This is a genomic window from Paenilisteria portnoyi (assembly GCF_014322795.1).
GTDB lineage: Bacteria > Bacillota > Bacilli > Lactobacillales > Listeriaceae > Listeria_A > Listeria_A portnoyi.
Window position 1 is genome coordinate 1 of the sequence record NZ_JAASTT010000025.1, and the last position, 49,268, is coordinate 49,268.

The following is a 49,268-nucleotide window of genomic DNA, read 5'->3' on the forward strand; positions in this document are numbered from 1 at the left end:
AATATAAGGACGAACGAAGTGAGAAGTTAATCCATGCACTAAACGAAGTGACTTACAGTACCAATATAAGGACGAACAAAGTGAGAAGTTAATCCATATTGTTAGGGTTCGTGCTGTACTTTATTTGACAGGAATCGCGTTGAATGATGTAGCTGTATTTGATTCTATCGTGGTGATTTTGCAGAAATATCGAGAACTGGAAGAAACCGTCGCAGCTCGGGAGGCGTTTGATTGCGCATTAGAGGAATTAGTTGGGTAATTTTCTACCAACTAAGGTTGAAGTAGTCCGAAAATTATGCTAAAATCGTGTATAGGAACGGAGGAGTTTGATGAAAAACACTAATTCATTTTTCAGAAAAAAGAAATTTCATTTGGAAACGAGTGGAGAGCATCATTTGAACAAGACGCTCGGAGCATTTGATTTAACGATGCTAGGCGTTGGGGCTGTGGTTGGGGCAGGTATATTTATTTTACCAGGACAAATTGCATCAGTTACTGCAGGACCAGGAATCATTATTTCATTTATTATTGCAGGATTAGCTTGTTGTTTGGCTGCACTTTGCTATTCGGAATTTGCTTCTAAATTACCGATTGCGGGTAGTGCGTATACATATAGTTACCATGTGTTCGGCGAGGGAATCGCATGGATATTAGGATGGTCGCTACTACTAGAATACGGACTTGCGGTGGCAGCTGTTGCAAGCGGTTGGGCGGCGTATGTGAAAAGCTTGCTGGCCGGATTTAGTCTTCATATTCCAACAGCCATATCAGGTTCTTACAATCCAGATAAAGGTACTTATTTTGATTTCTTGGCATTCATTATCATCATTGTTATTGGTATTTTACTGAGTTTAGGAATTAAAGAATCTACGCGTGTCAATAACATCATGGTACTTATCAAGGTTGCCGTGGTTGTCCTATTTATTGTCGTAGGTGTTTTCTATGTAAAACCGGATAATTGGACACCGTTCTTGCCGTTCGGATTTAGCGGTGTGATCACGGGAGCATCGATGGTATTCTTTGCTTATATCGGTTTCGATGCGGTTTCGACGGCATCGGAGGAAGTGAAGAATCCACAACGCAATATGCCAATCGGGATTATTTCTTCACTCGCGATCTGTACGATATTGTACATTTTGCTATCAGGTGTTTTGACAGGAATCGTACCTTACGCTGATTTAGAAGGGATTAGTGCTCCTGTAGCATTTGCACTTCAAGCTATTGGACAAAATTGGTTCGCAGGTCTCTTATCACTTGGCGCAATTGTTGGTATGACAACGGTTATCCTTGTTATGTCTTACGGCGGAACACGTTTGCTATTCGCAATGGGACGTGACGGATTGTTGCCAGCAAGTTTTTCTAAATTAGGAAAACGTAATACGCCAGTTCGGAACACACTTATTTTTGCGATTGCAATGGGCCTTGTGTCTGGTGTGGTACCATTGGCGCAACTGGCGGAACTAATTAACATCGGAACATTGTTCGCGTTCGCGATGGTTTCACTAGGAATTTTCTTCTTGCGTAAAAATAAAGATTTACCGACAACCGGTTTCAAAACACCATTATATCCATTTGTACCAGCGTTATCATTCCTATTGTGTGTGTACTTGATCTTGAATCTTTCTGCAATTACTTGGATTTCTTTCGCGATCTGGTTCGTAGTTGGATTGGCAGTGTACTTTGTTTATGGAAAACGGCACTCTAATTTGAACGCTTAGTAGGAAAACCCTTGAAAAAGGGTTTTTTCTTATGCTAGGGCTTTTTAGTTTTCTTTAGATTTGCTATAATACTCCTTGGAAGATACTAACATGAGAGGAAGTATCCTATGCCACATTACGAACAAGTTCGGCATGCGATATCTGCTAGAAAACATACTTTAGAGAGCATCATAGATGGAATTAGGAGTAGAAAAAACGGGATTCAAGATGAAAACCACGAAGCAGAGGAAAAAATGATACATAGGCTCAATCAAATGAAAGCGGAAGCCAAAGACATGATTTCTCACTGTGAGCAGACCGAGAATGCTTTGCGGAGGGAGATATGATATGTCAACACAAATCGATATAGACACAGCTTGGGTTTTGAAACAATTAAAAAAGGGCGAACAAGCAGTATCAGGTTTTAAAGCCGAAGCCACAAAGATTCAACACACCGTGGACAAATTAAATAAGCAAGTTTCTCCGGCTTTTATGACACGTTATATGGAGGTGAAAGAGGGATTAGTGACAGAAATAAAAGCGGATCAATTGACGAAATTAAAACAGGCTTTTGTGGATAGCCAACTGGCGGTACATGCATTTATCAAAACGGATGCAAAGCTAGGAGGCGAGGGCTAATGGATTTCAAGCTAAACATGGGAGAATTGGAAGATGTATTGACATCGCTCCATAAAATGAAAGCCAGCTTAAAAACGTTAGACCGTGTATTAGTCAACATACAAAATGCCATCGCTCAACAACAAGGGAAATTAGCCGAAGCGTTGACAATGGAATTTGGCGCTCATCGAGACGATATTTCTCGGCAACAAGGAACGGTGACAAAACTGTTTACGTATTTAGAAAACTATGTGAATGATTTGAAAGACATTGATAGTCCGACTTATCGCAATCAAGATATGCTAATTGATGCGCGTGGCCTTCAAAAGGCGGCTGAAATGCAAGGATACGCTTTAGATGATGCCAAAAGTGAAGTATTCAGGGTGCCACAGCCAAGCATCAATCGTATACCAGATGATCCAGACGAACTTTGGGTCATGCGGCATAACCAAGGATTGATGGAAGATTTAGATGACTATTTAAGGCAAAAGTTAACGCAATTACAGCAAAATGAAGGCGAAGCGATGCATCGGATTAGCCAAGATATGCGACGGCTCATGGAAATGGATCACGCACACGCCTCTAAAATAGAGGAAGATTACCGCCAATATGATCGAAATAAAGTACGACAAATCGGTGCTTCGACGAGAGATTCTATTTTCGGATTTGGAAAAAGGGCGATAGAAAGTTTGAAACATCCGGAGAAACAACTTGAAAGTATCGCCATGTTGATGAAAAATTTAAAAAGTGATCCATCAGGAACAATGGGAATGTTTTGGGACGGTATCGTATCTAGCTATTTAGAGCCCTATAAAAAGGGCGATGCCTATGGATTGGCCAGCACTACTATATTTTTGACTAGTATGTTCGGAATTACGAAAGGAATTAATGATTTCAGCAAGATAAAAAACGTGAAAGAAGTCAGTGCCAGCTCTGAGGTTAATGTGTTAGATGAGGAAGTTAGGGCAGTTTTAAAGACCTTCACGCCAAAGAAAATCGTTTTAGAAAATGGTGAAATAGCATATGAATCCAAATGGGGAGTCCTTGTTCGCTCACCTAAGTACCTAGATGAGTCAGGGGAAATAAAATGGCCAGAAGCAAACGGATTTATGGTTGATAAAGCTGGAAAAGCGATTACAATAAATGCTGATTTGAAGGCGGGACAAATTATTGATAGGTACGGAGATTCTGGGGGTACATTTGTGAGTCCAATGAAAAACGGTAAGCCGTTAGATTATGATACCAGAGGCCTGCCGTATCCAGAGAGTGTGAAACCGTATTATAAATATGAAGTGATAGAGAATATTAATTTAAAAAATGTACAAAATGCATACAATAAACTTGATGATTCTCTGAAAACTAAACTAGATGTAGACATGGAACAATATGCATTTACGCTTGAAGATATAGCGAACCCTCAAGCTGGGAAAGTTGCAGAAGTTTTTGGTGCTGGTGGTGGCACACAAATTAAATTTGGCACCGCTGTTCACTGGTATGAGAAACTGGGATTATTGAAGGAGGTAAAATAAATTGAAAAACAATAAGATAGAGGACAGAACTTTGCTAGAAGAAGATATAAAATTACTAGGATATGAACAGATGAGGTATTCAATATTTGCTGGTGAGGATGTTAATAGGCAAGAGTACCAAGTTAGAATAGAGTGTGTCCAAGATGGCTTTGAGGTCTACACAACAAGAGATAGAGCATCTGTTACGGGCAAGTACTCATTTGAAAATTTTGAGGATGCGAGGAATAAATTTATAAGGTTATTAAAACTAATGGTTCTATCAAACCAAGAATCTGTAGAAGAGGGAGAACGACCAGTGTATTCATCACCTTTATGGGATAAATAGGAGGATGGAGCGCCGCCGAGGATATGAGCTTAAACATTGAGCAGCAAGTATTTGTTAAGCTATAAGGATAATGGCTAACAGATGAAAGCGATGGGAGTGTAAAATAAACTGTGTAAATAATGAATCCTAGGTTCATTATTTACACAGTTTTTCGTGCGCCCAGCATGCGCAAATGCTAGGTGGTGAAAGTCCACTACAGGCTTGGCAGTAGGAACTCTATTTCTTAATTACACACTTTTCTTGACAAACCCAAAGCGATTGAATGACTTGGAACTAGTCGCTCAATCGCTTTTTTCATATCTTATCGAACGAACTATGATACAAATCCTCAGCCCAGTCACACCATGCGAGTTCCTGCGTACAAAGATCATCACGGCGTTTTACAATTAAATAGCGGCCAAATGAATTGCGCCATTCTTCTTTTCGTGTCGGGTCATTTTGCAATGTTTCCAGTTCCTCGAGCTTCGGTTTATTAATCGCAGCTCTTTTTTTGTAGTGTCTGCGGCGGTCGTTGAAAAGTTGGGCGACAGTGCTTTTTTCCATTAGCGCGATGACGTAAATTTTGGCTAGGAATTCATCGCGGCTAATTGGCTCGGCGGTTTCTTCTAGTACCCATTTGCTGACGGCCTGCACGCCTTTTTCTGTTAAGGAATAGATTTTCTTCGTGGTATCAGGATCAGCCTCAAAGCGGACATAGCCTTCTGTTTCCATTTTACCGAGGACTGTGTAGATTTGGCTGTGATGCGCTTGCCAGAATAATTCCATATATTGTTTTAATTCGTAGCCCGTGCAGGATTTGCGGGCGAGCATGCATAGCAGAACGTAACTTAATGTATTCAATTCGAACCCCTCCAACGCAACGTTTATTCGTTTAGTATACCATATCCTATTCTGAAATTTAATGTAAAAATAGACATGTCAATATTGACATGATAGTCTAATTAGGAGTATACTTTAAAACAGGTTAATAATCAAACAGGAGTGGTAAACGTGGTAGAAGGAAAAGTTGCATTAAAAAAAGAAGATGGCGTTTTGAAAAGCCTGCTGCACCAGCCTAAATCGGCGTTAGCGGTAGCTTTTTCATGTGTGGTCGCCTTTATGGGAATCGGACTTGTCGATCCTATCTTAAAATCAATTTCGGAGCAGCTACATGCGACGCCGGCACAAACATCGTTATTATTTACGAGTTATATGTTGGTAACGGGTATTGTGATGCTGTTTACTGGATTTATATCGAGCCGAATCGGAGCTAAAAAGACATTGCTTATCGGGCTTGTCATTATTATTATTTTCGCAGGTCTTGGCGGATTATCGCAGTCAGTTGGGCAATTAGTCGGACTCCGGGCTGGTTGGGGACTCGGGAATGCACTCTTTATTTCGACGGCTCTGGCAACGATTATTGCAGTTAGTTCGGGCGCGACGGAAAAAGCGATTATCATGTATGAAGCGGCGATGGGACTTGGTATGTCAGTCGGTCCGCTCGTTGGTGGGTTGCTTGGGAGCATCACGTGGCGCGCGCCATTTTTCGGTGTAGCGACTTTAATGGCGATTGGATTTGTGTCGATTATCATGTTGCTCGATCCAATACCAAAGCCAAAAGTGAAATCAAAATTCTGGGATTCGCTTCGAGCTTTGCGTCACAAAGGCTTACTTGTCACAGGTTTAACAGCGCTATTTTATAATTTTGGATTCTTTACGTTGCTCGCGTATTCGCCATTTTTGATGGTTGGATATAGCGCGATTCAAGTTGGATTAGTATTCTTCGGCTGGGGTCTAATGCTCGCCATTTCCTCAGTTTTTGTGGCGCCGCGATTGGAAGAAATGTGGGGGACAAAATTGGTGATGATTGGCGCGCTGGCATTTTTTGCGATTGTCTTAGTCGTGATGGGAGTTGGCGCGAATGATAGTACGGTCATTTCCGTCTGTATCGTGATTGCAGGATTTTTCCAAGGGATTAATAATACATTGATTACGTCGGCGGTGATGGTCGTTTCTCCGGTGGAACGTGCGACGGCTTCCTCGGCTTACAGCTTTATTCGGTTTACGGGTGGTGCGATTGCGCCTTGGTTGGCTGGAAGTTTGGCCGTTTGGTTCAACCCGCACGTGACGTTTTATGTCGCAGGATTTGCCGTACTGATCGGCATTATTATTTTGCTTGCAGGAAGAAAAGCGTTGAGCGCACTTGATTAATGGAGGGATTAGGATGAAATTAGCAGTATTAATTGCAGACGATCAACTATCTAAAAAAATCGTGACAAAAACGGTGGCGTTGTGTCAGGAGTTTGCAGAGGCGCCAGAAATCACGCTGATTCATGTCGTGAATGACAAAGCGATTGCGGAGGATGTGGAAGTTGGCGTGGATGTATCGGAAAGTTTAGAGGTAGATGCACAGAAAATGCTTGCGGAAAAAGGCGCGATGTTTGGTGAGGCAGGACTGGTTTATAAAACGGCAATCTTGAGCGGTTTTCCTGCAAAAGAAGTGACGAAATATGCAGGCGAAGTAGGACTGGATATGCTGGTTATGGGGCATCATGATTTGTCGATTGTTCAGAAAATGACGATCGGTAGCGTCGCGAAAAAAATCGTCCAGCATGCAGAATGTCCAGTATTATTGATTAAATAAATAGAAGCTAGTAGGAAGCTCACGTATTACCATCGTGATTTTCCTACTAGCTTTTTTATTTGTATGCTTCTAAAAAACGTAACGCTTGTTTATAGGCCGGCAAGCCGTCGTCGATGTTGGCATCAAAATCATGTTCTAAATTCTGCACGGTGAAAAGCTCATTTTGGAAAGTAGTCTGTGCTATTTTTTCAGCTTCGGTGTACGGCACGTCTTTGTCAGTTGTGCTGTGCGCAATGAATACAGGCGGTAAAAAGCTGAAATCGCGCATGTCTTCGAGGGAAAATGCATCGATATCGGCATCTTGATGCGGACCGAAAACTTCATCCAACCACCGCCCAGTTTGGCGGCAATATATGTACAAGGCGTAGCGCTTTTCGATGAATCCTTCTGCGAGTTCCGTTTTGCCCGTTAAAGCGGTTTTTAAATCGGTTGGAATCGTTGGTAGTTTGGCATAATGCGGATTCGGATTTTTATACCAGGAACCGCCAAGTGAGGCATAGCCATAGAAGGACAACACGGCGTCGGCAGTTGGTAGCGTCGCATCGGCTGCGGCTTGTAGGGCAAGGTAAGCGCCAGCGGAACGCCCAAATAGGATAAACGCGCTTGCAACACCAAACTCCGCGCGGGCATTGGCTTCAAACCAGAAAATGGCATCTTGCACGTCTTCGTAAATCTCGGGAAGCTTTGTTTCTGGCGCCAACCGATAATCGACCGCGAAAAAATGATACCCAGCTTCGAGAAAAAGGTTGCGGTACGTTTCTGGAAGATCATTGCGAAGTCCCCAAATGAGACCGCCACCATGAAAATAAATAATCGTTTTAGCTGCATCAGGACGCGGACTTGGATAGAAATCTCCTTTTAGCGCCAAGCCATTTTTTTCGGCAAAAATAATTGTTTGCAATTGGGTCATCTCCTTTGTTATTGTTCAAAGACAGCATACACTAGATTTCCCGTGAGCTCAACGATTTATGATTGGACGTGTGAAATCTGTATAATCACTATCAACAATTTAGCCCCCTCAATTAGTCACAATGAACAAAAGGCGAACAAGGTTTTTATCGCTTTTAAACGATGCAATCAGAACATGAAACGCTTACACTTTAAAGAGTAGAGAGCAAGAAGGATAAATCAGATGAAGGGTGGACTTTTAACGATGGACAAAATTTTTCAAGATGTAGCGGACAATGTGGCTTGGCTTTCAGGGATTGGTGCGGATCCAACTGGGGGAACGACGCGGTTGCTTTACTCGGATTATTGGGTGGAGGCGCAGCAGGGCGTGAAGAAAAAAATGGACGATGCGGGTTTTACGACGTATTTTGATGATATCGGCAATCTTTTTGGTCGCGTGGAAGGGTCTACATACAAGGATGAGACGATTATGTCGGGTTCTCATATTGATACGGTGGTCAACGGCGGGAAATTGGACGGACAGTTCGGTGTCTTAGCTGCGTACCTGGCGATTAAATATTTGAAGGAAAAACATGGCCAACCGCTGCGGAATTTGGAAGTTATTTCGATGGCGGAAGAAGAAGGAAGCCGCTTTCCGTATGTTTTCTGGGGAAGCAAGAACTTCTTTGGACTTGCGAATAAGGATGAAATGGCGGATGTTGCCGATTTTGAAGGTGTGAAATTCGTGGATGCAATGCGTGGCGCTGGTTTTGATTTCCGCGATGAAACGAAGCCGCTGCGTGACGATATTAAGGCGTTCGTTGAGATTCATATCGAGCAAGGTAAAGTGTTGGAAAACGAAGGCAAAGCGGTTGCGGTGGTGAACAGTATCGCTGGCCAACGACGCTACACAATTGTGCTAAATGGCGAATCAAATCATGCAGGGACAACGCCGATGAGCTATCGGAAAGACACGGTTTATGCGTTTAGTAAAATCGTGACGCAATCGATTGATAAAGCGAAAAAAATTGGCGATCCACTCGTGCTTACTTTCGGAAAAGTAGAGCCGAAGCCAAATACGGTGAATGTGGTTCCTGGTGAGACGCTATTCACGATGGATTGTCGCCATACGGATGAGGCAGAATTGCACAGCTTCACGGCAGAAATTGAGCAAGATATGAAAACAATTTGTGCGGAAATGGGCATCGATATCTCGATTGATTTATGGATGGACGAAGCGCCAGTGCCGATGGATCCACATATCGTGTCCGTATTAGAAGGCGTTTGTAAAAAAGAAGGACTGAATTACCGCGTGATGCATAGTGGTGCGGGTCATGATTCTCAAATTTTTGCACCACGTGTACCAACAGCGATGTTCTTCGTGCCAAGTATCGGCGGTATTAGCCACAACCCGGCAGAGGATACAAAAACGGAAGACTTGGTTGAAGGTGTGAAAGCATTGACTGAGGCATTATACGAATTAGCATATAAATAAACAAGGAGTGAATCAAAAATGGAAAATGAAACGGCAACGATGAAAAAGGGGCTCCAGTATTGGCAGCAAATTATTATTATTTTATGTTTAGGTTGGGTAGTTATCTGGATTTACCGCAGTGTCTTGACACCGATTTTTCCAGAAATTCAGCAAACGATTGGCCAGCATTCTGATGCGCAAATGGGCTTAATCGCTAGTTTTTACTTTTTTGCTTACACGGGGATGCAGATTCCAGCGGGGATTTTAGTCGATAAATTTGGGAAGAAAGTTGTTCTGATTCCTGGTTTCTCGCTATTCGCCATCGCAGCACTTGTGATTGGTACTGCGCAAAGCTTAGAAATGATTTATCTTGGTAGTTTACTTGCCGGACTTGGTTGTGGATCTTACTACGGCGCGGCTTACTCGTTGTCATCGGAGAATATTCCGCCAGAAAAACGTGGTCTGTCAACGGCTATCATCAATAGTGGTTCTGCGCTCGGTATGGGTATTGGCTTGATTGCTTCGAGTTTACTTGTAAAATCTGTCGGTATGAACTGGCAAATCATGCTTTTCATTATCGCTGGTTTGATTGTTGTGATGATCTTTGTTTTTGCGAGTGTCATTAAAAGTTCGCCAAAAGTAGATCGTACGGCAATGGTTAAAGAGAAAGCTGCGCCAAAAGAGAAAGCGCCGATCAAAAACTTGTTTACAGGTCGGATGATTGCGTCGTACATCCTTTATTTTGCAACGTGTTACGGGTACTACATGGTCGTGACATGGTTGCCATCATTTTTACAACAAGAACGTGGATTTGAGGGCGTGGCAATTGGATTTTCAGCTGCACTTGTCGCTTTTTCCGCGATTCCAGGGGCATTATTTTTCAGTAGAATGTCAGATAAATTCAGCACAAAAAAAGTTCGCTTCATCGTTAGTCTGACGGTTGCTGCGGCTTTAATGTTAATGCTTACAGTGTTGGCACCAACATCAGGCATCTTGCTAGTCGGCTTGATCTTATACGGCTTGCTAGGAAAGCTTGCAGTAGAGCCAATTCTAATCTCTTACGTGGCAGATAGCGCACCGAAAAAAGGCTACGGAACATCGTTTGGTGTGTTCAACTTCTTCGGAATGAGTTCATCCGTTATCGCACCATTTTTGACAGGCGTTATCTCCGACTCGACGGGATCAAAAGTAATGGGCTTCTATATTTCGGCGATTATCCTAGTTATCGGGGCAATTGTATTTTTGATTGCGAATATTAAGAGCAAGAAAATAGCATGATTTGAATAGGGAATCAGTGTTTTCGAGCGCTGATTCCAATTATAATTTGGAAAAGAGAGGTTTTTTAAGATGGGTTACAGAAATAAGAATACGGGTTATGTGAGTGATATTCTCGCTTCGAGATCGGTGATAAAGCGTGGCAACTACGCGATTATTCCGCCGAATGGTTTGGTGAATAATTCGATTCCGGGCTTTGAGAACTGTGAATTGTCGATTTTAGCAACGCCGAAATTGGGTGCTTCTTTCGTTGATTATATTATCACGTTGCTGGATGGCGGCCAAAATAAGGCTGGTTTCGGCGCACCTGGCGTGGAGACTTTCTTCTATTGTTTAGAGGGGAAAATCACGGTTTGGGCAGACGACGCGAAACATACACTTGAGGCTGGTGGCTATATTTATTGCCCAGCAGGTGTGATTTTGAAATTTGAAAATGATAATGGTGGCGCAACTAGTGAGGCGTTCCTTTATAAGAAGAAATATGAAGCGGTCGAAGGTTACGAAACGCATATCATCGTTGACAACGTAGCGAACCTTGAAAAAATTGCGTATGAAGGCATGGAAGATGTCATTTTGCAAAACTTATTGCCAGCGGATCTTGGTTTTGATATGAATTTCCACATTTTGAGCTTTGAACCTGGTGCTTGTCATGGCTATATTGAAACGCATTATCAAGAGCATGGCGCGTATATGTTGTCTGGCGAAGGTGTATATAATTTGGACAACGAATGGGTGCCAGTTAAAAAAGGTGATTATTTATTCATGGGTGCGTATGTGCCACAAGCGACGTATGCGGTAGGACGCGGCGAAGCATTCAGTTATTTGTATTCGAAAGACTGTAATCGCGATCCACAATTATGAGAAGGTAGGGAATTGGTGTGAAAGAGCCACAAATGATTCGAGTAAGGAAACATGATTTACATGATTTAATTCAAAAAAAATTAGAAGCAGCCGGGCTTTCGGAGGAGCATGCGGATGGTGTGGCGGAATCGCTTGCATTTGCTGACGCGCGTGGTATTCACTCACATGGTGCGGTTCGCGTGGATTATTATGCGGAACGAATTGCTAAAGGTGGCACGACACTTGCACCGAATTTCAGGTTTAACAAAACGGGACCGAGTTCGGGAGTTTTTGAGGCGGATAATGGTGTCGGACATGTGGCGGCACGCAAGGCGATGGATGAAGCGATTAGTTTGGCGCAGGAAACGGGTGTCGGGATTGTCGGCGTGCATGAAATGGGACACAGTGGTGCGCTCGCTTACTTTGTGAAACAGGCGGCGGATAAGGATATGGTTGCGATTTCTGTTTGTCAGTCGGACCCGATGGTGGTGCCGTTTGGTGGCGCTGAGCCTTATTTTGGAACAAATCCGATTGCGTTTGCAGCACCTCGTATGGACGGGGAGCCAGTTATTTTTGACATGGCGACGACAGTTCAAGCATGGGGTAAAATTTTAGATGCGCGTTCTAAGGGTGCAGATATTCCGCCAACGTGGGCTGTGGATGCGAATGGTGAACCAACGACGGACCCACATCAAGTGAATGCATTGCTTCCAGTTGCAGGACCAAAAGGATATGGCTTGATGATGATGGTCGATATTTTATCGGGAATTTTGCTAGGATTGCCATTCGGAAAACGGGTGTCTTCGATGTATACGGACTTGACGAAAGGGCGTAACTTGGGGCAATTGCATATCGTGATTAACCCGGCTTTCTTCACGTCTTTGAAGGAGTTTAAGCAAAATATTGCACAAATGGTCGATGAATTGCACGCAACGAAAGCGGCTCCTGGATTTAGTCAAGTGCTGTATCCAGGCGAGTTAGCGGAGATTGTAGAAACGGATTATGCGGATGCAGGAATTCCGATTGTGAAAGATGTGTATGATTATTTGATTAGCGATACGGTTCATTATGATCAGTACGATCACGCGGGGTTATTCGCGGAGCAAGACTAGAAGGAGGTAGACAGAATGCGAGTTTCAAAGGAAGATTTGCACCAGCTGATTCAAACAAAAATAGAGCGGGCTGGTTTGACGGAAGAACATGCCGATATTGTTGCTGATGTGTTGGCGTTTGCGGATGCGCGCGGGATTCATTCGCATGGTGCGGTTCGTGTCGAGTATTATTCGGAGCGGATTGCTAAAGGTGGTATTACGAATCGACCGGATTTTCGGTTTGAGCAGACGGGACCGACGAGTGGGATTTTCCACGGGGATAATGGTTCTGGGCACGTGGCGGCGAAACGGGCGATGGAAGAGGCAATCCGGATTGCTGGCAAAAATGGTGTCGCGGTTGTGGGCGTGAAAAACATGTCGCATAGTGGCGCACTGGCTTATTTTGTGGAACAAGCGGCGAGTTGTGATTTTGTAGCGCTTTCTGTTTGTCAGTCGGACCCTATGGTGGTGCCATTTGGTGGTGCGGAAGATTATTTCGGGACGAATCCGATTGCGTTTGCAGCACCGACCGATGATGGGAGAATGTTGACGTTTGACATGGCGACGACGGTTCAAGCTTGGGGCAAGGTGCTTCATGCGAGATCGCGTGGGGAATCGATTCCACCGACTTGGGCGGTAGACGCGGACGGGGTGCCAACGACGGATCCTGCGAAGGTCAACGCATTATTGCCAATCGCTGGGCCAAAAGGGTACGGCTTGATGATGATGGTGGACGTGTTGTCAGGAATTTTGTTGGGACTACCATTCGGGAAGCATGTGAGCTCGATGTACGCGGATCTTTCGAAAGGGCGCGATTTGGGGCAACTGCATATCGTGATTAATCCGGCGTTCTTTACGGATATTGAGGCGTTTAAGGCGAATATGTCGGAAGTTTTGGATGAGGTATCGGCTGTTGCTCCTGCGCCGGGCGTGGATCGGGTTTATTATCCTGGGGAGCGTGGACGGTTGCGTGAGAAGGCTTACGAGGAACAGGGCATCGAAATCGTGGATGATATTTATGAGTATTTGATTTCAGATGCGATTCATTTTGATAACTATGATGGAAAAAATAAATTTGCGGAATAAGGAGAGGTGAGCACGATGTTACACACGATTATTAAGGGAAATGCGTATCAGGATTCGGTTGTTTTGATGCTACTTACGAATAAGGTTTCGACGATTGATGGGGTAAACCGAGTATCAATTATGATGGGAACGCCTGCGAATAAAGATATTTTCGGAACATCGGGTTTGCGCACGGAAGAATTGGAAGCAGCGTCGGCGAACGATATGGCGATTGTTGTGGACACAGAAGATGCTTCTAAAATTGATGAAATTTTGGCGGAAGTGGATGCATTTTTAGCAAGTCAAGCGACAAAGGAAAGTAGCAACACGACGGAAACGGCGCGGACGTGGGACAAGGCGATGAAATTAGATTCGGATGCGAACATGGCATTGATCTCGATTCCAGGTACATACGCGGCGGCGGAAGCGGATCGGGCATTGGATGAAGGTTTGCACGCGTTTATTTTTAGCGATAATATGCCGATTGAAGAAGAGCTACGATTGAAGCAGAAAGCGCATGACAAGGGACTTCTTGTGATGGGACCAGATTGCGGGACAGGAATTGTGAATGGCGTTCCGATGGCGTTTACAAACGTCGTGAAGCCTGGAAACATCGGTATTGTCGGCGCATCTGGAACGGGAATTCAAGAAGTTTCAACGATTATTGACCGTCTTGGTGGCGGCGTAACGAATGCGATTGGAACGGGTGGTCGTGACTTATCTGAAACAGTTGGCGGAATCACGATGTTGGATGCGATCGCAGCACTTGAAAAGCAAGCAGACACAGACGTGATTGTCGTGATTTCGAAGCCACCTGCAAAAGCGATTCGCGATAAAGTTTTGGCATTATTACGCACGATTACGAAACCAGCCGTGACAATTTTTCTAGGTGAAAAACCGACATATCATGAGGCAAATTTATATCATGCTTACACGCTCGAAGAAACGGCGCGCATTGCGATCGCACTTGCAAAAGGAGAAGCGGTGACGGCTGTAGAAAGCAAAATCGTGAAACCTGAAATCGGCCTAACTCCGGAACAAAAACACATCAAAGGTTACTATTCTGGTGGAACGTTAGCATCGGAAGCGGCAATGCTGATTGCGGACGCCTTACAGTTAAAAGAAGGCCTTATTAAGCAAGACGGTTATATTTTGAAAACAGAAGGACATGAGGTTATCGATCTTGGGGATGACATTTACACGCAAGGAAAACCACATCCAATGATCGACCCTGAAAAACGGATTGCGTTCATTGAAGATGCGGCGAATGATCCGGAAACAGCGGTTATTTTGCTTGACGTAGTACTTGGTTATGGCTCTCACGAAGACATGGCGGGGCAACTCGCGCCAGCAATCAAAGACGTGATCGCCAAAGCAAAAGCGGCCGGACGCGAATTGGCTGTTATTGGAACGGTTTGTGGGACACTTCAAGATCCGCAAGACTACAATGAACAGCGCCAAACGTTGGAAGCTGCTGGTGTTATCGTGAAAGACAGCAATAATGAAGCGGTTAGAACGGGACTCGCGCTCGTTGGTCGTACGGTGGAAGAGGCTGATAAAGCGATTCAAGAAGTCGCAGCAGGAGTCGAAGCGCCAATTTTAGAAGCATCTGACGCAATGTTAGATTTATTGGCAAAACAACCACGTGTTATTAACGTTGGACTAAAAAGTTTTGCTGAAGCGATTACCGAAACTGGTGGACGCGTGGTGCAATTTGACTGGCGCCCAGTGGCTGGGGGGAATCCTGAGCTACAAAAAGTACTACAATTCCTAAATAGTTACCGTGCTGAAACGGCGGACGTGAAATAAATTTTTGAAGGAGGAAAAACAATGACAAATTACCAGACAATCGATGAGGCAAACCGAGCAGTGGCGGACAAAATCGTCGCTTCGGCACCATTTTTACTGGACGTCGTGCCTGCTAAATCTGTGATCGCCGAGTTAAACGAAGGGCGTGTGTTACTTCACGCGGGCCCACCAATCAAATGGGAAAACATGACGAGCCCGATGCAAGGTTCGTGTGTTGGTGCCGCATTATTTGAAGAATGGGTGGACAATGAAGACGACGCGCGAGCAATGCTTGATCGTGGAGATGTGACGTTTATTCCGTGCCATCACGTGGACGCAGTTGGACCAATGGGCGGTATTACATCGGCGAATATGCCTGTTGTTGTTGTAGAAAATCGCACAGACGGCAATCGCGCTTACTGTACGATGAATGAAGGCATTGGAGCTGTGCTACGTTTTGGCGCCTATTCCGAAGAAGTTGTGAATCGTTTGCGTTGGATGCGTGACGTACTTGGCCCAGTGCTTAGCAAAGCGCTACAAACGCTCGACGAAGGTATGAATTTAAACGTTATTGTCGCAAAAGCAATCGCGATGGGAGACGAGTTCCACCAACGTAATATCGCGGCTTCCCTCGTATTTTTGAAAGAAGTGAGCCCGATTATTGTGAGTCTAGATATCGACGAAAAAGAACGTCAAGAAGTCATCAAGTTCCTAGCAGACACTGACCAATTTTTCCTAAATATCATGATGGCTTCCGCAAAAGCTGTGATGGACGGCGCGCGGATGATTGAAGAAGGTACAATTGTAACGGCGATGTGTCGTAACGGAGAAAACTTTGGAATTCGCATCAGCGGCATGGGAGACGAGTGGTTTACAGCTCCCGTCAACACACCACAAGGCCTTTATTTCACAGGCTATTCCGGCGAAGATGCAAACCCAGATATCGGGGACAGCGCAATTACAGAAACATTTGGCGTTGGCGGCATGGCAATGATCGCAGCACCAGCCGTGACTCGTTTTGTCGGTACAGGCGGATTTGGCGACGCGCTGAAAATAAGTAATGAAATGCTTGAAATCGTAATCGACCAAAATCCGAATTTCACCGTTCCAACTTGGGATTTCCAAGGAATTTGTCTCGGCATTGACGCGCGTAAAGTGGTCGAAACCGGCATTACACCAGTCATCAACACCGGAATCGCCCATAAAAAAGCAGGAATCGGCCAAATCGGCGCTGGAACCGTAAATCCACCAGTTGCCTGTTTTGAAAAAGCAATCACAGCCTACGCAGAAAAATTAGGCTTAACCGTATAAATAGGAGGTGAAAAAGGATGCTGATTATCGAAGCACAGCGTATGGCTAAAAATGTCGCGAATTTGCTAGTTGAGCGTGAAACATGGCGCGTTCACAGTGTTTTCACAAACGGTTTCAACTTGGAAAACAAAGACGAACGTATTTTCATTGGTACCGCTAAAAACGGCCAATTACCATTCGCGATTCAGCTAACAATGAGTGATGTGACCAAGCTTATCGCTGCCATCCAAGTCAATCAAACCATTCAATACGAAGGCGGCATCCTTTTTCATCAACAATTCCAACTCACGCTCACTGGTGCCACCCAATACACCAGCAAACGTGAAAAAACCGAAATCCAGCCGAATCCAAGCTTTTTGCCCCATATAGTCCAAAGCGAGAGGCAGACGGGGCTCGGTGTTTCCATCCAAGAATGGCTCACACAACCCGAAGCTAGCAATCTCGCGAAAGCAATAAATAGCACGGATTCAGCGTTTATCGAACAAACTTTGCGTTATTTCATAGGTCGCGGCAGTGGTTTGACGCCATCTGGAGACGATATCTTGCTCGGTATTTTGCTCGTGGGACAGGAAAGCACGCCTTTTAAAGAAATACTTACAACATTAATCCAGACCGAGTTATTGACCACAGATATCAGCCAAACCTACTTAAAATACGCATTACAAGACCAATTTAGCGACACATTACTTGCCCTTTACAAAGCGTTCCAGACAGGCGCAGAAACGAAGGACATCATCGAACAAGTTTATCAAAATGGACATACGTCGGGAATAGACACGATAGCAGGTGTCGCACTCGCAATAAAGGAGGAATTTTCAATGGGAAAACGCGTAGTTATCGCGCTTGGCGGCAATGCAATCTTGCAACCGAACCAAGAAGCAACATTTGAAAACCAATTAAAAAACGTGGAAGACAGCTGCGCCAAAATCGCGGAAATCACAGAAGCAGGGCACAAAGTCATCGTCACACACGGAAATGGCCCGCAAGTCGGTAATATTTTACGTCAAAATGAAGAAGCAAAAGAATACGTTCCAGCGCTCCCAATCGACGCATGTAGCGCAGAATCACAAGGTTTTATCGGCTACATGATGGAACAATCACTAAAAAACGAACTCGCACGCAAAAAAATACCAACTAATGTCATCACGCTTTTAACACAAACCGAAGTTAGCGCGAGCGATCCCGCGTTCCAAAGCCCGACGAAACCAATCGGTGTTTTCTATACACGCGAAGAAGCCGTTGAACTTGCTGCGGAAAAAGGCTGGGAAATGGCAGAAGACGCAGGTCGAGGATACCGCCGCGTTGTTCCATCCCCACAACCACAAAAAATCCACGGCGTCGAAGCAATTAAGCAACTCGTGGCTACGGATACCGTCGTTATTTCGACAGGCGGAGGCGGAATCCCCGTCGTACAAAACGAAGAAGGCGATCTAAAAGGCGTCGAAGCAGTCATCGATAAAGACCGTTCCGCGTTACGCCTATCCGAGCAAGTCGAAGCCGACGTTTTCATGATTCTAACCGATGTGACAAACGTATACTTACATTTCGGCGAACCAAATCAACAAAAACTAGAAGGCGTTCCAGTCAAGGAAGCGAAGCAATATATGACAGAAGGCCATTTCGCAGACGGCAGCATGGGTCCAAAAATGGAAGCAGCGATAGCCTTTGCCGAATCTGGAAAAGAAGCTATCATTTGCTCACTAGACGCTGCAGTGGAAGCATTAGCAGGACGCGCAGGCACACGTATTCTGCCTGAAAAAAGTACGGTAAACGCTTAAAATAGGAATAGGTTGACGAAAATAGAAAATACGTATCAAAAATCTGAAATTAGATTTTTGATACGTATTTTTTTCGCCTAGGATACTTCTCTATATAGCTTTCGCAGCAGAAGTCTTATTTTTATTATTCAATGCCTTCGTCTCATTTTTCACTAAGGCTTCTTCAATCTCCTCTAGCGTATAGCCTCGCGTCTCGAATACAAAGCTTCTAACAAAGAATACCGCAGCGACGCAAACCAGTCCGAAAATGATAAACAGTGTCACATTTCCAATCGTTTCTTCTAAAACCGGAAAACTAACAGAAACAGTCCAGTTAGCTACCCAGTTCACCAACGACGCGATACCAACAGCTAAACCACGAATTTGCAATGGGAAGATTTCACCAATCATAACCCACATCACCGGTCCCCACGTCGCACAAAAACTTGAAATATAAGTAGCTAGGAAAATAAACGTGAACAGATGGAATCCTGATTTGTCCGCTTCTAAATGGAACGCAGCAGACAAAGCAAAGAACGAAACTCCCATCGCTAACGCCCCAACCATCAGAACTTTTCTCCGATCAAACCGATCCATCAACGACACGGCTACTGCAGTTACAATAACATAAAAAATACCTAGAAAAATTTGCGTCTGAATCGCCGAAGTAGCATCTGTCCCACCACTCATTAAAATACGCGGCGCATAATAAAAGACCGTATTACAACCCATCCACTGCTGCAAAATAGCCAAACCAAAAGCCGCAATCACGGATGGACGCACCCATTTTGAAAAGACATCTTTCAAACGACCTTTTTCGATATGGCTCTGCTCCTCAATTTCCAGAATTTCCGCTTCTGCCTCCGACTTGCTTCGAATGTTGAGTAAGATCGCTTCCGCTTCTGCTCGTTTGCCGACTTTCACCAAGTAACGTGGCGATTCCGGTAATAAAATTCCACCAATAAACAGAATAAGTGCTGGAACCGCAGCAAAACCTAGCATCAATTCCCAGCCAATCGGTGAATCACGCCAAACATAATTCGCAATGTAAGCGAGCGACATACCAATCATAATCATCAACTGATTCAAAGAAGACAAGCTTCCACGCTGATTCGCTGGCGCCAATTCGGCCAAATACATTGGAACAAGCGCACTAGCCCCACCAACCGCTATTCCTAAGAACATCCGCGAAATAATTAAGGCCGTGACATCAGGCGACAAGGCACTACCCAAAGCACCCACAAAGAAAATAAAAGCCGTCAAAATAACCATTTTCTTACGGCCATATCTATCAGACAACGGTGAAATTAAGACCGCCCCGACAACCGCCCCAATCAAAATACAACTAACGACAAATCCAATCTCGCCATTACTTAATTGAAGCTCATCCTGAATAAAGATTTGTGCTCCAGCAATGACACCTGTATCATAACCAAATAATAATCCTCCTAAAGCGCCGAAAAAGTAAATTAAATTCTTTGATAGTCTCATAAAATATCCCCCATTTTTAGTAGTATAAACAATGATTGCGTTATTCGAGTCCTCCTTTGATGATACAAATTTTTATATTGCTTCCGCTTTCAATTTCCCTTATAGTAGAAATATTGAGGAGGGAAGGAACATGACAAATGAATTCGAACTGATTGAGCATAGTAAAGTACAAGACATTCACGTTTTTTTGATCGAAATGCATTATCGCAGCACGCATTTACATATGGACATGGAAGTGGTATATCTACTCAGCGGTTCGTTAAATATTGTGACAAATAACAATAAAATTTCACTGGAAAAAGGAGACTTTATTGTTCTGAATTCCTGTCAAATGCACGAATTACATTCAAAAAATTCTGCGTTATTATTAATTTTTCAATTTTCTCCCAAAATTTTCGAAGCTTTTTTTCCTCAAATCAATGAAGTTTATTTCGACACAACGCCGATTGCTTTAGAAGCTTCTCAAACTGGTCGACGTTTGCTTAAGAATATAGTAGCAGCGAGCCAAGCTTATTTTAAAGAAGACGAACATTTTTCGTTGCTGTGTCATGGTTTTTCCTCCATTATTATGTTCGATTTAATGAAGCTAGTCCCTCACAAACAAATGAAGGAAGAAAAGAAAGATCAGCTGTTATTAAAGCTTGAAAGAATCAAGAGAATAAGCGATTACATTTCCAAAAACTATCAAGAAAAACTCCTACTTTCTGATATCGCAAAAAAAGAAGCGCTCTCATTTACTTATTTATCTCACTTTTTTCATGAAAACTTTGGTGTAACGTTCCAAGAATATGTTAATCTGCTCCGATGTGAAAAGGCAAAATATTTATTAATTCACACAGAAAGTACACTCTTAACCATTTGTGGTATTTGCGGTTTTTCCGATTTGCGCTATTTAAATAGTGCCTTTACACGCTTTTACGGTGTAGGCCCCAAATCTTTTCGAAAGCAAAATCAAAATGGCCAAAACCAAGTGAACACGTTGAAACAAGATGTAACGAATAAACAATATGTGTTCTCCAAAAATCAAAGCTTGGAGAAAATCAATCAGCTATTCCTGTTGTAGTTTTAATTATCTTTAAAACTACAATGTTGCGTTTATTTAAATAGCAGTGATTCCTCGCAAATTAAAGTTAGCGCTTACTTAACCGCTATAAACTGTATTTTATCATTTTTATTTTACCTTTTCATACATGATTTTATCCTCATTAATAGACTATCTTGCTATTTTGGATAAATAGGAATAAAGTAGCTGAAAAAATAGCCTGATTTTCTATTTGAGAAGATTAGCAATGAAGACCGTATTATTATGTTATGTATGTTTAACCAACAAATACAATGGGAATGGTAGTCTAGATTCATATTTTTTAGCAAATGTTTCAGTTTTGTGAAAAAAATATGAAAAAAAGTTTCAAAGGTGTAAAATTTATTATTTTCAAAGCGGTTATTTCGTGCTACAATGGTAAAGTTGTGGAGTTATGAAAACTGATTAATTGGAGATGAAGAATTTGGACTCAGAAAATAGTACATTAATGCAGAAAGTCGATTACAGCACACGAAAGAAGATTGATCTTGTACACAATAGCGTTATCCGCTATATTTTCCGTGCCATCCTAGCTTGTTTATTTTTAACATTGGGAACGGCAGTGGCGGTTATGATTGGCGACAAGGTAGATCACTTTGCGCACGGACTGGGTAAAATTGTTTATGCATTCATGTTCAGCTGGTCACTTGTAATGATTATTTATATGAACGCCGAGCTTGGTACAAGTAACATGATGTACATGACAACAGGCGTCTACCAAAAAATTATTAAACCCGGTAAAGCTTTAGGTATCTTATTACTTTGTGTATTTTGTAATTTAATCGGGGGTATTCTTGCAGGTTATTTGATGTCACTCACATCGGCTTTTCATGCGTTACCAGCCGACCATTTCTTGTTCACAGCCGTGACAGGAAAATTGGAAAAAGAACCATTACAGATTTTTATTGAAGCGATTTTCGCGAATATTGTTGTGAACACAGCGGTTATTTGTACGATGCGGATGAAAGACGATGCAGGAAAAGTTTTCGCGATGGTCTTCATTATTTTCATTTTTGCATTCCTAGGCTTCGAGCATGTTATCGCTAACTTCTCGTCATTCTCACTGGCATTCTTTGCCTCAGGCGGTCACTTAGACGCAATGACATGGAGCAGCGTAACAACAAACCTTTCCTTGGCGTTTCTCGGTAACTACGTCGGTGGTGGCCTCGTTATTGGACTTGGCTATGCATGGCTCAATAAGACGAAATCGATTTATAAAGATTAAAAAAATGCGGATAAGCAGTTTCGGAGTTTTCTCCAGACTGTTTATCCGTATTTTTATGCTATGAGAAGAAATATATATCTAAAAAAGGTATACTGTAAGCGTAGAAAACTATCTTGAAAGGGGAAGAAACATGGATTACAAAATAGTAGAACATGAAAAATTTCAAGTTGTAGGCGTCAAAAAAGTTTTTTCATTCGACGCAGGGCAGAATTTAGTGGAGATTCCGAAATTTTGGGGAGAAGTGTTGTCGGACGGTACGATGGAACGTTTGGAAGAACTGAAAAATGGGGCGGTTTCACGTTATATGGGGATTTGCAATGTTTCCAAGGAACAAGCGCCAAAAAAAGAAATGGACTACTGGATTGCAGTGGACTATGACGGAGAAACGCCAGTTGGGACGGAAAAACTAGAAGTACCAGCGCTTCAATGGGCGGTATTTCAATCCGTAGGTGCGATGCCAGATGCCATTCAACAAACATGGCAGAAAATCTATGCTGAATGGCTTCCAACAAGCGGATACGAGCATGCGGCAGGCCCTGAAATTGAAGTTTACGGTCCTGGCGATAATCGAGCGGCTAATTATGAATGCGAAGTTTGGATACCGGTTCAGAAAAAATAAGTGCGCCACGGCGCACTTATTTTTTCAATTCAATTCGCGAATGTTGCGTCAAAAAAGTACTAATCAGCGGATGAAATTTCTCTACCTCGACCAAAAAGGCATCATGTCCATAGTCCGAATCCACCTCATAATAGGTCACCGGAACATCCCATTCCTTCAAAAGCTCGTAATCCCGACGCAAATCATGAATCCGGAACAGCTGATCACTCGTCACGCCGACCAATAAATACGGAATCTGAATCCTCGCAAAAAGCGGTTTTTCATCACAACCATTCACTGTCACATCAAATAAATCAATCGCTTTCGTCAAATACAGATAACTATTTGCATCAAACCGCTCCACAAACGAATCGCCTTGATATTGCAAATACGACTCGACTTGGAAATGCTCCTTCGAAAAAGCACCGGGAGAAGAATCAGCCACTGTAAACCGCTCAAACCGCTTCGAAAACAGCTCACTCGTGCGATACGTCATCATCCCAACCATCCGCGCTGTCGCAAGCCCACCCTCAGGCTGCCCAATATAATCCCCACCATTAAAATCAGGATCATTCAAAATGGCCATCCGCATAATCAGATTATACCCAATCGCCTCAGGACTTGCCGCAAGAGGGGAGGCCAAATTAATCACGCTCCCCGTTATTTCTGGGTAATCAATTGCCCACTGCGTTGCCTGCATACCTCCCATTGAGCCACCAATCACCGACACCACATGCACGACACCGAGCGCATCCAGCAATGCTTTTTGCACTTTAATAATATCCCTAATCGTAAACCCAGGAAAATGCAATCGGTATTCCTCGCCAGTCCGCGCATCCACCGAAGAAGGTCCAGTCGTCCCACTACAACCACCAAAAACATTCGTACAAACAATGAAATAATCAGCCGGATCAATCGTTTTTCCTGCCCCAATAAAATCATCCCACCAACCAGCCACATCCTCTTCAAAATGCTTTGCCGCGTGAGCCGTTCCAGTCAATGCATGTTCCAACAAAATACAATTATCCTTTGCTAAAGAAAGCTCACCATACGTCTCAAAACCAACCACAATCGGTCCAATCGTTTCCCCATTTTCCAACTTCAACGGTATTTCCTTAAAAAGTTCCATCTGCTTAAGCGTCCCCATACCATTCACCCATTCTCTCTATTTTATAGTAAGTTTCATCAAAACAAAAAACCTCCACCAGCAAGCGCCCAATAAGCGTCACTAGAAAAGGTTGAACGACCAACGATTTTGTAGTCAATAGCTTATCTTCACAAAGAATTGCTGGAATTAGCACCGTGATTAAAAACATCCGGTTGCTAAGGTTTCAAAGGGCCAGTCCCTCCACCTTTCTTGATAAGAAGCGTATTAAATTGGTTCTATCATACAATTAGTTAACCACTTTTGTCAAGAAAAGTAGACAGATTTTTCTAAAGAATGGTATCTAATTTAAATTATGAACTTTTTCAGCTTATTTCTCGAAATTAATGCTTCAAAGGTTGTAAAAAACAACAAAATAGCGCATACATTCGTGATGAGAGGCCTAATTGTGACTAAAGACAAAATTCATAAAATATTACTCAATACAATTAGTGTTTTAATAATGTAAAATAGGGTAAAATAAGCAACAGAGCCTAAAAATTCTAATCATAAAAAAAGGAAGTGTTACATATCATGAAAACATTCACACGTATATTGGTCTTGTTGGCTGGTATCGCAATGATCTGTTTAGGAATCTGGTTTGTGTTCCACCCAGGTATTTCTTTACTATCATTCACACTATTTATCGGAATCCTGATGCTAATCCTCGGGGTATTCCAAATCATTCAGTATTTCTCAAACCGCGGCGGACAAAAAGTCTCCGGCTGGATTTTAGCCGAGGGAATATTATCTGTCCTACTGGGAATCCTATTACTTGCCGATCAATTAGAAGGAACAGTTACACTCGTTCTTGTCTTCGGTATGTGGGTTCTGTTTGCAGGAATTATGCGTACAATCGGAGCCTTCGCTGCTAAAAATGAAGGTGTACAAGGTTGGGGTTGGATTTTAACACTTGGCATTCTAGGAATTATTCTAGGATTTATCTCGCTGTTCAACCCAATCGTAGCCGCAATCGGTATCGTTGTTATGGTCGGTACATTCTTCATCGTCCAAGGGATTAACTGTATTGCAACATTCTTCTTTGTTGGCAAATTAAAATAACTAAATGATACAAAAAAAGCCTAGAAATCTAGTTACAGATTTCTAGGCTTTTTGCTTATATTATCCGCGTTTTCTAAGAAGCGCTACAGCAAGTCCAGAAACAAGGAATCCTGCGAATACCAAGCCAGCAGACCTATTGTCCCCTGTTTTTGGTAGTTCTTTAAGGTCTGTTGTTTTTGTTGGTGCAACAGGAGCCGCTTTAGCAGGAGTTTGCTTCACTACTTGTGTGATAGAAGGTTTCTTCGTTGTATAGCCAATGTCCACCTTGGAATGTGAACTCAGCTGAGTCACTAAATACCCCTGTATCCATGAGAACCAAAAAGAAGATTTTAAATGTATGTTGTTCACTACTAAATTACACGGACATCTATAGAATCGTCTTTCTTAACTTTTACATAGTAATTAGTTACAGTTTGTTGACCTGTCCATGTGTTCATGACAGTTTTAGTTTGTTTGACTTGGTACACTTTATAGCGGGCACGTAACTGTGCTTTGTAAGAAACATTTGCTTTACAATCCCATGAATTTTCAAATGAAGTAGTTTTTTGAGAATTTAATTTAAAACCAAGGACGCTCTCAACTTTTTTCACGCCTACTTTGATAGAACCAGAGAAAGATGTAGATACTTTCTTAGAGAACGTAAATTTCACTTTTCCTGGAGCCTTGGATGCTTTCCTAACACCCACTGTTTCCCATGCACCGTATTCCATACCTTTGTAAGTCTTAGAAGTTTTCCACATAACTGCTGCGCCAAAAGTTGTAATTTCGCCTGCAGTACCTTCATCGTCAAGTACTGCATCATCGCTCACACCCTCGGAGTCAATTACATCTGGAAAAATAGCTTGTGCGCCAATCGTTGTGATTTGGCTGTTATAGTAATCTAGCATGGTATCAATAGCTTTGCCTTTAGCATCCGATGTGGTTGTGGCATTTGCTGTAGGTGTTGTTAAAGCCGTTCCTGATAATATTAGAGATGCCACTAAAAGACTTATGATTCCTTTACTTAGTACTTTTTTTACCTTCATTCCCTTAAAACCTCCGATTTTTTCTATATATTTCTTATTACATTTACCATAGTATCGTGTTATAGTAATGATTACTAGATAAGGAGGAAAATAGATGTATAAAATTTTTAGTTTTATTATGTTCACAATCGGACTAGCAGGAATCTTCTTGTTGCAAGTGCTAAACATGACTTTTAAGACCTACACGCAGGGGCTTCTCCATTACGATTCAGAGAATTACAGTAATATCAATTATTTCGGGGCGCCTCTGATTATACCAATTGTATTCCTAATTATGTCACTTATTTTTGCTTACCTTAGCTTTAAAGAACGCCATAGGTAAGTAGAGAGTTATCCCCTGTCGTTAGACAGGGGATTTTATGTGCGCCTAGCATGTGCAAATGCTAGGTGGTGAAAGTCCACTACAGGCTTGGCAGTAGGAACTGTTAGCTCAAGGCAAGGGTGTCCATCGTGAGGTGAAATCTGAAGGAAGCCGGCGGCAAAATCCCGAGCTGACGAACAGAAACTGCATAGAAGGCTGTGCGAAGACGGTGGTGTGAGAAGTCGGAGCCTAACGGCTCCTCCTACTCGATTGTATACTGCATAAATTTATTGTTTAAAATCATCGATTTAAGGCAAAATAATTAGCCACGTTTTCTAAGAATTGCTACCGCAAGTCCGGAAATGAGGAATCCTGCGAATACTAATCCAGCAGAACTATTGTCACCTGTTTTTGGTAAAGCTTTCAGCGTTGATACTTTTGCTGGTGTGGCAGGGTGAGCTTTAAAGGAAGTTTTCTTCACGGCTTGAGCTACAGTTGTTTTTTTCGCGTTATCAACCGACTCAACTTTAAGTTTCTCACCTAAGAATGTAGCTTCGGATAAATCACTGAATTCACCAGTATCCATGTCTGCGCTCCATAGATATATAGTTTGTCCATTTTTTAAGGCTGTATCTAATTTAACATGGAAGTTACCCATTGCATCAGCGTCCGCAAATCCTAGAAGTTCGCCATTCTCATCAAGAATCATAACTGTTGTAAGTGGCTCGGCAGTCCCATAAACATCAGTTGCTGTTGTTTTTGTGAAGTCGACAACTGGTGCATCAAAGAAATAGAAATCTTCTCCAACGACTGTATACGTCAATGTAACACTAGAAGTATTACCACTTGCGTCTTCTGCAATGATTTCAACTGTTTGCGTGCCTTCTTTAGATGTATCCAAGTATGCTTGACCGTTTGCAAAGTAAAGTTTCACGAAACCTGAGTTATCTGTTGCGTCAACTAGTTCTTCAGCCGCCCAATCTTCCCCTTGAGATACATAAAAATCATCTTCATAAACATCAATTACTGGTTTCGTTGTATCAACAACTGTGTAGTTAGCTACGATGTTTTCAGTCGTCGTACCATTTGTAGCGGCAACAGTAACTGTTTGTGCGCCTAAGCGATTTACAGCTGGTGCTTTCACGAATGATAGTGTTACGCCAGATGTTGCTGTAACGAATTTACTTGGATCTTTCACTGCTACATTGATTTCTGTTGTTACATTTGTTTTTGCAGTAGCAAGAGCCACCGCTTTTACAGGAGCCTTCGCTGGTTCTGTTACTTTGTAGCTTACAACGAATTCTTGAGTTGTTGTGTCAGCTAATGTTGCAACGATGGTTGTTGAGAATGTTCCTGCCACCGATGTTTTTGGCTCTGTTCCCGCTTTGTAAGTAAGTGTTGTGCTTGCGTCTGCTACCGTTACGAAATCGGCAGGTGTTGTCGTAGCATCTTTAACAAAAGATACGTCTGCTTTTTGAGTCGCCGCGACTGCTGCAACTTGTAATTTCACTTCTGGTGTTTCTTCTGTAGCGTCAGGGGCTGTTTCCGTAATCTCGTTAGCCTCTGGTGCTGGTGCTGGTGCTGGTGCTGGTGTAGGTGTTTCTGCGGTTACTGCTGGAACTTGTACCTCTTCCTCCGCGAATACTGGTGCTGCAAGTGAAAAAGTTAGTCCGCAAGCGAGTAGTCCGCAAGCTAGTTTTGTTGATTTTGACATTCAATTCTCTCCCTTTTTGTGTAATAAGGCTATTATACTAAAGTTTAGTCTAATCGTCACTAAATATTTGTAACGGTTTCCAAAAGAAAGCGTATTCCGTCAAAAAGTTGTCACATCTTTGTAATAAAAAACCAGTGATAGGATTATCACTGGCATACTGTTTATTCTTTTGTTAGGGAATAGAGGTCGGTGTATTTCATGTCTAACATCTCTTTAACCGCTGCCATATCATGTATTTTCCATGGCTTTGGTGAAAGGGAAATGAGACCGTCTTGTTCTAATTTACGTAGATTAGTGGCGACATAGGCACGCGCCAAATTCAAATACTTGCCGATTACTTTTTGTGTGAAATAATACGGAATAAGATAAGAGCCATCTGGTTCAGCGCGGCCAAAGCGTTCAGCGACGATAACAAGACCAGCTAGGATTTTTTTGTCGGACGGTAGATTAGAAAGTGATTCACGAACGAGAATCGGGTGCGTAAAGTTTAGATAGAAGAAATACGCGTACCAGAAGCTTTCTTGGCTAAAGGTAATTTTGTCGATAACGTACTGACGCTCGAATCGGAGCAATGTGACTTCACTAATAGCGGTGTAGGAAATGGGCGATACAGCATTTTCTAGGACACTTAAGAATCCTAAAATATCATCTGGACCGCAAAATGTCAGAATGGAATCATCCCGTGCAGTTCCTTTTGACATCGCGACCATTCCTTTTTTGACAACGTAGAAGTGCCGATTGGCGGAACCTTCTTTCATGATAACCTCATTTCGCCGGTAAGTAAGTTCCGTATAAGGTGGTGTGTCTTCGTGTGATTTCATCAAGGTGGCAAGCATTTTGTCGGGATCGAAACTTTCTTTTAGATTGTTGTAATCGTATAGCGTCATATTATGTCCCCTTTTCATACAGATTGTCCTTTTTATTATATCGAAGGAAAGTGGGTTTGTATAACGTTTTCCCTTGAATTCGGAAAATTTAGATCAATTTACCAGAGACAAGGCGCTTGCGTATGCTGATTCCGACTAGTGCGGCAAATGTTGCTTTTAGGATTCCTGGGATGATGAATGGAATAACGCCGGCTGTGAAAGCTGTGCTCCATGATAGGTCACCACTGATTTTTAACCAGAAGGCACCGAATAGTAGGGTTATGAAGGCGCCGATAATATTAGCGAAAATAGCGTAAGCCATGCTGAAATTCGTTTTTTCGATGAGGTAGCCTGTAATGTAAGCGTTGAATAGGAAGCCAATTAAAAAACCACCTGTTGGACCGAAAATGATGCCTAGTCCAGCTGTCATACCAGCGAAAACGGGAACTCCAATGGCGCCAAGGACGATGTAAACGGCGACGGAGATAGTGGCGTTGCGGGCACCAAGAATCGTTGCGGCAAGACCGACTGCGAAGGTTTGTCCTGTTAGTGGAATAGGCCCGATTGGAATAGTGATTTGGGCAAGAATAGCGATAATAACAGCAAATAGGGAATTAATAATCAATTGTTTTAATTTTTTATCTCTCATAACTTCTCCTTTGTTAACTTAATATGATATTAGGTTAACATTAAAACGCGGCATTGACAATACTATTTTTTTTATTCACTACCTTGCATTAATTAGTAGTGCGTGGTATAGTATGTATAACAAGTAGTGATTAATGTTCAGTACTGGAATTTTGGTAATAAGAAATGGAGGGTTCGGCATGGAAGTGAATGTGCAGTTTAAAAAAGGTGTCCTTGAGTTATGCTGCCTTTTCCTTATTCATAAGAAGGATCAATATGGCTATGAGTTGGCGCAACACGTTTCACAGTATGTGGAAGTTGCAGAAGGTGCGATTTATCCAGTATTGCGGCGTTTGGTGAAAGAGGGTTATTGCGACACGTATTTGAAGGAGTCGACAGAAGGCCCATCGCGGAAATATTATCAACTAACGGTTAAGGGTGAGATGTATATGACGGAATTAATGTTTGAATGGAAAGATTTTGTGTCGAATGTGAATCGATTATTTGTAGAAGGGGGAGAGCAAATTGGATAAAACAGAATTTCTAAATGAGTTGGCGCTAAAATTGGCGGGACTGGATCCTGAGGAAAGAAAAGAGATATTAGCAGATTATATGGAGCATTTTGCAGCAGGTGAAACGAGTGGGAAATCGGAGCAGGAGATTGTGTTTGATCTTGGAACTCCAGATGAAATTGCGCGTGATATTTTGGCGGAGCGCGGTGAATCATTACCAGAGGATTCGTATTATGTGCCTAGACCGAGTCAGCCTAAAAAACGTGGGGCAGGCTTCAAAATCGGCGTATTTTTAGCAATGTTGATTCCGAATTTGGTCGTTTACTCCTTGCTCCTATCTTTTTGGGGTGTGGTTGCGGGTTTCATCGGATCAACTGTGGGATTTTTCTTAACTCCGTTCGGCTTTATTTTGGACGCGGTGCTGAATCAAGCGTTTGAATGGTATAAATTGTTTGGAACGATTGGTATTGTTGGACTGGGCTTCATTTTCTTCGTCGTTACAATTTGGATGGCGAAAGCGATGATTATGGCTACAGTGGGCTATACGAAATTCAATATTCATTTGATGAAGGGAGAGAGCAAACATGTTTAAAAATAAATTAAAATTGCTAATTATCGGCGCGGCTCTTCTAGTCGTTGGTGGTATTGGTTTTGGACTGACTTTTGATAATAATAATGTGGATCGTGGTGAGGCTTATCATCGGGAGTGGCAACTGGCGGACGGTGACATTTCGGTGATTAAATTGATGAGTGACCAGGATTTGCGCGTGAATGTGGCGGAAAGTACGACTGGAAAAAATTACGTTACGATGAGCGGACATTTATCGCAAGAGGTGATTAATCGCTTGGATAAGAGCGTAAAGGCCAATCAGGATAGTTTGACGATTAATGTGGAAAATGAGCAGGAATGGTTCCAGTTTTTAGAGTTTCAAATTTATGGCGAGCAGACGGTGACAATTCACGTGGCAAAAGGCGCGAAATTGGGGCAGCTGGCGAGCGATATGAGTTCGAGTGACTTAGTCGTGCGTGATGCGACGGCGAAAACGATTACGCTTGAGAGTGGTTCTGGCGAAATTGAAGCGACAAATCTAACGGCGGACACGACAACTGTGAAAAATAGTTCTGGTGATATCGATTTGAAAAATATGACGTCGAATCTGGAAGTTATCAATGGCTCTGGTGAGAATTCTGTACAGGGAATGACTGGCGACACGCTTCGTGCAACCTCGAGTTCTGGCGATATCGAAGTGAACCAAATTGCGGCGAAAACAACGACGCTGACAAATGGTTCGGGGAGTATTGACGGGGAAGAAGTGGGTGGCACGGTGAAAGTCGACAATAATTCTGGCGATGTGGAGTTGTCTGGATTGGATAATGCGACGAGTGTTACGAGTGGATCTGGTGAAGTTGATCTATCGTTTCATGAAGTGAAGAAAGACGTGACGGTAGACGCGGATTCAGGAGATGTAAATATCGAGATTCCGGGGGCATTCAACGGTTTCTTAGACCTACGAAGCAATTCTGGCGATATTAAATCACCTAACATCAAAACAAGCGGAAACCAAGTCATCAAGGTACGTACAGGATCAGGAAACATTAAAGTAGAGCAATAATTTGGAGGTGGGCTCTCGGGCTCACTTCTTTATTTCACGGGGGGAATTTGGTTATGAAGGTATACGTCATTTTGACAAAAACAGCGACAATTCCAGGGCGGGTTATTCAAAAATACACGCGAAAACCGTTTAATCATGTGTCGATTAGTTTGACGGAGGATTTGACAGAGGTTTATAGTTTTGGGCGGATTGGGAAACGTAATCCGTTGAATGGTGGTTTTATTGAGGAAGATATGCGCAGTGGGGTGCTTGAAGATGCCGCGACTGCGATTCTTAGTTATGATATTACGGCGGAGCAACAGATGCGGATTCAAAAAGAGCTGGATTGGTTTTTGCTGACGGCGGATAATTATCGCTACAATTTTTGGGGAATTTTAGGTTTAGTATTGCGTTTGGATTTGTCGGGGAAAAATGAGTTTTTCTGCTCGCAGTTTGTGGGGCACATTTTGGAACTTAGCGAGGTATCGGTTGTAGGGAATCGCGCGTTGAATTTTCTGCAGCCATGTGATTTTTTGTATGAAGGCGTGATGGAAATTGAGTTCTGCGGGGCGATGTCTCGTTATTTAGAGCAGTTTGAAACAGAAAATCAGGAATTGGTGTCGTGTGCTTTGGCGTGACTAAAATACCAATGAAAGGGTATACTAAGTGATAACGCTACATCTCAAAAGATGAAAGGGGAAATCACAGATGACAGTTCAAATTCGAAAAGGAACGCTAGAAGATATTGAGGCTATTCAAAATATCGCGGAAAAATCTTGGCATGACACGTACGAGGATATTATTCCACGCGCGGTGCAAGATCGATTTTTAGACATGTTTTATAATTTGGAAACGCTGAAAACGCGTGTTTCTGCGACGCCATTTGCGGTGTTGGAGCAGGACGCTGATGTGATTGGCTTTGCTAATTTTATCGAGCTTGAGAAACGTAAGAGTGAACTCGCGGCTTTTTATTTGTTGCCGGGTGTGAAGAATAAGGGGTATGGAACGATGCTGCTTGATGAAGGTATCAAGTTGTTCGCGTTGCCATTGCCATTATTTGTGAATGTGGAACTGGAAAATACAAATGCGATTGCTTTTTACAAGGCGCGTGGATTTGTGGATTGGGATAAATTTGAGGAAGACTTCTACGGACATAAGTTGGAAACGGTGCGCTTGCAGTTGATTCAGCATGTGGAAGAAGAAGTTTGAGGCAAGCGTTTTTAGGATAAAAAGAGCAGGAATCAATGTATATACCATTACTAAATGGCGCTATACATTGGTCCCTGCTCTTCTGTTTTTAAAGGTAACTGCGATTATAGAATGTTCTTCGCTTGTAAAATAGTATGGAATGCTGCAACGTCGATTATCAGCCAGTGATCTACGCCGATAGAAAGCATCTGTTCTTCTTGTAATTGTTGCAAAACATTCAAGGTATAGTTGACCGGGGTGATCGCAAATTCGGCTATCGTTTCATTACTGACGAAAGATGGTAGCTGTGTAACGTTGGTGCTGAGTGGTGAAGAAAGGGGCATCATCATGAGTAAGCTGAAATAAATTCGATCTTCTGGATGCATGCGGTCCATTAGGAAATGTTCCTCGATATTTTTTCTAGATTTAATGACATGTTTGGTGAAAATCTCGCCATCAGGATCCTCGCGGGACATCATTTTTTTAAAGAAAGCAGTATCGATTTCCCAGTAGGTAACTTCTGTTAGTGCTCTGCATTCTGTGATCTCAGGAATTTCTTCTGAATCAGATGGAAGACTTGAAAAATCGCCGGGTTGTAGGAGCATATGTAAGTGTTCGTCTAAATCAATATCTCGTAAACAGCTCAAAAAACCGTTCTCTATTAGACATAGGCTATTACTTAGACTAGATAATGGTATTGTAGATCCAGTTTTTAAGACTTCTTGTGTACAATGGTTATGGAAGTCTGCGTCTTTTAAGCAATGTGAGGATGTGTGATGCTGTGTCTTCTGCGGTATTATTTGTAGACATAGTAAATTCCTCTCTTCTGATATAAATATAGGTATCCGTTGTATATACCCAATTATGTGGAAAGTTAACCTTCAATGAGAATACAAAAATAGCGATGAAAAATTGGATTTCATCGCTATTTGACGTTACGTGTTGCTGTTTGTGCTGGTTGCTGCTTTTCCGCTTGCTTTTTGACCGCCGCGAATCGCAAAAAAGATCCATGCTAGAATCGCGCAGAGTACACCGCCGAGCAGTGAAATCAAGATGACCATTATCGCGCTGATGAGTTGCAATATACTAGTGATAACTACGGTTGCAATCACGCCGAAAAGAAAGCCCCAAACGATGAAGCGTTTCGACGTTGCAATTTTGCTGAAGCCGTAGAACATTTCAGCGATGGTCGTGCCAACGAGTATGAGCGGTGCAGCGAACAGAATGGCTGCAAACACGAGCTGATACGTTATTTCACCGTACATAATGGCTTCCATTCCAATAACAGAAAAGATCCCCAATATAAATACAGTTAAGTAAGCAAAGATAAAACGCATGATGCATTCCTCCATTTCATCCCATATTATATCACAAAAGCTAGCTGGAATCTTGTTCTCAGCTAGCTTTTACGATAATTAATCGATAGAGTTAAAACGTGGATTATCTTCTTTTGCCGTCAACGCTTGGATACCTCGGACAATATTGAATAGTGCGAGGACGATGGTCATCAGGCCGACTACAACGACTAAACCGAGCCCGATAAAACCAGTGACATTCGTACTGTTGGTGCTAAATCCGACAATTCCGATACTGAGTGCTGTAAAGATACCACCAATTGTTGGTAGGATATGTGTGAATAAAGCCACTTTTGCGTGATGCTTCGTATTTTCTGTACCACTAAAAATCCAGATGGCAATGGGTACGATAAATGGTGCGAAGAATAAGCTGAAATAGCTGAGTGCATTTAATATTTTTTGATCGTTCATAATGTAAAACGTCCTTTCGTAACTTGATGTCTTTATTATACGATAGGACGGTACGCTTGAACCATTGCATTAGGTGACAATATGGGACGGTGACATTACATTTTTGTAAGTACAGAAAAGTTCTTACCAAAGACATCGTGAACTATATCGTTGGGTAAGAGATAAATCCGGCTTTACACAAACGCTTGCCGCCGATTTACTAGGCCTATAGAACAGATTTCAAGGACCAGACTTTGGAGCGCCAGCGGTATACCATCAAGCCACCGCGGATTCCTTCGTCGATGATGTAGGCGAGCCAGACGCCGACTAGTCCCATCCCTGCTGTGATACCAAGGATATAGGAGAATGGGAGGCTGACTATCCACATCACAATAATGCCGACGATGAATGGGAAGCGGACGTCACCTGTTGAGTTGAGACTGCTGATGATAATGATGTTGGTGGAACGTGCGATTTCAAGAAAGATGGATAGGAAAAATAGTTGTTTAGTCATCGCGATAATTTCTTCGTTGGACGTGAATAGATGCATGATTGGTTCTGAGAAGAAGTAGATGAGAACGCTGAGACAAACGGCAATGGCGAGCCCTATTTTCCAGCTTCGCAAGCCTTGTTTGTAGGCGCGGTCGACTTCTTTTGCTCCAACTGCGCGTCCGATGATGATTTGGGATGCCTGACCAATCGAGATGGCGAACAGGGCAACGAATTGGCTGACCGTTGAGGCGTACACTTTGGTCGTCAGGGCATCGGTACCCATGAGGGCAATGATGGCGGTGACGACGAGCTGTGAACCTGCGTAGGACATATTTTCACCAGCGGAAGGCAGGCCGAGTCGCAAAATGGAATACATCGTCCGCCGCGATAGTTCTTTGAATTTATGCCATTTGAAGCGGTATTCGACGTGACGATGCAGAAGCCAGATGGATAGGAAAACGGCGATAAAGTTGCCGAAAACCGTGGCTAGTGCGACGCCTGTAACGCCTAAATCTAGATAGGAAAGTGGTCCGTATAAAACGAGGAAGTTTCCTATGACCGTGATGATTCCAGCGACAACGGGAATGTACATAGCTTGGCGAACGTAACCATGTGTCCGCAAAATAGGCATAATCGAATAGGGAATCGCGGTTAGGATGGAGACGCCCCCGATGATTTCAAGAAATGGTGTGCCGATTTCGACTAGGTGCGGATCAAGCCCCATCCATGTTAGAAATTGCGCGGATAGCAGCAGGAAAATAAGGCTGACAATGGCGCCAATCACGACGGAAAACACGATGCCATTTGTGATGACTTGTTCGATGAGTCGGTGTTTCTTCGCGCCGATCATTTGTGCGACAAGGATTTGCACGCCGACGCTGATAAAAGCGAACATGATGACGGAAAGTACAAGAATTTGATTCGCGACACCAGTTGCTGCGACGGCGTCATCGGAATAGTGCCCCAACATAAAGACGGTGACGTAACTAATCATGACCCGCAAAAACTGCTCTATAAAGATGGGCCAAGCGAGGGAGAATAAGCTTAATTTTGATGCGGTTTGACTTTTATCCATGCGACCTGCTCCTTTCGATAAACCTAGGCGTTAAGCGAATGTTATCACGCTTACAACAATATCTCCCTATTATAAGGCAGGTCATGATTAAAGTATAGACTAATCAACAAATGATAACGAACTGTAACAATTACTAAGTAGTAAAGGAAGTGTCGGAATGCACGATTTGGAGCAGTTGCTCGGACATATAAGCGGGCGAATAGTCAAAATTGGATTGTGCCCAGTAAACAATTAATCCAAAAATGGCGTGGGCTTGATAGCTTGCATGGAGTTCGGGATTGGCGTCCGAATGTTTTAAAACGTCCGCAAAATCGCGAAGAGCAATGCGTTTTATCGCGTCACACAGTTGGTTTTGAAAACCGGATCGTAATTTATCATCGATGGCTTGTTTGTAGAATAATTTATGGGCGTAAACATGATCGAAAATCTTGACCATCGCTGGTGTCATTCTTTCCACGGAGAATGGCGTCATTTTTTCGTAGGGATCTCGGTAGGCGACTTCAAGATCGGTCAGAACGTCCGCGATGACTTCATCTCGCAAATCTTCTTTTTCTTGGTAATGTTTGTAGAACGTTCCGCGATTGACATCAGCATGCGTGACGATATCGGTGACGGTAATTTTCTTGAAGGCTTTCTCATTTAGAAGTGTTAAGAGAGCATTGGCGAAGGCGGCTTTCGTTTTTCGGATGCGTCGGTCAGGTTTTGCGGTCATTTTTTCACGTCCTTTTCGGTTGTTAGTATACATATACCGCAAAAGTGTCGCCAAAGCAACAAAAACCGCTTTCATTACCTATTGAAGTGGGATGCTGAACAGGGCTATACTGAATGCATGGAGTTGTTTTTGAAACTCTGGCGCAATTTAAATTTGAGGAGGAATAATTATGGGTAAATTAGCTGGAAAAGTAGCGTTAGTAACAGGTGCGGCATCAGGAATGGGACGTCAAATTGCTTTACTTTATGCAAAAGAGGGCGCGAAAGTAGTCGTTGCGGATATTCATTTGGAAGCAGCAGAGGAGACGGTGACAGAAATCAAGGCTATCAAAGGGGAAGCGTTGGCGGTTGTTGCTAATGTAATGAAGGAAGAGGACGTGCAGGCGATGATTGATAAAGCAGTCGAGGCTTACGGCACGTTGGATATACTCGTTAATAATGCGGGAATCATGGATAATTTTGTTCCTGCTGGCGACATAACGGATGATCTTTGGGATCGTGTTTTTGCGATTAATACGACTGGTGTGATGCGTGCCACAAGAAAAGCATTGTCCATTTTTGAGCCGAAAGAAAGTGGTGTTATTGTGAATATTGCATCAGCAGGTGGTCTATTTGGCTCACGTGCAGGCGCGGCTTATACAGCTTCGAAACACGCGGTTGTTGGTTTTACAAAAAATGTCGGCTTCCAATATGCCACTAAGAATATTCGTTGTAATGCGATTGCGCCAGGTGCGGTAGAGACGAATATCGGGACCACGCTTTATGCACCAGATGAATTTGGTCAGGCGCGCGCGATGATTGGTATTGGAACGAATCCGCGAGTTGGTCAAGCATCAGAAATAGCAAAAGTCGCGTTATTCTTAGCATCGGATGATTCTAGCTTTGTAAATGGTACTGTTGTGACCGCCGATGCTGGTTGGACAGCGTATTAAATAAGTGAACGAAGAACGGCTCCTAGCTTCATTGCTGGGAGTTTTTTTGCGATGGTTTATGCTTGACTTTCTACATAAGAGTAATATACTTAGTTAAGTAAACTAAATAAAAAGGGGATGCAAGAGAGTGCATAATTCGGAGGAAGATTTAGGCCAATCCGTTGTGAAAGCTTTCATGAACTTCAAGCGGGCCGAGCTGCAAAATTTTAAGGTTCCTGGTTTAAAGCGGTCCGAAACACGGTTCTTGTTTATGTTACATCAAGGTTTACGGCATTCAGATCATGAACAAGGAATGAAAGTATCGGATGCGACAGCGATTCTTAGGGTTTCCAAACCAAGCGTGACGCAGCAAATCAACGCGCTCGAGGAGAAGAAGCTAATCGTTCGAAGTCAGGACCCAGTGGACAAACGAGCCGCGTATATTCAACTTACGGAAAAGGGCAAAGAGGTAGTAGAAGAAATTATTTCAACTTTTCACAAGAATTTTGAGGATATGACCTTGTTTTTGGGTAAAGAAGAAATGGAGAGATTAATTTCGCTACTGGATAAATTAACAGAGTATCTCAACAAAAAAGCTGAGAACGAGGAGGTATAAGCAACGTTATGATGAGATTAATGAAGCGAATGGGCGCCTATAAATGGGGCATCGTACTAGTTTTAGTACTAACATTTCTGCAAGTGCTTGGTCAGCTGTATTTACCGACGTTGATGGCAGACATTATTGACAAAGGTGTCGCGAAAGGTGACACGGCCTACATATGGAAAGTAGGTTTGCAGATGCTAGGCATTTCTGCGCTTTCAGGAGGGCTTTCTGTTGTTATCGTGTATTATGCATCCAAAATTTCGATGGGATTTGGACGCGATTTGCGGGATAACATTTTTGGCCGAGTAGAGAATTTTTCATTGCAGGAGTTTGACAAAGTTGGGACGGCGTCTTTGATTACGCGCTCAACGAATGATGTTGTACAAATTCAAAACGTGTTGTACATGATGTTACGAATGATGGTAATGGCGCCAATTATGTTGATTGGTGGCGTGATCATGGCAGTTGGTAAAGATGCCAAACTGTCGCTTATTTTTGTGGTAGTACTGCCAATTTTACTCGTAATGGTCGTACTTATCGGTGGAAAAGCGATGCCGATGTTTAAATCGCTACAAAAGAAAATGGACAAACTGAACCAAGTTATTCGCGAAGGTTTGACGGGGATTCGAGTGATTCGTGCGTTCAACCGCGGCGATGATGAACTGAAGAAATTCGATGTTTCCAATGAGGACTACGCGAAAACGGCGGTTGGCGTTAACAGACTGCTTTCCTTGATGAGTCCGATGATGATGCTGATTATGAACTTGACGACTATCGCGATTATTTGGATTGGCGCGAAATTTGTCGGTGATGGCAGTATGCAAGTTGGGGATTTGATGGCGTTTATTCAGTATGCGACGCAAATTATGATCGCGTTCATGATGGTTTCAGCTGTATTTATCATGATTCCGCGTGCGGCGGCTTCGGCAGAGCGTATTAATGAAGTGCTAGAAATGGATACGGAAATTCATGATCCTAAAGATGCGAAAAATGCGATGGCGCCAGTTTCATTGGAATTTGATAACGTTACTTTCCGCTATACAGGTGCTGAAAAGCCAGTTATTGAGGGTATCACCTTTAAGGCCAAAGCTGGTGAAACAATCGCGATTATTGGTAGTACGGGGGCTGGGAAGTCAACAATTATCAACATGATTCCACGTTTTTATGATGTGGCGGAAGGATCTGTTCGCGTGAATGGTCTTGATGTGAAAGAAATGACGCAGGAAGATTTGCGGATGAAGGTCGGTTTAGTGCCTCAAAAAGCGATGTTGTTTACTGGTGATATCGAGGAAAATATGCGCTATGGTAATGAAACAGCGACGGAAGAAGAAATTTGGGCAGGATTACGGACGGCTCAAGCGGAAGACTTTGTTTCGAAATTATCGGATGGCTTAAATAGTCGGGTCGAACAAGGCGGAAATAACTTCTCCGGCGGTCAAAAGCAACGTTTGGCGATTGCGCGGGCGTTGATTCGAAAACCGCAGATTTATATTTTTGATGACAGTTTTTCAGCGCTCGATTTTAAAACAGATTCGTTGTTGCGCGCGGCCTTAAAACCGGAAACGCGAGAATCAATCACGATTATTGTGGCGCAACGGATTACGTCGGTTGTTGATTCGGATCAAATCATTGTGGTCAACGAAGGTAAAGTTGCTGGAATTGGAACACATGAAGAACTGAAAGAATCGAATCAGATTTATCAAGAAATTATGAGATCACAATTGTCAGAGGAGGAGATAGCATGAGTCCAGGACCAGGATCAGGTGGACATGGCGGCGGCCCAGGTGGCGGAAGAACCGTGATGCCAACAGCCAAGCCTAAGGAATTTAAAAAGTCCTTGTTTCGCTTATTAGGATATATGAAACCGCGTGCTATCTCACTCATTGTAGTGCTCTTACTCGCGATACTGTCGACCATTTTCAACGTTATTAGCCCGAAAGAACTTGGGAAGGCGACGACGGAGATATTTACTGGTGTAATGACGCCGGCTGGGATTAATTATGATAAGATTTTTGATGTCTTGTTTGTCGTATTGATGCTTTACTTAGGTAGCTCGCTCTTTAGCTTCCTGCAACAATATGTGATGTCGAGTGTAGCGCAACGTACGGTGTATGATATGCGTAAAGAGTTGAAGGCGAAATTGGGTCGTTTACCGCTGCGCTATTTTGATACGCGTTCGAATGGTGATATCTTAAGTCGTTCTGTGAATGACATGGATAACATCGCGAATACGTTGCAACAGGCGTTGACGCAGGCGATTACGGCGATTGTACAAATTGTCGGCGTTCTGATTATGATGTTGACGATTAGTTGGCAGATGACGCTGATTGTTGTTGCGACCGTTCCACTCAGTGTGCTACTCGTAGCCATTGTCGCTAGCCGTTCACAAAAGTATTTCGGCGCGCAACAGAAAAACCTTGGTGTGCTAAACGATCACGTAGAGGAAACTTTTGGCGGACACACGGTTGTGAAGGCTTTTGGTCAAGAGAAGAAGACGCTTGGCAAATTTGATGTAGTGAATAAAGATTACTACGTCGCTGCGAAAAAAGCCCAATTCATCTCGGGTATCATGATGCCGTTAATGCAATTTGTCGGTAATCTTGGTTACGTGGCGGTCTGTGTTGGTGGTGGTATTTTTGTAACGAATGGTACGCTAACTGTTGGTAATATCCAAGCGTTCACACAATATGTACAACTATTTTCACAACCGATTTCAAGTGTGGCCAACATCTCGAATGTCATTCAATCCACGATGGCTTCGGCGGAACGTATTTTTGAAGTGTTGGATGAACAAGAAGAAGAGGATATTATTCCAGAAAACGTAGAACATCGTGCGGGAGAATCGGATCGGATTGTTTTCGATCACGTGAAATTTGGTTATACGCCAGATAAACCATTGATGCACGATTTGAATATTGATGTCAAAGAAGGCCAGATGGTGGCGATTGTTGGTCCGACTGGTGCGGGTAAAACAACGATTATTAACTTGCTGATGCGCTTTTACGATGTGGAAGGCGGAGGTATTCGTCTTGGCGGTGTCGATACACGCGATATGACGAAAAACGATGTGCGTGATAAATTCGGAATGGTGCTTCAGGATACATGGTTATTCAACGGTACAATCGCGGATAATATTGCTTATGGGCGAGATGACGCGACGACGGAAGAAGTTATCGCGGCAGCAGAAGCGGCTTATGCGGATGAGTTTATCAGACGTTTGCCGGACGGTTATGACACCATTCTGAATGAAGAAGGTTCCAATATTTCGCAAGGGCAAAAACAATTATTGACGATTGCGCGCGCGATTCTTTCTGATCCTAGCATCTTGATTCTGGATGAGGCGACATCAAGTGTGGATACGCGGACAGAGCTTAACATCCAGCTTGCGATGGGGAATTTGATGGAAGGCCGGACAAGCTTTGTAATTGCGCATAGATTGTCGACGATTCGTGATGCGGATTTGATTCTGGTTATGAATCACGGGAACGTTATTGAGCAAGGAACGCATAAAGAATTACTTGCTGAAAATGGTTTCTATGCGGATCTTTATAATAGTCAGTTTGCAAACGACCAAGCCGTCTAAGTCTCTCTCAGTCGGACGACAAACGTTCAGGCGAACGACAAATGCTCATCTGCGTCGTTAAAGCCTGTGCTACGGTGCTCATGTACAAGTCGTACATTCCGCTCCGTTGCTCGGCTTTGCCTAGCATCTAAGCATTTGTCGTCCGCCTGAGGTGTGGCGGTGACTTCAACGCTGGGCGTGAAGAGATTAAGAGATTAAGACTGCAGAAAAACCGCGTTACATGATGTATCTTCAAACTTCAGCGTGACGACAAATGCTTAGTTTCAAGGCAAAAGCGAGTATCAGGGCGGAGCGTACTAGAGTACGTGAGCACTGGAACGGAGCTTTTGACGACGAAAATGAGTGTTTGTCGTCACGCTTTATTTTGGTTGGTGGTGCTTTTTTGTGGTAGTATGGTGGGGAAGTTACTTTTATGAGGAGTGATTGTTGTGAGGATTCATGTGATGGGGGCGTCGGGGGCTGGGACGTCGACGCTTGGTAAGGCGCTGGCTGATAGGCTTGGGGTGGCTTTTTTTGATACGGATGATTATTATTGGGAGGAGAAGTTTTCTGTCAAACGGGCGATTGAGAATCGGCTGGAGATGATGGAACGGGATTTTATGACGCGTGAGGATTGGGTGTTGTCGGGAGCATTGTCTAACTGGGGAACGCCGCTGGAACCGTTTTTTGATGTGGTCGTATTTTTGGAGGTGCCGCGGGATGTGCGATTGGAACGCTTGGTCAGACGGGAACGGGTGCGTTATGGTGAGGCGATTTTGCCGGGAGGAAGTAGGCATCAGGAGCATATGGAATTTGTTGCATGGGCGTCGAGGTATGAGGACGGGGATGTGGATGTTCGGAGCAAGAAATTGCATGAGACCTGGTTTCAGAACTTGGAATGTCCTGTGTTACGAGTTACTGGGGATATGACAGTCGAGGAAGAAGTGGAGCTGGTTTTGACAGAGCTTCAATCAAAGTAAAAAGACTATAGAGCGCATCCATTTTTTGCGGATGCTTTCTATAGTCTTTAATGTAGTGCTTTATCTTTAGATGGTAGTCGGGCGTGTTCTTTTTTTGCTTTGTTAAAGTCGGTTTGCGAGAAATTTCGCCCCTTCTTTATAAATACGGCATAGGCATAATCGTTAAAAATAACGGGAGCATCATGGATATCTTTTTTGGCAATGATCATGCTGTTTTTCTCGGCGTCATGTTTGAACATCTGAAAACGTGGAACCATATAAAGATAGTAGGGGGGGGATTTTGTTGTGAAAAAAGTATTTTGGAGTATGGCTGTTGTTTTTCTAGCGTTCGGGATTGTTTTTACAGTTGGGGGCAAGGCGGATGCGGCGACGAATGATGCGCAGCGATTCAAGTCAGTTGGGGCAAATAAGCAGCTGATTTTGGTGACGACGCCGGGTTACAAGTCCAATAAGGCAACGATTCAGACGTTTGAGCGGGATAGTAAGGGCGTTTGGCAGCGCAAGGCGTTGATGTACGGATTTATCGGCAGGGATGGTTTTGCGACGACAATGAGGGAAACGGTTGTTCAAAGTCCGCGTGGGAAGTTCACGCTAGGTACGGCGTTCGGTCGCTACGCTAATCCGGGGACGAAGATGCCTTACCGCAAAACGAGTACGCGCGATGTGTGGGTGGATGATGGCAAGTCGAAGTTTTACAATTCGTGGCAAGTACTTCCGGTCAATAATCGCTGGAAATCTGCAGAAAAATTGTATCAGCCAGCGTATAATTATGCGTTCGCGATTAACTATAATCCGCTGAGAAAACCAGGCTGGGGCTCGGCAATCTTTTTCCACGTATCTAGCAGTTACACGATGGGTTGCACAGGAACAAGCCAAGCGAACGTCCTTAAAATTCTGAAATGGCTCGATCCGAAGAAGAAACCGGTAATTATTCAATCGCCGAGAACGGAATTGAGTAGATACTAAACGAAGGGAGCTTTCCGAATTCGGAGGGCTTTTTTTATTGTTCACCTATGCGCATCGTTTAACCTTTTTTAATTACGGGTATTAATTACCAATCAAGAAGCGGTGAATTTTGCCGAAATTAAAGGAGGAACAAATCATGCGGCCTATTCTGAAATGGATGGCGCTGATAGTCATGATGGTTCTATCGATATGTACCGCAACGACAGCACAAGCAAGTTCCGCAGATTCCTTACAGGCAGCAAATCAAAAAACGACCCCCGTTACGGTAAGTAAATATCCGAGCGCATCATCTCTACCAGCGCAGGCACCAACGACGGCGATTCCGAAAGTGAGCGCTATGCCAACGACAAATCGCGTGCTAGTGATTTTAGTGAGTTTCAAAGACGTGGCAATCAAGCAGAGCGAAGCAAGTTGGAATCAGAAGGTTTTTAGTACGACGAGTAAATCAGTGCGACTTTATTATACACAAGCAACCAATGCCAAAATTAATCTAGTTCCAGCGAGCGAAACGTCGGGTACTGTTAATAATGGTGTGGTTCGAGTGAAACTGAATCTTAACCATCCTCGGACCGGCGCGGCGATTGATACGCGTAACCAATATATTGTTCGGGATGCGCTTATTGCAGCGAATGGTTTTGTTAATTTTGCACAATACGATACGAATAAAAATGGTCGCATCGATGCTGGGGAATTGCATGTGATGACGATTATAGCTGGGCAGGAGCGGGCTTACATGAATACGGCACTCTCGGTTTGGGGACATATGTGGGGCATGAATTCGACTATTACGCCCAAGTTGGATGGCAAAACATTCTTCACATACACGCAGTTTGGCGAGATGCATGGCACGCATATGGCGACAATCGGTGTTATCGCACATGAGCTCGGCCACGATTTAGGCTTGCTAGATCTCTATAACACGAGTGGTTCAGGAAGCGGGCTTGGCACTTACAGTTTGATGGCAAAAGGTGCATGGGGAACACAGTCTGGCGATAGTTATCCAGGCCAAACGCCAGTACTTCTAGACGCCTACTCCAAAGTCAAAATTGGTGCGGTGACACCACGAGTTGTGAGCACAACAACGTCCTCCGTCCAAAACGTATACGCGGGTACGACGATTTTGCGAGTCAACACGAGTTCCTCAAAAGAATATTTTTTAATTGAGAATCGGCAATTTATCGGTTTTGACCGCGCGCTGATTGGCAAAGTATACAAAGGCGGCATCGCGATTTATCATGTGAATACAAACTATGGTAGCAATCAAACGATCGGCAAGCAACTTGTAACCCTGAAAGAAGCGAATCAAGGTATTGCAGGCTTTTCTCAACTGAATAGTGGCAGTACAGCAATGTCTGATGCTTTCTACTACGTTGGCACGGGATCTCGAGGAAAAGTGCAGCAAATCTATTTGAATAATCGCACAAATCCATCGAATCGTCTCAGTAATGGTGCCTATCCGAATTTCTCATTCAAAGTGAATTCAAAACCAGGAACGGCGATGTCCGTCACGATTGGTCCAGCCTATCCAGTGACAGCGGTCGCACTTAATCGTAGCGGTGTCTACATCAAAAAGAACGCCTCCTTCCAGATGAGCGCAACCATTGCACCAACCAACGCATCGAATAAAGGAATCGCTTGGACGACCTCAGATGCAAAAATCGCGATAGTAGATGCAAAAGGTAAGATAACCGGGAAAGCAGTTGGTACAGCTACAATCACAGCACGAACATTAGACGGATCTAAAAAGGATACCGTGCTCATTAAAGTAACGAATTAAATCAGCTTGACAAATTAGGAAGGTGCCTTTATAATATAAACAAAGGTACCTTTTAATTATGTCTTATGACGAAAAAAATCAAATGGAGGAATTACAAATGAGCGAAACAGAAAACAATTTAATGAAACAATTTATCCAATTTAACCGGATGTTACACCACTATCAAATCCACAATTTACGTAGTGCTGGACCGTTTGGCAACCCATATCGAGGTCAAGGTCGCGTGTTATCCATTTTGAAAATGAAACCAGAAATTACACAGAAAGAATTGGCATATTTGCTTGATATGCGTAACCAGTCACTGGGCGAGTTATTGACGAAATTGGAAAAAAGCGAATACATCACACGCGAACCATCAGAGGCAGACCGTCGCGTGATGAATGTGAAGTTGACAGAGGCTGGCGCTGAGGCAGCGGAGCAAAGTAAAGATAACCAAACCGACTATAACAAGATTTTCGACGTGCTAAATGATGAAGAAAAGGCTAATTTGCACGATTATATGCACCGAATTACAGATGAACTTGAGAAAGAGCTAGGCGACATTGCTGGCGATGAAGCTTTCGAAGATCCACGGATGCAAGGTAGAGGCGGATTCCCAGGCTTTGGCGGCGGCAGACCACACCCAGGCGGTCATGGTCACCGCGGTCATCATAGCGATCCAAGATTTTCTCGTGGTGGATATCCAGATTTCGGTGCTATGCGCGACGTAGATCATTTCGGACATCAAGATTTTGAAAATCAAAAATAAGCAGACAAAAGCGCGGTATAGAGCTTGGGATTATAACCCGAGACTCCATGCCGCGCTTGTTTTCTTTATGAGAGAATAGCCTGTGCCAAGATTTTTTGTATTTCCACGACAGGTGCACCTTTTGAAAAATTGATGCTCGTGGAAGGGTCGGACTCACTAGAAATCCAGATTTTCAATTCCACATCTAAATCAAAATGGCCGGTTGTTTCGACGCTGAATCGACTGATACTTTTATAAGGAATGGTTTTATATTCGGTTTTTTTCCCCGTCACGCCTTGTTTATCAACTAGGATAAGACGTTTATTTGTGAAGGCTAGGGAGTTACGGATGATTTTGTAGCCCGCGATAATTTCTTCATCGGGAATAAGGACATCCACTAGCTCCTTTTGAACTTCCTCTAAGTCTGTTGTAGATGCATTTCCCATAATTTTATCTAAGAATCCCAACTGAATCTCCTCCTTGAATGATGTTTATGAAGCTGTCACACGTTTTGGTTTATAAACGGCTAGATACGCTGCGACTACGATAAATAGCCATAATTGGAACGGAAAAAATAAGGCTAGTAATAAAGCAGCGGCGAGCGGTTTCTTCAGAATCACCGCGCAAGAGGCTGTTGCAAAAATGGCTACGATGAATATTGGATCAGCGGGAAGTATTTTGGTCAAGGCGAAACCTACTGCGATACTGGCAAAAATAATCGGGAAAATGTGGCCACCGCGCCAACCTGTGCCAAGACATATTCTTGTTACGAATAATTTGGCAAACCCAATTGCAAGCAGGAGGTAGATAGACATTGAATCGTATTCTTTCGCGATTTCACCGACCCCGTGTTCACCGGAGTAGAGCATGTTAGGCAGGAAGAACGCAAAGACACCTAAAATCAGGCCGCCAATTACAGCAAGCATAATGGGTTTGGATTGAATTTTACGAGTTGCAAAGGTAATGCCGGTTTCGAAAAGGCCGTATACTTTACCAAAATATTTGCCTGCGAGTAAGAGTGGAATTAGTAAAAGTAACTCTGGCCAAGAAATCGTAGCCGAGCCTATATTTGCAAATGGGCTTGGGCCGTCATTAAGTTGCAGAAGGTAGTAGAAAACTAGGAAGCCCGCAGATACGGAGAAGAAGTAAATGATTATTTTTTGGATATGTAGTTTTTTACTGATGTCGTGGTTAGCTTCTCCTTCTTGTGTAGAGGCAATTCCGAATAATGGCGAGGCAAAGATGATAGATAGCAATGCGCCGATTCCGAATTCGATGAGTGCGTCGCGCTGTTGGTATGTAAAATGGAGTTTATCGCCGACCCATGTTACAAGACCTGCGCAGATACTGACTAAAGCGGCCTCCGGACCAAGACTTGCGCCAAACATTAATACGATCAGAGCGGCTACAAGGTTTCGCCAGAGTTTTCCTTGATAGGAAACGCGACCATTTGTATGAAATTCGCCCATGACTTCATCCATTTCACGCGGGTATGGCCCGATGTGTTTTCGCGATAGTCCGACAAATACGCCACCTAATGTACATATCAGGATGGGCCAAAATACGGGATCACCGAATAATGAAGCTCCTGCATCCCAGACAAGATAGATGAGGAAATTTGCCAATCGAAGGAATAAGAAGGCAATCACTGCTACGAGTGTGCCTAAAATAATCCCGTATAAAGTTAGAACTAGTTGTAATCGAAGTTTCATGTTTTCGTACCCCCAAATAATGCTTCTCTATTTATTTTTCCTGAATTTTTTAAAGGCTAGCGTGATTAAAGAACCCATAATTGCGGAACCGAGGATGATGAAAACAAGTGGTGCATTGAAATGCATAAATATGATGCTAACACGAACGCTATCCCAATTGGCAAAGGCGAAAATAATAAATAGGATAGCAATGATAATCCCGATAATAGCTTTGACTGATATTTTTTTATTGGCCATGTGAAACCCTCCTTATCTAAAAACTTAAGTAAGTAACAATTCCCTAGAATGATTTAGGCTAAACTTAGATACAATTTGGACAAGCCATCGATAATCTTATTTTACATTAGAAATTAGTGGAGCGGAAATATTATGTGTTTTTTTTGTTGAATTTATTACTAAACATAAAAATGAAATCGAAAAAACCAGTAAATGCGCGAGGTGATGCAACACTTACTGGCTCGACCTTATTTCTCCTGTCTTAGTGAAACAGGTTTATCTAGAATTTCTTTCATGATGATAGCGTCCTGCATTTTACCACGAACACGTTTTTTCGTAACGGTATGGTGATGATGCATGTGAGTTACGTTTGTATCAGTGTTTGTGATCGCATCTTTAATTACAGTATCTTTGTATCCAGATGGTTGCGTTTTTTTAGCAGGTGTTTTCTTAGTATTGGAGCGGGTTTGTGAGCGTTGCTTCGGGACTTTCGGAAGATTGGATTTCTCCTCTTCTTTTTTCTCGGTTTCGGCTTTCTTGAAATAGCTGATGAGGCCGAAAAGAATCCCGATAATAACGACAGCAGTACCGAACCAATCGCCAACATTAGCAAAAATACTATCCATTTTCGTTACACCTTCTTTCTGAAATGCGATGGAAATTGTTGAGGCTGTTCGAATGAAATGAGTTACAGCCTCAATATAGATATGAACAGAGTGAATATCTAATCCTAAACAACGACAATGCCCGCCAAACTTATTTGTCTTCCTTTGCTATAGCTTCCCGCATTGTTGAGGCTGTTCGAATAAAAATGAGTTACAGCATCAATATGGATATGAACAAAGTGAATATCCTACCCGCTAAATAACGACAATGCCCACCAAACTTATTTGTCCTCTTTCGCAATAGCCTCGCGCATTGTTGAGGCTGTTCGAATGAAAATGAGTTACAGCCTCAATATAGATGTGAACAGAGTGAATATCTAATCCGCTAAACAACAACAATACCCACCAAACTTATTTGTCCTCTTTCGCAATAGCCTCGCGCATTGTTGAGGCTGTTCGAATAAGATGAGTTACAGCA

Annotated in this window: 52 protein-coding genes, 1 pseudogene and 1 riboswitch; of the genes and pseudogenes, 35 read left to right on the plus strand and 18 right to left on the minus strand. The window is 43.1% G+C overall.

Going from position 1 to position 49,268, the window contains the following annotated elements; translation table 11 throughout:
* Positions 1-124 precede the first annotated feature (124 nt).
* The 6 genes from HCJ66_RS16370 to HCJ66_RS14195 all read left to right on the plus strand — a co-directional run bounded on the left by HCJ66_RS16370 (position 125) and on the right by HCJ66_RS14195 (position 4,169).
* Positions 125-259, plus strand: a complete 135-nt coding sequence (locus HCJ66_RS16370) for a hypothetical protein (protein WP_281384434.1) — start codon at positions 125-127, stop codon at positions 257-259.
* A 70-nt stretch (positions 260-329) separates the two neighbouring features.
* Complete coding sequence (gene bcaP, locus HCJ66_RS14175) at positions 330-1,718, plus strand: branched-chain amino acid transporter BcaP (protein WP_187133732.1); 1,389 nt, start codon at positions 330-332, stop codon at positions 1,716-1,718.
* A 107-nt stretch (positions 1,719-1,825) separates the two neighbouring features.
* The gene (locus tag HCJ66_RS14180) at positions 1,826-2,044 is read left to right on the plus strand and encodes a hypothetical protein (RefSeq protein WP_187133733.1); all 219 of its coding nucleotides are present in this window, start codon (positions 1,826-1,828) and stop codon (positions 2,042-2,044) included.
* A gap of 1 nt (position 2,045) precedes the next feature.
* Positions 2,046-2,336: a hypothetical protein gene (locus HCJ66_RS14185; protein WP_187133734.1), complete on the plus strand. Its 291-nt coding sequence runs from the start codon at positions 2,046-2,048 to the stop codon at positions 2,334-2,336.
* On the plus strand, positions 2,336-3,844 hold the full coding sequence (locus HCJ66_RS16245; RefSeq protein WP_246438707.1) for a TNT domain-containing protein: 1,509 nt from the start codon (positions 2,336-2,338) through the stop codon (positions 3,842-3,844). The genes HCJ66_RS14185 and HCJ66_RS16245 overlap by 1 nt, the downstream gene beginning before the upstream one ends.
* Before the next feature lies 1 nt (position 3,845).
* The gene (locus HCJ66_RS14195; RefSeq protein WP_181676309.1) at positions 3,846-4,169 is read left to right on the plus strand and encodes an Imm59 family immunity protein; all 324 of its coding nucleotides are present in this window, start codon (positions 3,846-3,848) and stop codon (positions 4,167-4,169) included.
* Between the two features lie 294 nt (positions 4,170-4,463).
* On the opposite strand, the gene HCJ66_RS14200 is transcribed toward HCJ66_RS14195, so the two are convergent.
* Positions 4,464-5,009, minus strand: coding sequence for a PadR family transcriptional regulator (locus tag HCJ66_RS14200; protein ID WP_187133735.1), 546 nt, complete (start codon positions 5,007-5,009; stop codon positions 4,464-4,466).
* A gap of 150 nt (positions 5,010-5,159) precedes the next feature.
* On the opposite strand from HCJ66_RS14200, the gene HCJ66_RS14205 reads away from it, so the two are divergent.
* Together HCJ66_RS14205 and HCJ66_RS14210 are read left to right on the plus strand one after the other, a co-directional pair.
* On the plus strand, positions 5,160-6,359 hold the full coding sequence (locus HCJ66_RS14205; protein WP_187133736.1) for an MFS transporter: 1,200 nt from the start codon (positions 5,160-5,162) through the stop codon (positions 6,357-6,359).
* 13 nt (positions 6,360-6,372) lie between these two features.
* Positions 6,373-6,792 carry a universal stress protein gene (locus HCJ66_RS14210; RefSeq protein WP_187133737.1) on the plus strand — a complete coding sequence of 140 codons (420 nt, stop codon included), beginning with the start codon at positions 6,373-6,375 and terminating at the stop codon, positions 6,790-6,792.
* A gap of 55 nt (positions 6,793-6,847) precedes the next feature.
* Here HCJ66_RS14210 and HCJ66_RS14215 read toward each other — a convergent pair whose 3' ends face one another.
* Positions 6,848-7,693, minus strand: coding sequence for an alpha/beta hydrolase (locus HCJ66_RS14215; RefSeq protein ID WP_187133738.1), 846 nt, complete (start codon positions 7,691-7,693; stop codon positions 6,848-6,850).
* Positions 7,694-7,945: 252 nt separating this feature from the next.
* On the opposite strand from HCJ66_RS14215, the gene allC reads away from it, so the two are divergent.
* From allC to arcC, 9 genes and pseudogenes are all read left to right on the plus strand, one after another.
* The gene (allC, locus tag HCJ66_RS14220) at positions 7,946-9,175 is read left to right on the plus strand and encodes an allantoate deiminase (protein ID WP_187133773.1); all 1,230 of its coding nucleotides are present in this window, start codon (positions 7,946-7,948) and stop codon (positions 9,173-9,175) included.
* A gap of 18 nt (positions 9,176-9,193) precedes the next feature.
* Positions 9,194-10,432 carry an MFS transporter gene (locus HCJ66_RS14225; RefSeq protein WP_187133739.1) on the plus strand — a complete coding sequence of 413 codons (1,239 nt, stop codon included), beginning with the start codon at positions 9,194-9,196 and terminating at the stop codon, positions 10,430-10,432.
* Between the two features lie 69 nt (positions 10,433-10,501).
* Positions 10,502-11,290 (plus strand): (S)-ureidoglycine aminohydrolase, encoded by a 789-nt coding sequence (allE, locus tag HCJ66_RS14230; RefSeq protein WP_187133740.1) that lies wholly within the window; start codon positions 10,502-10,504, stop codon positions 11,288-11,290.
* Positions 11,291-11,325: 35 nt separating this feature from the next.
* Positions 11,326-12,381: an ureidoglycolate dehydrogenase gene (gene allD / locus HCJ66_RS14235; RefSeq protein ID WP_187133774.1), complete on the plus strand. Its 1,056-nt coding sequence runs from the start codon at positions 11,326-11,328 to the stop codon at positions 12,379-12,381.
* A gap of 15 nt (positions 12,382-12,396) precedes the next feature.
* A complete protein-coding gene (gene allD, locus HCJ66_RS14240; protein WP_187133741.1) occupies positions 12,397-13,446 on the plus strand; it encodes an ureidoglycolate dehydrogenase in 1,050 nt (349 codons plus the stop codon).
* A gap of 15 nt (positions 13,447-13,461) precedes the next feature.
* The gene (gene fdrA, locus HCJ66_RS14245) at positions 13,462-15,234 is read left to right on the plus strand and encodes an acyl-CoA synthetase FdrA (RefSeq protein WP_187133742.1); all 1,773 of its coding nucleotides are present in this window, start codon (positions 13,462-13,464) and stop codon (positions 15,232-15,234) included.
* A 21-nt stretch (positions 15,235-15,255) separates the two neighbouring features.
* Positions 15,256-16,524 (plus strand): YlbE family protein, encoded by a 1,269-nt coding sequence (locus HCJ66_RS14250; protein WP_187133743.1) that lies wholly within the window; start codon positions 15,256-15,258, stop codon positions 16,522-16,524.
* A gap of 194 nt (positions 16,525-16,718) precedes the next feature.
* Positions 16,719-17,312, plus strand: a pseudogene (locus HCJ66_RS16250) (oxamate carbamoyltransferase subunit AllH family protein); the annotation flags it as partial.
* Between the two features lie 30 nt (positions 17,313-17,342).
* Complete coding sequence (gene arcC, locus HCJ66_RS16255) at positions 17,343-18,302, plus strand: carbamate kinase (protein ID WP_246438709.1); 960 nt, start codon at positions 17,343-17,345, stop codon at positions 18,300-18,302.
* 90 nt (positions 18,303-18,392) lie between these two features.
* Here arcC and HCJ66_RS14260 read toward each other — a convergent pair whose 3' ends face one another.
* Positions 18,393-19,772 (minus strand): sugar porter family MFS transporter, encoded by a 1,380-nt coding sequence (locus tag HCJ66_RS14260; protein ID WP_187133745.1) that lies wholly within the window; start codon positions 19,770-19,772, stop codon positions 18,393-18,395.
* Positions 19,773-19,902: 130 nt separating this feature from the next.
* Here HCJ66_RS14260 and HCJ66_RS14265 point away from each other — a divergent pair, with 130 nt between their 5' ends.
* From HCJ66_RS14265 to HCJ66_RS14275, 3 genes are all read left to right on the plus strand, one after another.
* The gene (locus HCJ66_RS14265) at positions 19,903-20,835 is read left to right on the plus strand and encodes a helix-turn-helix domain-containing protein (RefSeq protein ID WP_187133746.1); all 933 of its coding nucleotides are present in this window, start codon (positions 19,903-19,905) and stop codon (positions 20,833-20,835) included.
* A gap of 442 nt (positions 20,836-21,277) precedes the next feature.
* Complete coding sequence (locus tag HCJ66_RS14270) at positions 21,278-22,078, plus strand: formate/nitrite transporter family protein (RefSeq protein ID WP_187133747.1); 801 nt, start codon at positions 21,278-21,280, stop codon at positions 22,076-22,078.
* 130 nt (positions 22,079-22,208) lie between these two features.
* On the plus strand, positions 22,209-22,697 hold the full coding sequence (locus HCJ66_RS14275) for a GyrI-like domain-containing protein (RefSeq protein WP_187133748.1): 489 nt from the start codon (positions 22,209-22,211) through the stop codon (positions 22,695-22,697).
* Positions 22,698-22,713: 16 nt separating this feature from the next.
* On the opposite strand, the gene metX is transcribed toward HCJ66_RS14275, so the two are convergent.
* The gene (gene metX / locus HCJ66_RS14280) at positions 22,714-23,823 is read right to left on the minus strand and encodes a homoserine O-acetyltransferase MetX (RefSeq protein ID WP_187133749.1); all 1,110 of its coding nucleotides are present in this window, start codon (positions 23,821-23,823) and stop codon (positions 22,714-22,716) included.
* A 119-nt stretch (positions 23,824-23,942) separates the two neighbouring features.
* Positions 23,943-24,043: riboswitch (SAM riboswitch) on the minus strand.
* A 311-nt stretch (positions 24,044-24,354) separates the two neighbouring features.
* Here metX and HCJ66_RS14285 point away from each other — a divergent pair.
* Positions 24,355-24,882 carry an HdeD family acid-resistance protein gene (locus HCJ66_RS14285; RefSeq protein ID WP_181676294.1) on the plus strand — a complete coding sequence of 176 codons (528 nt, stop codon included), beginning with the start codon at positions 24,355-24,357 and terminating at the stop codon, positions 24,880-24,882.
* Positions 24,883-24,942: 60 nt separating this feature from the next.
* On the opposite strand, the gene HCJ66_RS14290 is transcribed toward HCJ66_RS14285, so the two are convergent.
* Both HCJ66_RS14290 and HCJ66_RS14295 read right to left on the minus strand, forming a co-directional pair.
* Positions 24,943-25,173, minus strand: coding sequence for an LPXTG cell wall anchor domain-containing protein (locus HCJ66_RS14290; protein ID WP_187133750.1), 231 nt, complete (start codon positions 25,171-25,173; stop codon positions 24,943-24,945).
* A gap of 59 nt (positions 25,174-25,232) precedes the next feature.
* Positions 25,233-25,907: a hypothetical protein gene (locus HCJ66_RS14295; protein ID WP_187133751.1), complete on the minus strand. Its 675-nt coding sequence runs from the start codon at positions 25,905-25,907 to the stop codon at positions 25,233-25,235.
* Positions 25,908-26,001: 94 nt separating this feature from the next.
* Between HCJ66_RS14295 and HCJ66_RS14300 the strand changes: the two genes are divergently transcribed.
* Entirely contained in the window at positions 26,002-26,229 is a 228-nt protein-coding gene (locus tag HCJ66_RS14300; RefSeq protein ID WP_187133752.1) for a hypothetical protein, read from the plus strand.
* 301 nt (positions 26,230-26,530) lie between these two features.
* Here HCJ66_RS14300 and HCJ66_RS14305 read toward each other — a convergent pair whose 3' ends face one another.
* The 3 genes from HCJ66_RS14305 to HCJ66_RS14315 form a co-directional block, all read right to left on the minus strand.
* Entirely contained in the window at positions 26,531-27,922 is a 1,392-nt protein-coding gene (locus tag HCJ66_RS14305; protein WP_187133753.1) for an LPXTG cell wall anchor domain-containing protein, read from the minus strand.
* Between the two features lie 161 nt (positions 27,923-28,083).
* Entirely contained in the window at positions 28,084-28,809 is a 726-nt protein-coding gene (locus HCJ66_RS14310; RefSeq protein ID WP_187133754.1) for a Crp/Fnr family transcriptional regulator, read from the minus strand.
* Between the two features lie 88 nt (positions 28,810-28,897).
* The gene (locus tag HCJ66_RS14315) at positions 28,898-29,437 is read right to left on the minus strand and encodes a biotin transporter BioY (protein WP_187133755.1); all 540 of its coding nucleotides are present in this window, start codon (positions 29,435-29,437) and stop codon (positions 28,898-28,900) included.
* 178 nt (positions 29,438-29,615) lie between these two features.
* Here HCJ66_RS14315 and HCJ66_RS14320 point away from each other — a divergent pair, with 178 nt between their 5' ends.
* The 5 genes from HCJ66_RS14320 (at position 29,616) to HCJ66_RS14340 (ending at position 32,728) form a co-directional block, all read left to right on the plus strand.
* Positions 29,616-29,948, plus strand: a complete 333-nt coding sequence (locus HCJ66_RS14320) for a PadR family transcriptional regulator (RefSeq protein WP_036066286.1) — start codon at positions 29,616-29,618, stop codon at positions 29,946-29,948.
* Positions 29,941-30,519 carry a DUF1700 domain-containing protein gene (locus HCJ66_RS14325; RefSeq protein WP_187133756.1) on the plus strand — a complete coding sequence of 193 codons (579 nt, stop codon included), beginning with the start codon at positions 29,941-29,943 and terminating at the stop codon, positions 30,517-30,519. The genes HCJ66_RS14320 and HCJ66_RS14325 overlap by 8 nt, the downstream gene beginning before the upstream one ends.
* On the plus strand, positions 30,512-31,540 hold the full coding sequence (locus HCJ66_RS14330; protein ID WP_187133757.1) for a DUF4097 family beta strand repeat-containing protein: 1,029 nt from the start codon (positions 30,512-30,514) through the stop codon (positions 31,538-31,540). Before HCJ66_RS14325 ends, HCJ66_RS14330 begins: the two co-directional genes overlap by 8 nt.
* A 53-nt stretch (positions 31,541-31,593) precedes the next feature.
* Positions 31,594-32,157, plus strand: a complete 564-nt coding sequence (locus HCJ66_RS14335; protein ID WP_187133758.1) for a hypothetical protein — start codon at positions 31,594-31,596, stop codon at positions 32,155-32,157.
* Positions 32,158-32,227: 70 nt separating this feature from the next.
* Positions 32,228-32,728 (plus strand): GNAT family N-acetyltransferase, encoded by a 501-nt coding sequence (locus HCJ66_RS14340; protein ID WP_187133759.1) that lies wholly within the window; start codon positions 32,228-32,230, stop codon positions 32,726-32,728.
* 104 nt (positions 32,729-32,832) lie between these two features.
* Here HCJ66_RS14340 and HCJ66_RS14345 read toward each other — a convergent pair whose 3' ends face one another.
* From HCJ66_RS14345 to HCJ66_RS14365, 5 genes are all read right to left on the minus strand, one after another.
* Positions 32,833-33,354 carry a cyclic nucleotide-binding domain-containing protein gene (locus HCJ66_RS14345; RefSeq protein ID WP_187133760.1) on the minus strand — a complete coding sequence of 174 codons (522 nt, stop codon included), beginning with the start codon at positions 33,352-33,354 and terminating at the stop codon, positions 32,833-32,835.
* 288 nt (positions 33,355-33,642) lie between these two features.
* Positions 33,643-34,044, minus strand: coding sequence for a hypothetical protein (locus HCJ66_RS14350; RefSeq protein ID WP_187133761.1), 402 nt, complete (start codon positions 34,042-34,044; stop codon positions 33,643-33,645).
* Positions 34,045-34,122: 78 nt separating this feature from the next.
* Positions 34,123-34,473 carry a magnetosome magnetite crystal formation protein family gene (locus HCJ66_RS14355; RefSeq protein ID WP_187133762.1) on the minus strand — a complete coding sequence of 117 codons (351 nt, stop codon included), beginning with the start codon at positions 34,471-34,473 and terminating at the stop codon, positions 34,123-34,125.
* A 205-nt stretch (positions 34,474-34,678) separates the two neighbouring features.
* Complete coding sequence (locus tag HCJ66_RS14360) at positions 34,679-36,019, minus strand: MATE family efflux transporter (RefSeq protein WP_181676284.1); 1,341 nt, start codon at positions 36,017-36,019, stop codon at positions 34,679-34,681.
* Positions 36,020-36,152: 133 nt separating this feature from the next.
* Positions 36,153-36,731, minus strand: a complete 579-nt coding sequence (locus HCJ66_RS14365; RefSeq protein WP_187133763.1) for a TetR/AcrR family transcriptional regulator — start codon at positions 36,729-36,731, stop codon at positions 36,153-36,155.
* Positions 36,732-36,900: 169 nt separating this feature from the next.
* Between HCJ66_RS14365 and HCJ66_RS14370 the strand changes: the two genes are divergently transcribed.
* The 8 genes from HCJ66_RS14370 to HCJ66_RS14405 all read left to right on the plus strand — a co-directional run bounded on the left by HCJ66_RS14370 (position 36,901) and on the right by HCJ66_RS14405 (position 46,278).
* Complete coding sequence (locus HCJ66_RS14370) at positions 36,901-37,662, plus strand: SDR family oxidoreductase (RefSeq protein WP_187133764.1); 762 nt, start codon at positions 36,901-36,903, stop codon at positions 37,660-37,662.
* A gap of 175 nt (positions 37,663-37,837) precedes the next feature.
* Complete coding sequence (locus HCJ66_RS14375) at positions 37,838-38,257, plus strand: MarR family winged helix-turn-helix transcriptional regulator (protein ID WP_222717521.1); 420 nt, start codon at positions 37,838-37,840, stop codon at positions 38,255-38,257.
* Positions 38,258-38,265: 8 nt separating this feature from the next.
* On the plus strand, positions 38,266-39,990 hold the full coding sequence (locus tag HCJ66_RS14380) for an ABC transporter ATP-binding protein (RefSeq protein ID WP_187133766.1): 1,725 nt from the start codon (positions 38,266-38,268) through the stop codon (positions 39,988-39,990).
* Positions 39,987-41,828 carry an ABC transporter ATP-binding protein gene (locus HCJ66_RS14385; RefSeq protein WP_187133767.1) on the plus strand — a complete coding sequence of 614 codons (1,842 nt, stop codon included), beginning with the start codon at positions 39,987-39,989 and terminating at the stop codon, positions 41,826-41,828. The genes HCJ66_RS14380 and HCJ66_RS14385 overlap by 4 nt, the downstream gene beginning before the upstream one ends.
* Before the next feature lie 428 nt (positions 41,829-42,256).
* Positions 42,257-42,787 carry an AAA family ATPase gene (locus HCJ66_RS14390; protein WP_343069020.1) on the plus strand — a complete coding sequence of 177 codons (531 nt, stop codon included), beginning with the start codon at positions 42,257-42,259 and terminating at the stop codon, positions 42,785-42,787.
* 285 nt (positions 42,788-43,072) lie between these two features.
* Positions 43,073-43,753, plus strand: a complete 681-nt coding sequence (locus HCJ66_RS14395; protein WP_187133768.1) for a L,D-transpeptidase family protein — start codon at positions 43,073-43,075, stop codon at positions 43,751-43,753.
* Positions 43,754-43,889: 136 nt separating this feature from the next.
* Positions 43,890-45,530: a M6 family metalloprotease domain-containing protein gene (locus HCJ66_RS14400; protein ID WP_187133769.1), complete on the plus strand. Its 1,641-nt coding sequence runs from the start codon at positions 43,890-43,892 to the stop codon at positions 45,528-45,530.
* 97 nt (positions 45,531-45,627) lie between these two features.
* Positions 45,628-46,278, plus strand: coding sequence for a MarR family winged helix-turn-helix transcriptional regulator (locus HCJ66_RS14405; RefSeq protein WP_181676276.1), 651 nt, complete (start codon positions 45,628-45,630; stop codon positions 46,276-46,278).
* A 65-nt stretch (positions 46,279-46,343) separates the two neighbouring features.
* Here the strand turns inward: HCJ66_RS14405 and HCJ66_RS14410 are convergent, their stop codons facing one another.
* From HCJ66_RS14410 to HCJ66_RS14425, 4 genes are all read right to left on the minus strand, one after another.
* The gene (locus tag HCJ66_RS14410) at positions 46,344-46,724 is read right to left on the minus strand and encodes a PH domain-containing protein (protein ID WP_036059151.1); all 381 of its coding nucleotides are present in this window, start codon (positions 46,722-46,724) and stop codon (positions 46,344-46,346) included.
* 24 nt (positions 46,725-46,748) lie between these two features.
* Entirely contained in the window at positions 46,749-47,969 is a 1,221-nt protein-coding gene (locus tag HCJ66_RS14415; RefSeq protein ID WP_187133770.1) for a chloride channel protein, read from the minus strand.
* A 27-nt stretch (positions 47,970-47,996) separates the two neighbouring features.
* Positions 47,997-48,206: a LapA family protein gene (locus HCJ66_RS14420; protein ID WP_187133771.1), complete on the minus strand. Its 210-nt coding sequence runs from the start codon at positions 48,204-48,206 to the stop codon at positions 47,997-47,999.
* Positions 48,207-48,433: 227 nt separating this feature from the next.
* Positions 48,434-48,811 (minus strand): hypothetical protein, encoded by a 378-nt coding sequence (locus HCJ66_RS14425; protein ID WP_187133772.1) that lies wholly within the window; start codon positions 48,809-48,811, stop codon positions 48,434-48,436.
* Positions 48,812-49,268: the final 457 nt, after the last annotated feature.

Bases quoted from the DNA above. Each gene is read 5' to 3' on its own strand.
- HCJ66_RS14305 (WP_187133753.1), bottom strand. From the start codon at position 27,922: ATGTCAAAATCAACAAAACTAGCTTGCGGACTACTCGCTTGCGGACTA.
- HCJ66_RS14385 (WP_187133767.1), top strand. From the start codon at position 39,987: ATGAGTCCAGGACCAGGATCAGGTGGACATGGCGGCGGCCCAGGTGGC.
- allE (WP_187133740.1), top strand. From the start codon at position 10,502: ATGGGTTACAGAAATAAGAATACGGGTTATGTGAGTGATATTCTCGCT.
- HCJ66_RS14210 (WP_187133737.1), top strand. From the start codon at position 6,373: ATGAAATTAGCAGTATTAATTGCAGACGATCAACTATCTAAAAAAATC.
- HCJ66_RS14405 (WP_181676276.1), top strand. From the start codon at position 45,628: ATGAGCGAAACAGAAAACAATTTAATGAAACAATTTATCCAATTTAAC.
- HCJ66_RS14360 (WP_181676284.1), bottom strand. From the start codon at position 36,019: ATGGATAAAAGTCAAACCGCATCAAAATTAAGCTTATTCTCCCTCGCT.
- HCJ66_RS14320 (WP_036066286.1), top strand. From the start codon at position 29,616: ATGGAAGTGAATGTGCAGTTTAAAAAAGGTGTCCTTGAGTTATGCTGC.
- HCJ66_RS14265 (WP_187133746.1), top strand. From the start codon at position 19,903: ATGACAAATGAATTCGAACTGATTGAGCATAGTAAAGTACAAGACATT.
- bcaP (WP_187133732.1), top strand. From the start codon at position 330: ATGAAAAACACTAATTCATTTTTCAGAAAAAAGAAATTTCATTTGGAA.
- HCJ66_RS14370 (WP_187133764.1), top strand. From the start codon at position 36,901: ATGGGTAAATTAGCTGGAAAAGTAGCGTTAGTAACAGGTGCGGCATCA.
- fdrA (WP_187133742.1), top strand. From the start codon at position 13,462: ATGTTACACACGATTATTAAGGGAAATGCGTATCAGGATTCGGTTGTT.
- HCJ66_RS14180 (WP_187133733.1), top strand. From the start codon at position 1,826: ATGCCACATTACGAACAAGTTCGGCATGCGATATCTGCTAGAAAACAT.
- HCJ66_RS14330 (WP_187133757.1), top strand. From the start codon at position 30,512: ATGTTTAAAAATAAATTAAAATTGCTAATTATCGGCGCGGCTCTTCTA.
- HCJ66_RS14275 (WP_187133748.1), top strand. From the start codon at position 22,209: ATGGATTACAAAATAGTAGAACATGAAAAATTTCAAGTTGTAGGCGTC.
- HCJ66_RS14365 (WP_187133763.1), bottom strand. From the start codon at position 36,731: ATGACCGCAAAACCTGACCGACGCATCCGAAAAACGAAAGCCGCCTTC.
- HCJ66_RS14400 (WP_187133769.1), top strand. From the start codon at position 43,890: ATGCGGCCTATTCTGAAATGGATGGCGCTGATAGTCATGATGGTTCTA.
- HCJ66_RS14315 (WP_187133755.1), bottom strand. From the start codon at position 29,437: ATGAGAGATAAAAAATTAAAACAATTGATTATTAATTCCCTATTTGCT.
- HCJ66_RS14420 (WP_187133771.1), bottom strand. From the start codon at position 48,206: ATGGCCAATAAAAAAATATCAGTCAAAGCTATTATCGGGATTATCATT.
- HCJ66_RS14375 (WP_222717521.1), top strand. From the start codon at position 37,838: ATGAACTTCAAGCGGGCCGAGCTGCAAAATTTTAAGGTTCCTGGTTTA.
- HCJ66_RS14415 (WP_187133770.1), bottom strand. From the start codon at position 47,969: ATGAAACTTCGATTACAACTAGTTCTAACTTTATACGGGATTATTTTA.
- allC (WP_187133773.1), top strand. From the start codon at position 7,946: ATGGACAAAATTTTTCAAGATGTAGCGGACAATGTGGCTTGGCTTTCA.
- metX (WP_187133749.1), bottom strand. From the start codon at position 23,823: ATGGGGACGCTTAAGCAGATGGAACTTTTTAAGGAAATACCGTTGAAG.
- HCJ66_RS14295 (WP_187133751.1), bottom strand. From the start codon at position 25,907: ATGAAGGTAAAAAAAGTACTAAGTAAAGGAATCATAAGTCTTTTAGTG.
- HCJ66_RS14260 (WP_187133745.1), bottom strand. From the start codon at position 19,772: ATGAGACTATCAAAGAATTTAATTTACTTTTTCGGCGCTTTAGGAGGA.
- HCJ66_RS14425 (WP_187133772.1), bottom strand. From the start codon at position 48,811: ATGGATAGTATTTTTGCTAATGTTGGCGATTGGTTCGGTACTGCTGTC.
- allD (WP_187133741.1), top strand. From the start codon at position 12,397: ATGCGAGTTTCAAAGGAAGATTTGCACCAGCTGATTCAAACAAAAATA.
- HCJ66_RS14380 (WP_187133766.1), top strand. From the start codon at position 38,266: ATGATGAGATTAATGAAGCGAATGGGCGCCTATAAATGGGGCATCGTA.
- arcC (WP_246438709.1), top strand. From the start codon at position 17,343: ATGGGAAAACGCGTAGTTATCGCGCTTGGCGGCAATGCAATCTTGCAA.
- HCJ66_RS14250 (WP_187133743.1), top strand. From the start codon at position 15,256: ATGACAAATTACCAGACAATCGATGAGGCAAACCGAGCAGTGGCGGAC.
- HCJ66_RS14310 (WP_187133754.1), bottom strand. From the start codon at position 28,809: ATGACGCTATACGATTACAACAATCTAAAAGAAAGTTTCGATCCCGAC.
- HCJ66_RS16245 (WP_246438707.1), top strand. From the start codon at position 2,336: ATGGATTTCAAGCTAAACATGGGAGAATTGGAAGATGTATTGACATCG.
- HCJ66_RS14285 (WP_181676294.1), top strand. From the start codon at position 24,355: ATGAAAACATTCACACGTATATTGGTCTTGTTGGCTGGTATCGCAATG.
- HCJ66_RS14225 (WP_187133739.1), top strand. From the start codon at position 9,194: ATGGAAAATGAAACGGCAACGATGAAAAAGGGGCTCCAGTATTGGCAG.
- HCJ66_RS14350 (WP_187133761.1), bottom strand. From the start codon at position 34,044: ATGCGTTTTATCTTTGCTTACTTAACTGTATTTATATTGGGGATCTTT.
- HCJ66_RS14340 (WP_187133759.1), top strand. From the start codon at position 32,228: ATGACAGTTCAAATTCGAAAAGGAACGCTAGAAGATATTGAGGCTATT.
- HCJ66_RS14185 (WP_187133734.1), top strand. From the start codon at position 2,046: ATGTCAACACAAATCGATATAGACACAGCTTGGGTTTTGAAACAATTA.
- HCJ66_RS14300 (WP_187133752.1), top strand. From the start codon at position 26,002: ATGTATAAAATTTTTAGTTTTATTATGTTCACAATCGGACTAGCAGGA.
- HCJ66_RS14355 (WP_187133762.1), bottom strand. From the start codon at position 34,473: ATGAACGATCAAAAAATATTAAATGCACTCAGCTATTTCAGCTTATTC.
- HCJ66_RS14335 (WP_187133758.1), top strand. From the start codon at position 31,594: ATGAAGGTATACGTCATTTTGACAAAAACAGCGACAATTCCAGGGCGG.